Source organism: Bartonella sp. CR127HXZ, from assembly GCF_042194555.1.
GTDB lineage: Bacteria > Pseudomonadota > Alphaproteobacteria > Rhizobiales > Rhizobiaceae > Bartonella > Bartonella grahamii.
Genome location: NZ_JBHIMZ010000005.1, coordinates 57,672 through 115,342, shown reverse-complemented (window position 1 = coordinate 115,342; position 57,671 = coordinate 57,672). Strand labels below are relative to the sequence as shown.

At 38.1% G+C, this 57,671-nt stretch carries 44 protein-coding genes, 1 other RNA gene and 3 pseudogenes (1 of these 48 only partly in view); 23 read left to right on the top strand and 25 right to left on the bottom strand.

What is annotated here, in order from left to right; genetic code table 11:
* The 3 genes and pseudogenes from ACFIKY_RS04485 to ssb form a co-directional block, all read left to right on the top strand.
* Positions 1-49 (top strand): annotated as a pseudogene (locus ACFIKY_RS04485) (hypothetical protein) (it extends 458 nt beyond the left edge of the window).
* Positions 50-512: 463 nt separating this feature from the next.
* Positions 513-751 (top strand): annotated as a pseudogene (locus tag ACFIKY_RS04480) (hypothetical protein); the annotation flags it as partial.
* A gap of 172 nt (positions 752-923) precedes the next feature.
* On the top strand, positions 924-1,376 hold the full coding sequence (gene ssb, locus ACFIKY_RS04475) for a single-stranded DNA-binding protein (protein WP_375636206.1): 453 nt from the start codon (positions 924-926) through the stop codon (positions 1,374-1,376).
* A gap of 87 nt (positions 1,377-1,463) precedes the next feature.
* Here the strand turns inward: ssb and ACFIKY_RS04470 are convergent.
* Positions 1,464-2,588, bottom strand: a pseudogene (locus tag ACFIKY_RS04470) (helicase-related protein); the annotation flags it as partial.
* Here ACFIKY_RS04470 and ACFIKY_RS04465 point away from each other — a divergent pair.
* From ACFIKY_RS04465 to ACFIKY_RS04445, 5 genes are all read left to right on the top strand, one after another.
* A complete protein-coding gene (locus tag ACFIKY_RS04465) occupies positions 2,473-2,799 on the top strand; it encodes a hypothetical protein (protein ID WP_375661462.1) in 327 nt (108 codons plus the stop codon). The pseudogene ACFIKY_RS04470 and the gene ACFIKY_RS04465 overlap by 116 nt on opposite strands.
* A 244-nt stretch (positions 2,800-3,043) precedes the next feature.
* A complete protein-coding gene (locus ACFIKY_RS04460) occupies positions 3,044-3,652 on the top strand; it encodes a fumarylacetoacetate hydrolase family protein (protein ID WP_375636204.1) in 609 nt (202 codons plus the stop codon).
* A 130-nt stretch (positions 3,653-3,782) separates the two neighbouring features.
* The gene (locus ACFIKY_RS04455; protein WP_375636202.1) at positions 3,783-4,283 is read left to right on the top strand and encodes a LysE family translocator; all 501 of its coding nucleotides are present in this window, start codon (positions 3,783-3,785) and stop codon (positions 4,281-4,283) included.
* 651 nt (positions 4,284-4,934) lie between these two features.
* On the top strand, positions 4,935-6,335 hold the full coding sequence (locus ACFIKY_RS04450) for an amino acid permease (RefSeq protein WP_375636200.1): 1,401 nt from the start codon (positions 4,935-4,937) through the stop codon (positions 6,333-6,335).
* A gap of 1,011 nt (positions 6,336-7,346) precedes the next feature.
* Entirely contained in the window at positions 7,347-8,738 is a 1,392-nt protein-coding gene (locus ACFIKY_RS04445) for an amino acid permease (RefSeq protein ID WP_375636198.1), read from the top strand.
* A gap of 114 nt (positions 8,739-8,852) precedes the next feature.
* Here the strand turns inward: ACFIKY_RS04445 and ilvC are convergent, their stop codons facing one another.
* The 3 genes from ilvC to ACFIKY_RS04430 form a co-directional block, all read right to left on the bottom strand.
* Positions 8,853-9,872, bottom strand: a complete 1,020-nt coding sequence (ilvC, locus tag ACFIKY_RS04440; protein WP_375661455.1) for a ketol-acid reductoisomerase — start codon at positions 9,870-9,872, stop codon at positions 8,853-8,855.
* A gap of 1,163 nt (positions 9,873-11,035) precedes the next feature.
* Positions 11,036-11,770 (bottom strand): pyridoxine 5'-phosphate synthase, encoded by a 735-nt coding sequence (locus ACFIKY_RS04435; RefSeq protein WP_375636194.1) that lies wholly within the window; start codon positions 11,768-11,770, stop codon positions 11,036-11,038.
* A gap of 84 nt (positions 11,771-11,854) precedes the next feature.
* Entirely contained in the window at positions 11,855-12,976 is a 1,122-nt protein-coding gene (locus ACFIKY_RS04430) for an ATP-dependent RecD-like DNA helicase (protein ID WP_375636192.1), read from the bottom strand.
* 1,037 nt (positions 12,977-14,013) lie between these two features.
* Here ACFIKY_RS04430 and ACFIKY_RS04425 point away from each other — a divergent pair.
* The 4 genes from ACFIKY_RS04425 (at position 14,014) to ACFIKY_RS04410 (ending at position 17,406) form a co-directional block, all read left to right on the top strand.
* A complete protein-coding gene (locus ACFIKY_RS04425; protein ID WP_375661454.1) occupies positions 14,014-14,940 on the top strand; it encodes a D-2-hydroxyacid dehydrogenase family protein in 927 nt (308 codons plus the stop codon).
* Positions 14,941-15,174: 234 nt separating this feature from the next.
* Positions 15,175-16,383: an MFS transporter gene (locus ACFIKY_RS04420; RefSeq protein ID WP_375636189.1), complete on the top strand. Its 1,209-nt coding sequence runs from the start codon at positions 15,175-15,177 to the stop codon at positions 16,381-16,383.
* Between the two features lie 326 nt (positions 16,384-16,709).
* Positions 16,710-17,072 carry a hypothetical protein gene (locus tag ACFIKY_RS04415; RefSeq protein ID WP_375636187.1) on the top strand — a complete coding sequence of 121 codons (363 nt, stop codon included), beginning with the start codon at positions 16,710-16,712 and terminating at the stop codon, positions 17,070-17,072.
* A gap of 1 nt (position 17,073) precedes the next feature.
* Entirely contained in the window at positions 17,074-17,406 is a 333-nt protein-coding gene (locus tag ACFIKY_RS04410) for a hypothetical protein (protein ID WP_375636186.1), read from the top strand.
* A 628-nt stretch (positions 17,407-18,034) separates the two neighbouring features.
* Here the strand turns inward: ACFIKY_RS04410 and ACFIKY_RS04405 are convergent.
* From ACFIKY_RS04405 to ACFIKY_RS04375, 7 genes are all read right to left on the bottom strand, one after another.
* Positions 18,035-19,834 carry an acetolactate synthase 3 large subunit gene (locus tag ACFIKY_RS04405; RefSeq protein WP_375636185.1) on the bottom strand — a complete coding sequence of 600 codons (1,800 nt, stop codon included), beginning with the start codon at positions 19,832-19,834 and terminating at the stop codon, positions 18,035-18,037.
* A gap of 268 nt (positions 19,835-20,102) precedes the next feature.
* Positions 20,103-20,975, bottom strand: coding sequence for a tRNA (adenosine(37)-N6)-dimethylallyltransferase MiaA (gene miaA / locus ACFIKY_RS04400; RefSeq protein ID WP_375636184.1), 873 nt, complete (start codon positions 20,973-20,975; stop codon positions 20,103-20,105).
* A 939-nt stretch (positions 20,976-21,914) separates the two neighbouring features.
* Entirely contained in the window at positions 21,915-23,441 is a 1,527-nt protein-coding gene (locus ACFIKY_RS04395; RefSeq protein ID WP_375636183.1) for a Do family serine endopeptidase, read from the bottom strand.
* 133 nt (positions 23,442-23,574) lie between these two features.
* Positions 23,575-24,510 carry a protease modulator HflC gene (hflC, locus tag ACFIKY_RS04390; protein ID WP_375636182.1) on the bottom strand — a complete coding sequence of 312 codons (936 nt, stop codon included), beginning with the start codon at positions 24,508-24,510 and terminating at the stop codon, positions 23,575-23,577.
* A gap of 2 nt (positions 24,511-24,512) precedes the next feature.
* On the bottom strand, positions 24,513-25,658 hold the full coding sequence (gene hflK, locus ACFIKY_RS04385; RefSeq protein WP_375636181.1) for an FtsH protease activity modulator HflK: 1,146 nt from the start codon (positions 25,656-25,658) through the stop codon (positions 24,513-24,515).
* Positions 25,659-25,770: 112 nt separating this feature from the next.
* Positions 25,771-26,280 (bottom strand): dihydrofolate reductase, encoded by a 510-nt coding sequence (locus ACFIKY_RS04380; protein WP_375636180.1) that lies wholly within the window; start codon positions 26,278-26,280, stop codon positions 25,771-25,773.
* Entirely contained in the window at positions 26,277-27,071 is a 795-nt protein-coding gene (locus ACFIKY_RS04375) for a thymidylate synthase (protein WP_375661453.1), read from the bottom strand. Before ACFIKY_RS04375 ends, ACFIKY_RS04380 begins: the two co-directional genes overlap by 4 nt.
* Before the next feature lie 194 nt (positions 27,072-27,265).
* Here ACFIKY_RS04375 and ACFIKY_RS04370 point away from each other — a divergent pair, with 194 nt between their 5' ends.
* The 3 genes from ACFIKY_RS04370 (at position 27,266) to ACFIKY_RS04360 (ending at position 32,470) form a co-directional block, all read left to right on the top strand.
* On the top strand, positions 27,266-28,573 hold the full coding sequence (locus ACFIKY_RS04370) for an MFS family transporter (RefSeq protein WP_375636179.1): 1,308 nt from the start codon (positions 27,266-27,268) through the stop codon (positions 28,571-28,573).
* Positions 28,574-29,174: 601 nt separating this feature from the next.
* Positions 29,175-30,485, top strand: coding sequence for an MFS family transporter (locus ACFIKY_RS04365; RefSeq protein WP_375656160.1), 1,311 nt, complete (start codon positions 29,175-29,177; stop codon positions 30,483-30,485).
* Between the two features lie 677 nt (positions 30,486-31,162).
* The gene (locus tag ACFIKY_RS04360; protein WP_375644774.1) at positions 31,163-32,470 is read left to right on the top strand and encodes an MFS family transporter; all 1,308 of its coding nucleotides are present in this window, start codon (positions 31,163-31,165) and stop codon (positions 32,468-32,470) included.
* A gap of 75 nt (positions 32,471-32,545) precedes the next feature.
* On the opposite strand, the gene ACFIKY_RS04355 is transcribed toward ACFIKY_RS04360, so the two are convergent.
* Positions 32,546-32,851 (bottom strand): DUF2853 family protein, encoded by a 306-nt coding sequence (locus ACFIKY_RS04355; protein ID WP_015856622.1) that lies wholly within the window; start codon positions 32,849-32,851, stop codon positions 32,546-32,548.
* Between the two features lie 97 nt (positions 32,852-32,948).
* Between ACFIKY_RS04355 and ssrA the strand changes: the two genes are divergently transcribed.
* The 5 genes from ssrA (at position 32,949) to ACFIKY_RS04330 (ending at position 36,962) form a co-directional block, all read left to right on the top strand.
* Positions 32,949-33,305: a transfer-messenger RNA gene (gene ssrA / locus ACFIKY_RS04350) on the top strand.
* A 197-nt stretch (positions 33,306-33,502) separates the two neighbouring features.
* Positions 33,503-34,048 carry an SspB family protein gene (locus ACFIKY_RS04345; RefSeq protein WP_375661451.1) on the top strand — a complete coding sequence of 182 codons (546 nt, stop codon included), beginning with the start codon at positions 33,503-33,505 and terminating at the stop codon, positions 34,046-34,048.
* A gap of 8 nt (positions 34,049-34,056) precedes the next feature.
* A complete protein-coding gene (locus ACFIKY_RS04340; protein ID WP_375647248.1) occupies positions 34,057-34,239 on the top strand; it encodes a DUF4169 family protein in 183 nt (60 codons plus the stop codon).
* 10 nt (positions 34,240-34,249) lie between these two features.
* A complete protein-coding gene (locus tag ACFIKY_RS04335; protein ID WP_273788067.1) occupies positions 34,250-34,501 on the top strand; it encodes a ribbon-helix-helix domain-containing protein in 252 nt (83 codons plus the stop codon).
* Positions 34,502-34,622: 121 nt separating this feature from the next.
* Positions 34,623-36,962, top strand: a complete 2,340-nt coding sequence (locus ACFIKY_RS04330) for an ATP-dependent helicase (RefSeq protein ID WP_375661449.1) — start codon at positions 34,623-34,625, stop codon at positions 36,960-36,962.
* Positions 36,963-37,017: 55 nt separating this feature from the next.
* Here ACFIKY_RS04330 and ACFIKY_RS04325 read toward each other — a convergent pair whose 3' ends face one another.
* Positions 37,018-37,647, bottom strand: coding sequence for a DapH/DapD/GlmU-related protein (locus ACFIKY_RS04325; RefSeq protein ID WP_375636173.1), 630 nt, complete (start codon positions 37,645-37,647; stop codon positions 37,018-37,020).
* A gap of 136 nt (positions 37,648-37,783) precedes the next feature.
* On the opposite strand from ACFIKY_RS04325, the gene ACFIKY_RS04320 reads away from it, so the two are divergent.
* Genes ACFIKY_RS04320 through ACFIKY_RS04310 form a run of 3 tightly spaced genes read left to right on the top strand, consistent with a single transcriptional unit; the run spans position 37,784 to position 41,111 of the window.
* Complete coding sequence (locus ACFIKY_RS04320; RefSeq protein ID WP_015856628.1) at positions 37,784-38,365, top strand: SCO family protein; 582 nt, start codon at positions 37,784-37,786, stop codon at positions 38,363-38,365.
* A gap of 27 nt (positions 38,366-38,392) precedes the next feature.
* Positions 38,393-39,262, top strand: a complete 870-nt coding sequence (locus ACFIKY_RS04315; protein ID WP_375644776.1) for a 50S ribosomal protein L11 methyltransferase — start codon at positions 38,393-38,395, stop codon at positions 39,260-39,262.
* Between the two features lie 22 nt (positions 39,263-39,284).
* Positions 39,285-41,111, top strand: a complete 1,827-nt coding sequence (locus ACFIKY_RS04310; protein ID WP_375653031.1) for an aminopeptidase P family protein — start codon at positions 39,285-39,287, stop codon at positions 41,109-41,111.
* A gap of 604 nt (positions 41,112-41,715) precedes the next feature.
* Here ACFIKY_RS04310 and ligA read toward each other — a convergent pair.
* The 12 genes from ligA to ACFIKY_RS04250 form a co-directional block, all read right to left on the bottom strand.
* Positions 41,716-43,875: an NAD-dependent DNA ligase LigA gene (gene ligA / locus ACFIKY_RS04305; protein ID WP_375636170.1), complete on the bottom strand. Its 2,160-nt coding sequence runs from the start codon at positions 43,873-43,875 to the stop codon at positions 41,716-41,718.
* A 113-nt stretch (positions 43,876-43,988) separates the two neighbouring features.
* Entirely contained in the window at positions 43,989-45,650 is a 1,662-nt protein-coding gene (gene recN / locus ACFIKY_RS04300; RefSeq protein WP_375636169.1) for a DNA repair protein RecN, read from the bottom strand.
* A gap of 6 nt (positions 45,651-45,656) precedes the next feature.
* Entirely contained in the window at positions 45,657-46,550 is an 894-nt protein-coding gene (locus tag ACFIKY_RS04295; protein WP_015856633.1) for an outer membrane protein assembly factor BamD, read from the bottom strand.
* 158 nt (positions 46,551-46,708) lie between these two features.
* Positions 46,709-47,593, bottom strand: coding sequence for a UDP-3-O-acyl-N-acetylglucosamine deacetylase (lpxC, locus tag ACFIKY_RS04290; RefSeq protein ID WP_375636168.1), 885 nt, complete (start codon positions 47,591-47,593; stop codon positions 46,709-46,711).
* Between the two features lie 211 nt (positions 47,594-47,804).
* Entirely contained in the window at positions 47,805-49,577 is a 1,773-nt protein-coding gene (ftsZ, locus tag ACFIKY_RS04285) for a cell division protein FtsZ (protein WP_375636167.1), read from the bottom strand.
* 63 nt (positions 49,578-49,640) lie between these two features.
* On the bottom strand, positions 49,641-50,942 hold the full coding sequence (gene ftsA / locus ACFIKY_RS04280; RefSeq protein ID WP_375636166.1) for a cell division protein FtsA: 1,302 nt from the start codon (positions 50,940-50,942) through the stop codon (positions 49,641-49,643).
* Positions 50,939-51,850, bottom strand: coding sequence for a cell division protein FtsQ/DivIB (locus ACFIKY_RS04275; RefSeq protein ID WP_375636165.1), 912 nt, complete (start codon positions 51,848-51,850; stop codon positions 50,939-50,941). Before ACFIKY_RS04275 ends, ftsA begins: the two co-directional genes overlap by 4 nt.
* Entirely contained in the window at positions 51,838-52,758 is a 921-nt protein-coding gene (locus ACFIKY_RS04270) for a D-alanine--D-alanine ligase (protein WP_375636164.1), read from the bottom strand. The genes ACFIKY_RS04275 and ACFIKY_RS04270 overlap by 13 nt, the downstream gene beginning before the upstream one ends.
* Before the next feature lie 238 nt (positions 52,759-52,996).
* A complete protein-coding gene (gene murB, locus ACFIKY_RS04265) occupies positions 52,997-53,974 on the bottom strand; it encodes a UDP-N-acetylmuramate dehydrogenase (RefSeq protein ID WP_375636163.1) in 978 nt (325 codons plus the stop codon).
* Positions 53,952-55,379: a UDP-N-acetylmuramate--L-alanine ligase gene (murC, locus tag ACFIKY_RS04260; protein ID WP_015856640.1), complete on the bottom strand. Its 1,428-nt coding sequence runs from the start codon at positions 55,377-55,379 to the stop codon at positions 53,952-53,954. The genes murB and murC overlap by 23 nt, the downstream gene beginning before the upstream one ends.
* Entirely contained in the window at positions 55,363-56,499 is a 1,137-nt protein-coding gene (locus ACFIKY_RS04255; protein WP_375636161.1) for a UDP-N-acetylglucosamine--N-acetylmuramyl-(pentapeptide) pyrophosphoryl-undecaprenol N-acetylglucosamine transferase, read from the bottom strand. Before ACFIKY_RS04255 ends, murC begins: the two co-directional genes overlap by 17 nt.
* Positions 56,492-57,646 (bottom strand): FtsW/RodA/SpoVE family cell cycle protein, encoded by a 1,155-nt coding sequence (locus tag ACFIKY_RS04250; protein WP_375636160.1) that lies wholly within the window; start codon positions 57,644-57,646, stop codon positions 56,492-56,494. Before ACFIKY_RS04250 ends, ACFIKY_RS04255 begins: the two co-directional genes overlap by 8 nt.
* Positions 57,647-57,671: the final 25 nt, after the last annotated feature.

Below are 57,671 nucleotides of genomic sequence, written 5' to 3'. Positions count from 1 at the left end.
AATAAACATGTCCATTTACGCACTACAGTGCTCAGTTAAAAAGCCATAGTAAAATTTCCGATTTTATAATTTTTTACAAAGAATTCATTCTTATGACCTTATAGATAGCAAGCTAGAAAAAGCGATTTATATTCAATTAGGTAAGTATAAAAAAGAAAAAATTGCAAAGTCATGCTATTAAGAAAGTATCAAGTGTGTAAAAATACTTAGAGTTAAGCGGATAGGTTACGAAACAGCCTCTCCCATGCCTTTAAAATACTGACTATCTTTTGTGCTTGTGAGGACATATAATGATTTTGTCGGGTGTGGTTATGTCATACAAGACCCTTTTTAGGGGAAAGCATAGCGACGGACTTAACGCCGTGTTTTCAACGCCCAGTGCCCTTATAGGGTGTCAATTGAAAACTCCATTACGTTAAGGATTACTAGTATGAACGCTATAGTTAAAAATCAAATGACCTCCATTATTGCTACTGTTGCAAATGATACCCCCTCCTTTCAAAAGCACGCTCTTGCAAAAAAAATATGAATTAACAAATGAAATGAAAACAGTGAAAGATCTTTTAAGTGATCGAGTTCGAACCATTTATCGCATACGTGCATTAAGAGACTTTGGTAATGTAAAAGCGGATGACTTGGTGGTTTTATAGAGCATGAGGGCAATTTAAGTCACGAAGGGAATTGCTGGGTTGGTGGTAATGCATGGATTTATAATGATGCCTATATTTCTGATAATGCTCAGGTTTGTGGTCAATGCTAGCATTTGTGACACTATGCTTTTAAACAGCAAAAAGAAAGCCATGTCATTTGCGTGATGTGGCTTTATGTTTATCAAAAGATAAAAAAACATAATTTTATATGTTAAAAAATAATAATATCATTTTGAAATAATTGAAAAAATTATTAAAAAAGTAAGTGAAAACATGCTAAATAAAGTGATGTTAATTGGCTATTTAGGTGCTAATCCCAAAAGCAAAACAATGAATTCTGGTACAGAAATAGTCAATTTTAGTATAGCGACTTCTGAGAGCTATGTAGATAAAAAGACCAATCAAAAAGTAGAAAAAACAGAATGGTATTCAGTTGTGATTTTTAATCCACATTTGGCAAAAATTGCACTTCAATATCTAAACAAAGGTTCAAAGGTTTACGTAGAAGGCAAATTACAGACACGCAAATGGCAAGATAAAAATGGGTATGGCCGTTACTCAACAGAGATTATCTTGCCACAATTTAAAGGCGAATTATATTTACTTGATGCAAAGAAAGATCAATCGGCATCCCCTACTCCTTCATCCATTACTACCCCAAATTATGCTATCGTTTCAGGTGCTGCTGATCATAGTGCATCTCTTAATGATGCTATCCCATTCTGACTGATAAAATATGGCAAAGAGAAAAAACCGTACAAAACGCGGACGTCCTCGAATTAAAGGATGTATCAGAGAACCAAACGGACGCATCTCACGAGCAAAAACACTGGCAGGTACCCCAACGGGTAAAATGATATAGCCTCTCTTTTTTCTCCTTGCACGACGCATGATACGCCCCACCGCCTGTATGACATCTACATGACTTTTATGGGGATGTAAAAACATAACCGCATCAAAAACAGGGACATCTACTCCTTCAGAGAGATATCTTACATTGGTGAGCAAACACGGACAAACATTCTCCCCCGCATCTTCCTTAAGCCAATCAAGGGCTTTATTACGTTCTTTGGCACTTTGTGTTCCATCAATATGAGCAAATTTACAGTCAAAAGGCGGAGTCTCTTTATGGACCTTATGAAGATCATATAATTCTTTCTGTATTTCTTTAGAATTGAATGTATCACGGATACGTTTAGACCTATTGATATCTTTACAAAAAGCCAAAGCCCGACGCATGAGATTTGGGTTATCACTCAAGTCAACCTTCAGATCTATTTTAGCAAGGGCTTGATAACAGCCTATGATCTTGGTTTTATCGTCAAGAATAAGTCCATAATTCTCATCTGTTATCAGATGTTGAATGGATTGACTTACTTCCTCTTCATCAACACCCAAAATAATAATCTTATAAGGAGATAAAAGTTCATTCTTAACGGCTTTTGAGAGAATGTATAGATATAAAGCTCTTTTCCATAGAGTTCTTCATCATCCATAGAAGCCAGAACGGCATTGATCTCATTGGCTTGCTTTTTGGCATTATCCGTAAAGGCCTTGGGGATTGCTGTCATGTACAGACGTTTTTTACCCCGAATGATGCTGTTATCGTGAACCTTGATAAATTCAGATTCACGTTTGTCTGTTCCCAACACAACCCCAGTCGTACGGTGTACTTCATCACAAATGATCAGATCAAATTCGGATAAATCACATTCCTTTTGCTCATCCGCAATCACTTGGATTGATTGGTAAGTAGCAAACACCACGGTCATTGCATGTGCTAAGGCTTTATTTGCTTTTTCTCAAAGTTTTTGAGCATCAGGTGGTAGCTGGTAGAGCGAGATCTGAAACATCGAGTTCGACAGCATCATCTTGTGTTTTACGACGCTTGCCAATTCATATATCAGAACATACCGCAAAGGAAAGCAAGGGGACTTGTGCAGGTGTAAGCGCCCTCGCATTAGTATTCCGGAAGCCTGAAAGTACTGAGTTTGAATCAGCTTTTTTGCTTTTAGTGCTCATCGCACTTGGACATAGCAAAATCTCCCAGAATTCCGATACACCCACAGAGTGGGCTCATTTTTATGATCAAACTTTAGGGCTTTCAGACCCTACTGATCGCTGCCTAGACAACCAAAAACACCTTTAAAGTATTAAAGGAATTTCACGCGATTAGCAACCAAAATGAAAGCAGTGTTTCTTATCTCTCAAAAACTGTAAGATTAGGCACTCTTCAAAAGAGAGACAATGCTAAGGGCTGTCATCGTGGTTAGTTATCAACCCACACAATGCCTCTTGTTCAGAAAACGCACAACACGAGATAAGAAAAAATGTTGTTTGCAAAGTTCTCTCTTGCCTATACAAAGAAAAAATAAAAAATTTGGAGGGCTCCTATGATAAATGACATTTACTGTGTTGGACTCAATTATGTTGAACATGTTCATGAACTAGGCAATACTGTTGAAAATGAACCCGTTATCTTTAGCAAGCCAAACAGTTCACTCATCTTAGGCAATGAAATTTATCTCCCTGATTTTTCCAAAGAAATCCATTTTGAAACTGAAATTGTGCTCAAAATCTCAAAGGACGCTTTCATGGTCACAGAGGAAGAAGCAGAAAAATGCTATGATGCCGTAGCAATAGGTCTTGATCTCACAGCGCGGGATTTGCAAACAAAACTGAAAGGAAAAAGGCTTCCTTGGCTTTTATCGAAAGGATTTAAAGGCGCTGCATACGTCTCTGACTTCATAAACAAGGAAAAAATAAACAACCCAATAACCTTTGCAATGAAGTTGAATGGCGAAACAAGACAAGTTGGCAATACGAAAAATATGATCTTTAGCTTTGAGAAGATAATCTCATTTTTAAGTCACTACATTCAGCTAAGACGTGGTGATCTCATATACACAGGCACTCCACAGGGTGTCGGAAAACTTTCTCAGTTTGACAGAATAGAATTGTATCTCGAAAATCAATTAATTTCAGAGCTAAAAGTAAAATGAATCATCAAATACTGACCTTTTTCATTGTTTCATTTTTTTTAGTCATCTCACCGGGGCCGAATATGGCCCTTATCATCGATAATGCAACGAGATTAGGAAGAAAGAACGCATTTGTAAACGTTTTAGGATTGTGTACAGCAACATATGTGCATGGGGGGCATTTTCCATACTAGGTGTATCAGCGCTCATTCTCAACAACAAAACGCTGTTTTTTTTAGTAAAACTCATGGATGGCAGCTATTTATTATACATGGGCTTTAAATCAATTAAATCTGGAATACACAACTTAAATTCAAAAGAAAGAAGTTCAACGAATGAAAAGCATGCTACGAGTGAAACAAAGCTTTTAACCAGCTACAGAGACGGCTTTCTGACACAAATACTAAACCCCAAAGTATCAATATTCTATATAGCGGCCTTCCCGAAATTTTTATCTTCTGGTGGTGGCATTAAAAAAGGCTTTGAACTTGTAACCATACATTCCTTCAACATCTTTGCATGGTTTACCTTGATGACCATTTTTATATCATTTGCCAGCTCCGCTTTAAAAAAGCAGCGAATAAAAGGTGCGATTAATATAGCGACAGGAACAGTTTTATCTCTGTTTTCTTTTTTCATTTTCTTTGGATAGTTTTATCTTTTGATAACAAATTGCAAAGCTAATAAAGCAATCTTTTTCTGATTCTGTCTCTCACGATGAATAGCTCAACCTCTAACAGAGCTTATACAATCCCCAGTTTTTTCTTTGTATAACTGAATTACGCTGCATTTCTTTATCATAGTCTCAAGGATTTTTGTGTAAACGATGTGAATTTCTCGCAACGTTTTATAAAATGTTATCAATATCTAAACAAAATCCTTATTAATTACTTTAGAAGAAATAAGCTATGATATTCCTCTTTTCGTTTATGAAACAAAAGTAACTTTTTGATTTATGATAGCATCATACAAACAAAAAGTGATTTTAAAAATCATTTTAATTTTCTATCATTAAAAACTGTTTCTTAAACTAAGATGAGAACTCTTGAGCGCTATTTGAGCAAAATTAAAATTCTCACCATTGTGAATAATAACAATAAAAAAACTTCCTATTCAAATATCTGTTACGTTATTTAAGAGGAAAACATCCTCTTTTTTCAAAACCATATTCTTGTCTTTATCCACACAAAATCATAAAAAACGTTTTTTTCCTTTACACCTCATTTATATCATGCTTCGATACAGAATGATGCATTTTTTAGTGTAATTTAATCTCAAAATAATTAAAGGGAACCCCCAAAAAATGAACTGTAAACAAAATTTAAAAGATGGTCCTCATATGAAACTACAACGTGGCCTAGATAACCGTCACGTACAACTTATAGCCCTCGGTGGAGCTATTGGAACAGGTCTCTTCATGGGATCAGGAAAAACAATTAGTGTAGCAGGCCCTTCCATCATACTCGTTTATGCTATTATTGGATGTGCCCTATATTTTGTAATGCGTGCTATGGGAGAATTATTGCTTTCTAATTCACAATACCGGTCCCTTATTGATTTTTCAACCGATATGCTAGGACCAGGAATCGCTTTCTTTGTGGGCTGGAACTATTGGTTAAGCTGGGTTGTAACTGGAGCTGCAGATATTATTGCTATCATTAACTATATGCATTTCTGGTGGCCAACACTTAATCCATGGATTGTTGTTTTTGCTTGCATTGGTTTCTTTTTAATCCTTAACCTCCTTGCCGTAAAATTGTTCGGTGAACTTGAATTCTGGTTTGGTCTTATCAAAGTCGTAGCAATTTTGGCATTAGTTATTGTTGGATTTTATATGATCGCCACAGGCTTTACCTCTCCGAATGGTACTGTTGCCTCTCTTAACCATGTATGGAACGATGGAAATATCTTCCCGCGAGGAATTACAGGTTTTTTTGCTGGATTTCAAATTGCCATTTTTTCTTTTGTTGGTATAGAAATTGCTGGAACAACGGCAGCTGAAGTTAAAGAACCTAAAAAAGTTCTCCCTAAAGCAATTAATGCAATACCGGTGCGTATTGTACTCTTTTACATCCTTTCTCTCACTGTGATTATGTCCGTTACTCCTTGGAATCAAATTGTTCCAGAAAAAAGTCCCTTTGTCTCCATGTTTTGGCTTGCAGGCATTCCAATAGCTGCTGGTTTGGTCAATTTTGTTGTTCTCACCTCGGCTGCCTCTTCAGCAAATAGTGGTATTTTTTCGACTAGCCGCATGATATACGGGCTTGCAACACAAAAAGGTGCTCCTCCAATTTTAGGGAAGCTTTCCAAATACCATGTTCCAGCCAATGCTCTGTTCTTTTCCTGCCTATGTATTTTAGTAGGATACACAATCGCATCATCATCTCCAAGCATCATAAGTGCTTTTACAATTGTGACGAGCATTTCAGCGATTGCATTTTTATTCGTATGGTCCGTCATTTTGATTAGCTATATTGTGTATCGTCGCAATCACCCTCATCTACATGCTGAATCCGTCTACAAAATGCCGGGAGGTGTCATTATGTGCGGGATCGTGTTAGTCTTTTTTGCTTTCATGCTCTATTTATTGACATTAGAACATGATACCCTAACAGCTTTAAAATACAGTATCTTTTGGTTTATTTTCTTAGGTATAATGTATTTTATATTTATAAGAAAAAAAATCTCTCCAAAGAACAAATAAAATCTATACAAAACATCTCAAAAAGGGGTAACTAAAGTTACCCTTTTTCTACTTAACCTCCTCCTCATACCTCAAAAGACGAGGATTCCTCGCAAGTCTTGGTTTGTAAACAATCCGACTTTGTTAAGAGAGATGCCTGCTGACCACTTATATGATTCACCTACATAAGGCTCTATGGGCTAGCCCTACCCTGAATACTCACCACACATTCTAAAAATACTTAATATGTAAAATTTTATATGCTTTATATCACTACTCTAAACAACAGTATTTTACTGCATTATAGGATAAGAAACGCGCTCTTCTGTGAAGAATTCTCTATAAACTTCACTGATATTGTTTATTAATAAAACATGAGCTTTTATCTAAAACCACCCCCAAAAAGTTATATTCAATTTTTTAGCAAAATTAAAAATACAGCTCTAAACAGAATATATCTTAATAGCTATCTACAATAAAAAAAGATTCTATGAAAATATTTTTCTATTTATAATAAATTTTAAATATAAATATTTAAATTTAAATTTAAAATATATTTTTAATATTTAAATAATATTTTAACAATTTGAATATTATTATATTTATATACAAATATTTAAATTTAATAAATTTATAATTTTATTTATATTTTTCTGTAAAGGAAAATATTTATTAATAAATAATTTTAAATGAAAGCTATTTAATACAATGATTTATTACAAAATAATTGCAAATAAAATATATATAAATAATAAATTATTATTTATAATAAATAATATTATTTATTATAAATAATAAATAATATATAATGTTTATAATTTATGTATAAAACATAAAAAATATAATATAATTTATATTTTAGTTCTTATGTATAAAATAATTATTCCATTAATTTATAATGTTTTTTCTTTATTGACATATAGTCATAGAAAAAAATTCCTTTACTCCTTAACCATAGCGTGTTCCGATAGAAGGCATTACCTTTTTTAGGATAATTTTTATTTAAAAATAACTAAGGGGAACTTCCCAAAAATGAACAAACAAAATTTAGAAAAAAAACCTAAGAAGAAATTGCAACGTGGACTACATAATCGACACATACAACTTATAGCCCTCGGTGGAGCTATTGGAACAGGTCTCTTCATGGGATCAGGAAAAACAATCAGTGTAGCAGGACCCTCAATTCTACTCGTTTATGCAATTATTGGTTGTGCTCTATACTTTGTCATGCGTGCTATGGGAGAGTTATTGCTTTCTAATACACAATATCGATCTTTTATTGACTTCTCAACCGATCTTCTAGGTCCGTGTGCCGGATTCTTTATCGGCTGGACATATTGGTTATGTTGGATTGTCACCGGAACTGCTGAAATTATTGCTATTGTCACTTATACACACTTTTGGTGGCCTGAACTCAATTCGTGGATTCCTGTTATAATTGGTCTTATGTCCTTTTTAATTCTTAACCTCGTCGCCGTAAAACTATTTGGCGAACTTGAGTTTTGGTTTGGTTTTATCAAAATCGTAGCAATTCTAGTCTTAATTGTTGTAGGATTTTATATGATCTTTACCGGTTTTGTCTCTCCAAACGGCACGGTTGCTTCTCTTAGCCATATATGGAATGGTGGAAATATTTTTCCGCGAGGAATTACAGGCTTTTTTGCTGGATTCCAAATTGTTATTTTTGCTTTTGTTGGCATTGAACTCGCTGGAACAGCTGCTGCTGAAGTACAAGAGCCTCAAAAAGCTTTACCACAGGCTGTTAATTCAATACCAATCCGCATTGTATTCTTTTATATATTCTCTCTTCTTGTGATTATGTCTGTGACACCGTGGAATCAAATCAGTCCAGAAAAAAGCCCATTTGTAACAATGTATGCACTTATTGGTATTCCAACTGCTGCTGGTTTGATGAACTTTGTTGTCCTCACAGCTGCCGCATCTTCAGCAAATAGTGGAATTTTTTCTACCAGCCGTATGATATATGGGCTAGCAACACAAAAAGGTGCTCCTAAATTTCTAGGAAAACTTTCTCGTAACCACGTTCCAGCCAACGCATTATTCTTTTCATGTTTATGCATCTTATTTGGTTATGCAATTGTATCGTTATCTCAAACCCTCATAGCTGCTTTTACAATTGTTACGACGATTGCCGCAATTTTGTTTATATTTGTATGGTCTATCATTTTGATCAGCTATATCGTCTATCGTCGTAATCGTCCTCTCCAGCATACTGTCTCTCCTTATAAAATGCCAGGAGGTGTTATTATGTGTTGGGCGCTTCTTGTTTTCTTTGCATTCATTATTTATTTATTATCATTAGAAGCTGATACTGCCATAGCTTTAAAATACACTCCAGCGTGGTTCATATTTTTAGGAATTGTATACTTTCTTTTTGGAAGAAAGAATTATGCAAAAAATTAAAAAATAAAGCTTATGTTGCAAAAAACATATAAAAAAGGGTAACTAAAGTTACCCTTTTTTGATATTTATCTATAAAATTATAAAAGCTATTAACAAAATATCTCTTTAGAAGCTTCAATTACGCTCTTTATCAACCAAAGCGTTAGACTTTATCCAAGGCATCATAGAACGAAGTTTTTTACCAACTTCTTCAATAGGATGATTATCATTTAAACGCCGCATGCCTTTAAAATGAGCTGCACCAGCTTTATACTCTTGAATCCAATTTGACGTAAATTTACCCGTCTGAATATCCTTCAAAATACGCTTCATTTCTGCTTTTGTTTCATCAGTAATCACGCGTGGACCAGACATATATTCGCCCCATTCAGCCGTATTGGAAATCGAATAATTCATATTTGCAATGCCCCCTTCATACATGAGATCAACAATCAGTTTAACTTCATGTAAACACTCGAAATAAGCCATTTCCGGTGCATAACCTGCTTGTGTTAATGTTTCATAACCTGCCCGAATCAGTTCAACAAGACCTCCACAAAGAACCGCTTGTTCACCAAAAAGATCAGTTTCGCACTCTTCTTTAAATGTTGTTTCAATTACCCCAGCACGTCCACCACCAAGACCACATGCATAAGACAATGCTACATTATGAGCATGTCCTGAAGCATCTTGTGCCACCGCTATTAAGCAAGGAACACCACGATCACGTTGGTATTCATTGCGCACTGTATGACCTGGACCTTTAGGAGCAATCATCACAACATCAACTGTTTTTTTAGGTTCAATTAAGCCGAAATGAATGCTCAAACCATGCGCAAAAGCAATCACCGCCCCATCACGTAAATGATCATGAATATGCTCTTTATAAATATCAGCTTGCAATTCATCTGGTGTTGCCATCATGATGAGATCTGCCCATTTTGCAGCTTCCGCAACACTCACCACTTCAAAACCATCGGCCATAGCCTTCTTAACTGTTTCCGACCCTGAACGTAAAGCTATTTGCACATTTTTAACACCGGAATCTTTCAAATTTAAAGCGTGCGCACGCCCTTGAGAACCATAACCAACAATGGCTACTTTTTTCCCTTTAATAAGATTAACATCCGCATCACGATCATAATAAACACGCATAAAAAAACTTCCTTCTTTTTCTATTTAAACTGGATTTCAGATTATTTTTATTAAATAAGAAACATTATCTTCAGTGCATCACACACTTATAAAGACAAAAAACACCGCTTATAAGAACATAGCAATTGAATAATTTTTAAAGTTTACATATTGCATAAAAAAACTGTAGTCCCCAAACATTCCCAAAACATATACGGATCCCCAAATCAACTTCAACTGCTATTCCACAAAAACAATAATTACACAAAACAAGATTTCTAAAGAAAATATATTTGCTAATATTTTACTCTTCTATCGTGCAACAAAACCCTATATTCTAAAAATTAAGATACAATATACAATTGTTAACATGAACCAAATCAATACGGATAGCAAGAAAAATTACAAAATAACAAGTGTTGTTTTAATACAATCTTCAAAAGCATATACAACAATATCTTTAGAATAATAGAGAGGACGTTTTTACTTTTTACGTTCTTTAATATCCGCGCTTCTCACGCGAAAAAGAACACCCCCATACTGCCATTATGTTATTCATTTATGGCGCCTTATAAAAAAACTTTTAATGTGCTCGAGCCCTTTTCAAGAATCCCCTATAATCGCCTAAGATTTATTACACACCACTCTCTTTACTTCATAAAGCTACAAGTCGATATCATCATTCTATTTGACAGCTCTTATTGCATTAAGCCTATTCATAAAAAGCATTTTCTGATTTTAAATCTATTCATGATGAAATCATCAAAACCCTTATATGCCCAATATGCCCAAAACTGCCACAACATTGAATTAGCCAATAAAATGATGATAGCAATAGACTTCATATCATTCATGAAGATTTTACGTTATACTATTTACAGATAACCCGTAAAATGAGCTCAAACATCAAGAAAATTTGTGTATTGATCCATTAAAATCCTACGCACTTCTTTATAAGGAAAACACTTTCCAAACCCTATTTCTTCTCCCTAATAGATAGTACAAATAAAAAACACCGCATACACTCAAAACAAAAGATAGAAAGCAACCAATAAACAGAGCAACAATAGAATATTTATAATGCACGCTAATAGTGCTATTTATCTAAACATATATTATTTTTTAAAGATAAATTGGCAAAGCTTTATAAAAATTTCTCTTTCAATTTTATAGAGAGAAAAAGATTACGATAATAACCGGATAAAACGCTGAACAGTATCATGCATTCCATACTCTAATGCATCGGCAATGAGCCCATGACCAATAGAAACTTCATCAAGCCAAGGAATGTTTTTGACAAGAGCAGGAAGATTCATAAGCGTCAGATCATGCCCTGCGTTCATACCTAACTGCAACTCTTTTGCTCTTCTTGCTGCTAAAACAAGTTTATTGAGCTCTTGATCCTGTTTTATCTTATCCTGAAATGCACCACCGTAAGGTCCCGTGTAAAACTCCACACGATCAGCCCCTATTGCTTTAGCAGTATCAAGACCATCGATAGTAGGATTAGCAAAAAGTGATACACGAATCTTTCTTTTTTTCAAATGCTGAATAATAGGTGTTAAAAATTCTGCATCATGAGCAAAATTCCAACCATGATCAGATGTTGACTGATCTGGATCATCAGGAACAAGGGTAATCTGATCAGCATACTTTTCAGCGATATCCAAAAATTGATCACTTGGATAACCTTCAATATTAAACTCAGCTGTAGGAAAAGTATTCTTGATTAAACAATATATATCTGGCAAATCCGCAAAACGAATATGCCTTTCATCGGGGCGTGGATGAACCGTCAAACCTGCCGCTCCAGCAGCAAGCGCTATATGCCCCATATTCGTGATACTTGGCCACGGAAGATTACGTCGATTACGCAAAACAGCAACAGCATTAAGATTAACCGAAAGTTTTACCGCCATGCCCATTTCCATTTTTCTATAATGTGTAACAAGATAGAAAAAAGGCATTTTCCATCTGAAACTTAGATGATATACATATTTTTTCTATCGAACAATCATTAAACGTTCTGCTGCGCGCGTAATTCCCGTATAAAGCCAGCGCGCATACATATCACGAAATGCAAAACTTTCATCAAACAAAACGACGTTATTCCATTGAGAACCTTGCGCTTTATGAACCGTTAATGCATACCCATAATCAAAATCATCATATCGCTTTTTTAATTGCCATGAAATTTCTTGATCAGGGTTTTCAAACGCTGCTTTTAACAGTTTAATCTTTGCTACCCCACGCTCACTTTCTTCTGGTTTCACAAGAAGATTAATACTTGGTTTAACTGTTTCCTTCTGTGAAGTCATCACCTTCCATAAAGAGCCATTCAACAAACCTTTAGTAGGATCATTTCGCAAACACACCAGCTTATCTCCTGCTTGCGGATAATCTGCTGTAAATCCTTTTAACACACGCAAACGCTGATTATAAAGGTAGCGCGTACGATTAACCCCTACCAATACCTGATCAGCATCCAAAACCAATTGTTGATTGACCTCTTTACGTGTAACAACGCGCGCTTCTCCATAGTCACCATAAGCAATATCGCGTCCTTCACGCACATCCATAGCTAAACGAATAATCGGATTATCCCGCGCTTGCCGATGAATTTCTGAGAGAAGAAAATCTGGTTCTCCATTGGAAAAAAATCCTCCACCTGATATAGGAGGCAATTGACCTGGATCACCCAGAACAAGAATTGGCGTCCGAAAGCTCATTAAATCACGCGCCAATTTTTCATCTACCATCGAACATTCATCGACAATAATGAGCTTAGCTTGTGCAGCTGCACTCCTTCGATTTAATGTAAATGTTGGAGCAATAGACTTCTTTCCCGTAATTTCATCGGAAACTTCTTCTTCCCCACGCGGACAATAAATCAACGAATGAATTGTACAAGCATTGCTTGCACCTTTAGAGCGTAAAACCTGTGCCGCCTTCCCTGTAAAAGCAGCAAACTGGACAGAACCATCAACTGTTTCTGCAAAATAGCGCGCAAGCGTTGTCTTACCCGTCCCCGCATAGCCAAAAAGGCGAAAAAGTGGAGAACGCCCTTCCTTCAACCACGCAGCAACAGCCTTCAATGCACTATCCTGTTCCCGTGAAAACTGCATAGCTTACCAACATAAGATTTGCATAAAAAGAGCAGTATTTTGAAAAAAAACGACTATCAAGAAAAACTTTTTTATTAAGAATTGCTGACACACGCCCATCTAACAACTTTCGTAGCACAATTATCAATTATTTACCCATTGCTTTTTCAAGATATAGTAAAAATCTAAATTTTATCTATACATCGATCTTCTTGGTAACACCTTATACTTATCAAATAAAATATCATTTTCTACAACAGTAACAGCAACAATGGAATATACATATCTTAAATTTAAAATAATACCTATATACGCTTTTTCTAACCAAAATTTAGAATGAGAAAAAGAGCATTGCAGTTGCAAAACCCTCTCTAGAAAAAATGTCCTTAACAGGATAAGAATAATGTAATTTTATGAATACTATTTTACACAATCACTCAGCTTTCTTGCACATAAAAATAAAGTACATCCACTATTACGAAATAATAATTACATATATCAAAAACCTTTTGGCAGAAATAGCTCTCAACAAAACTACTTAATCCTATGATGATACACCTATAAAGTTCCTATCTCCCTCTTATCATGATTTTAATAAATTTACTCTTCATGCTACAAATAAGTTATATCTCAACGAATAAAGAGAGACATCACGCTTATATGAAGCGCGCTTTATCTCGCACAAATATGTAGCTTTTTCTGTTTCGACAATAAAATCTGGTTCGTAAGTATGGCCTTCTTGGTAGTCTATTATAAGAAAATTGGGACATGGGTTTCAGTCCAGCGTAGCACTTCAGATCCGTCCTCTAGAATATGAGAAAAGCGCAATTCTCCATCTACTGAGTCAAACTTTTTCTTTTTGTCGCAATGTTTTAAAGTTTATAAAAACTAACTGATTAATGCTATTCTTATTGCTAGAAATAACAATGAAATCAAGGGGGGTAATTTGTTAATAGGCTTGGCGTTATGTCAAAATATCAGCTGTGAGATTGCTTTTTGGTTGTTTTAGAAATGAAATAATGAGCTCAAATATTGATGAATGAAACGGGAGATTTAAATTGAAAATATTAATTCCAGATGACTATCAAAAAGCCACCCTAACATTACAGTCTATTACAAAATTAATGAAATCGCATGAAGTGCTTGTTATAAATAATTTAGCTAAAGAATGTGATTTAGAAGATAAGCTCAAAGAGATAGATATTCTTATCTTAATCAGAGAGCGAACTATAGTTGATAGAAATCTTCTACTGAAACTGCCAAATTTAAAATTAATCTGCCAAACAGGCCCTATAGGTTCACATATTGATATAGAAGCTTGTAGAGACTTAGGAATTGAAATATTAGACGGTGGTGGAGATCCAACTTCTGCTGCTGAATTTGCGTGGCTCTTAATTATGTCTGCGCGTAGAAAACTCTGTAAATCTGTGTCTGATATGAAAAAAGGACGATGGCAAACAACATTTGGCAACCAAATGAAAGGGGCTACTCTTGGAATATTCGGGTTTGGGCGTATTGGTAAAATGGTTGCTCAATATGCTCAAGCTTTTGGCATGTCCATTTTGGTTTATGGGAGCGAGCGTTCAACGCAAGAAGCAAAAAATTTAGGTTATCATTTTACGCATTCAAAAGATGAATTTTTTACACGTCCTGACATTATATCCGTACATTTACGCTTAAGCGATAAAACCAGAGAAATCATTCAATTAGATGATCTATTGAGCATGAAACCTCATGCTATTTTTGTCAACACAGCGCGTTCAGCTTTGGTTGAAAAAGGGGCGATAGAAAAAATACTAAGTTTGGAAAATTCAACTTACTTTGCACTGGATGTTTATGACAGCGAGCAGGTATATGAGAGCAAATTATTGCAATCAGATAGAGTTCTTTGCACGCCGCATCTGGGCTATGTGACTGAAGAAAGCTTTGAGAATTATATTGAAAAAGCTTGCCAAAATATAGCATCTTTTATGAAGAGCGTTTAATGCCAGCTGAACCAATGTTTGTAAAATTTATCTTATATCGCTAGCCTATCAAATTTGCACGACACATAATAGCTTATTTCCTTAAATTAAGCATATTCCTTAGCTTTCATATTAATACCAATCGTATTGACAGATTTTTATGTAATCAGCATAAAATACCTGATTTATTGTTGCAATCATTATTAGAAAAAAGTCCACTTTATTGGAATACACTTTAATTGGAGGGAGAGTATAGTGAGCAATAATAAATTTATAGAAAAAAATTATTATAGATGGATTGTATTGCTTGTTGCCACTATCGCTCAAGCATCAGCCTGCTTCTTTGTTCAAGGGATTGGTCCTTTAGCTGAATTTTTTAAGAAAAATTTCTCGCTCAGTGACTCTCAGATAGGTTTGCTGTCTTCAGCAGCACAGTTCCTACCTATTATTGGGTTACTTGTAGCTGGTGAATTACTAGACAAATTTAACGAGCGCTATATTGTTGGAGTTGGCGCGGTCGGCGTTTCTGTCGCTCTTTTGTTGGGAGCAATCGCAGATAACTATATTTCCCTTTTGGTTTGTTTGCTCATTGTAGGGGGATTTTATAGTTCTGCTCAACCCGGTGGCGCTAAATCTGTTTCTTCATGGTTTCCACAATCGCAGCGCGGATTTGCAATGGGAATAAGGCAGGCGGGACTACCATTAGGTGGGGCATTAGCTGGGATAGTTCTTCCTGCTAGTGCGCTTGTTTATGGCATACAAGGTGCGTTTTTGGTCGGTGCCATAGTTTCTTTTTTAGGTGGATGTATATTTATTATTTTTTATCACTCACCAGCAAAAGTTGTAGCTATCGTTCCAAAAAGCAAGGCAAGAGTTTCGTTCTATGCAAATATAAGATCTCGTCTTGCGATGTTGGCTGCACCGCATATGAAGAATATTATTTTTTCAGGCGTTTCACTTGTGATCGTTCAATATGTTTTAACCATTTTTATAACGATCTATTTTTATAGAATCTATCACCTGTCTCTAGATAAAAGTGCTTATTTGTTTTTTGTTTTACAGGCTTCTGGTGCCTTAGGAAGAATTATTTTAGCAGCGTGGAGTGATCATTGTAGAAAAGGACGATTTTTTCCTGTCTTGTTTTGCATGATTGCAGTAATTTTTGGATTTTTAATATTAATTTTAGGCATGAGTGGATCCATAATTTATTTAACTATTTTATCTGCTTGGTTAGGTTTTTTTGGAATAGGATGGTATGGCCCTTGGGTTGCTTATATTGTAGACTCTTCGCCGAAAGAAAGCGTTGGCTTTTCTCTGGGTTTAGCAATGTCTGTAAATCAAATCGCAATTATTACTGCTCCACCATTATTTGGATTAATCCAAGATTTTACAGACACTTATTTGCTAACATGGCTGATTTTAATTTTAATTATTGTTTTTTCACTTTTCTTAATAAAAAAATAGGGAAATATAATTGGGGAAGAAATTATAATGATAAATGAAAATGCTTTTGAATTAAGCAATGTCGAAAGAGATAAACTTTGGTAGACTTTAGACCACGTTATTTATGATCCATACGGGTGTATTGAATATTCGGTTGAACTAAAAAATAGCATTTTCGCTGCTATCACATAGAATATTGACAATTCTTATGAATCAAAAGGTGTCTATTACCCCGAGACCATTTAATCTTTGAAAACCTTCCAATTGATAGACCAATTAATACGTCACCTAATCCTTATAATTTAGATGCGTCTTGTAAAAGTGGCTATATTAGCAAAAATTTAATTATGATGTTTTCTTTATTGATCGGAGAGCCTTATTCAATTAAGTTTGAAGGCGAATATATAGTAAATAACCTAGTTCCTTTAGAAGATAATAAAAAAGATTATACAGGATTAGGATCTGAAGTTGAGTTAGATTTTCATATAGAAAATGCTGCACTAAAATTTATAAAGGGTTTAAATTTATCTCCTAAAGGGATATTTTTATCTGGTGTTCGCAATGATGTTGATGGCCCGTTAACGAGAATATCTGGTGCACGTCTAGCTTTAAAACTTTTAATTGAGAAGGATTTGAGTAGCTTAAGCGATAATTTATATATAATTAATATTCCTTATAGAGGAGAAAAATGGGGTAACCTCTACAAGTAAAGTGCCCCTAGTTCAAGGGGACGGTGAATTCCCAGATATCAGCGCTGTTTTTTATCCGGGCATGTTAGAGCCACAGTCAAAAAAAGCTAAGGAGGCTTTAAATCATTTTTATGAAGCTATGAAGGCTGTATCTTTTGGAATTGATGTACAACCAAGAAGATTATTATACATTGATAACAAAATGGCTCTACACTCTAGAGATAAATTTTTTGGATCATTTGATAGTTATGAAAATCCAATGCGGTGGATTCAAAGAGTGTTTGTGTCTGTAGATTTATGGAATCATAAATATGTAGAACAAATAAAAGAAAGAATATTTAATTTTCAATGTTAATGTCCTGATAATGATACGATGTTGAGTATTATTCCGGTTTATATATATTGACTACACATCTCATATATATAGATCTCCCCCGCATAATCAGGTGAGATTACTACCTGATTATAAGCTATGGTGGCTAATTGATTTTCTATGGCTGCATTTGATCTTCGTTATTTTTGCCCTTCCTTTCAAGCCGCTAGGGGGATTTTCCTATCAATCCCTTGAAAGAGCGATTTGGAGCAATTTCATAATGCGAAACCAAAACATAGTGACAAACTTTTCTATTGTTTTCATAGGCATGACGGTTTGCATGGTCGCACCCTTCAAGCACGGTGGCTTTTTTTCTTGCACGATGGAATCTTTCATATATGAGACAACATAATTAATTTATAACAGATAATTCAATGTATTATCTAAAAAATGCAACGAAATAGCTATTAATGTGAACATATGAATTAAAAAAACAAACATCGCGTACAAATAATAATACACCCGATGTCTTTAAACAAAGAATGAAAATCATAAAATGAGCTCTAAGGATAATAGGAACTCTCCACAAAGAAGAGACAGAGATGAAGACTTCAAAGAATTCAAAGACTTCATCATCACCATCTTTCACTATTTTGTTAACATATTAATTTTATACAAGAATCTTTCCCTCGGAAGAAACAGCATTTGCAACAGCTTCCTCGCTTGCCTCATCGGGTAATAACATCTCATTATGGGCACATCCTGATGGGATCATAGGAAAACAATTTTCTAAATGATAAACACGACAATCAAAAAGAACAGGCTTATCACTGTCAATCATCTGCTGAATTTTATCATCAAGTTCATCGGGTTTTGAACAATGAATTCCCACGGCTCCATAAGCTTGTGCCAATTTCACAAAGTCAGGCATAGATTCCGTATAAGAATGAGAAAGACGATTACCATGCAGCAATTGCTGCCACTGGCGAACCATCCCCATATACTGATTATTTAAAATGAAAATTTTTACAGGTGTGCCATGCTGAATAGCTGTTGCAAGTTCTTGAATATTCATCTGAATGGAAGCATCACCAGAAATACACACAACAAGCGCATCAGGATGGGCTATTTGAACACCTATAGCCGCCGGAAGACCATACCCCATCGTTCCAAGACCACCAGAAGTCATCCAATGTTTTGGTTCATCAAAATGATAATACTGTGCTGCCCACATCTGATGCTGTCCGACATCCGTTGTGATATAAGCACGAGCATCTTTGGTCAGTGCATAAAGCCGTTCAAGAGCATATTGTGGCATGATAACATCTTCTTTTTCCATATATGCCAATGAATTGCGTGATCTCCAGCGATTAATTTGCGTCCACCACGCCTCACGGACTTCACTGTTAAACGCTGGTTGCTGTATCTTTAAGAGTTGCGTCATATCTCCTAAAACACAAGCCACATCACCAATAAGTGGAACTTCTGCTTTTACGATCTTATTAATAGAAGAAGGATCAATATCAATATGAATAATACGCGCATGAGGTGCAAATGCATCCAATCGCCCTGTGATACGATCATCAAATCGTGCTCCAACAGCCAACATGACATCACAATCATGCATGGCCATATTAGCTTCATAGGTTCCATGCATCCCAAGCATTCCAAGCCAATTTTTGCCAGAAGCGGGATAAGCACCAAGCCCCATGAGTGTTGATGTAATCGGAAAATCACCCAGTTGAACTAAATCGCGCAAAAGCTTTACAGCTTCCATCCCCGATGAAATAACACCACCACCAGAATAAATAACAGGACGCTTTGCTTCTACTAAGAGAGAAACAGCCTCTTCAATAGCCTGCGCATTCCCTTTCGATTTTGAATAAGAATGCATAAATGTCGGCACTTGAGGCGCTCTATAAATTCCTGAAGCAAATTGAACATCCTTAGGAATATCAATCAAAACCGGTCCAGGACGACCTGATTGAGCAAGAGAAAAAGCTTCATGAATAATAGCCGCAAGATCATTGACGTTTTTAACCAGCCAATTACGCTTCGTACAGGGCTTTGTAATTCCAACCGTATCAGCTTCTTGAAAGCCATTTGTTCCAATGATCGTTGTCGCTACCTGACCAGAAAAACAAACAAGAGGTATAGAATCCATAAGAGCATCTTGCAAAGGTGTAACAGCATTCGTTGCGCCTGGACCAGAAGTCACAAGCATAACACCTACCTTTCCAGTACTGCGTGCATAACCTTCAGCAGCATGCCCTGCAGCTTGTTCATGGCGCACCAAAATATGCTGGAGTGTATCTTGGTGATAGAGAACATCAAAAATAGGCAGAACAGCCCCACCAGGGTAACCAAAAATATGTTTAACCCCTTGATCTATAAGAGCCTGAACCACTATTTCAGCCCCCGACATTATTTTTCCATCTGCACTCTCTTGCTTTCTTGGATCATTTCTCATTTTTCCCACTCACCTACTTGATAGGACAATAAAAAAGCCCCTAACGGAGCCCATAAAAAAAGACCCCAAAGGAGCCCATTACACAACACACACTGTATGATCACCCCCATTATTCCAACGTATAAAATATATAAAAATTTCCTTGTAGAAAGATTTCTAATTCCATTGATACCATTCGTCAATAAAAAATTCTATTTTCTAAAAAATTCTTTTTCACGAATTATCTTTTATCTTTCGAAAGTTTCTTTACAAAGCTCTAGCTCTTTTATCAAAAAGTAAGCATCCATTCTTCATCAAATTGATTACGAAACCATGTCATTTGTCTTTTTGCATATCTCCTCGTTTGTATTTTCACCGCTTCAAGAGCATTCTCAAAGCTTCTATATCCATCCAAATAAGCTATAAATTCAGGTATACCAATAGCCTTCATTGCTGGTAATGAAGGGAAAAGCTTAAGATTCTTCATGATCATCGCCTCTTCTAAAGCTCCTCTTTCAATCATAGAATCCAAACGTTTATGAATACGTTCATAAAGCAGAGGACGTGGTGGCATAAGAAGAATTTTTTCTGCACAATCTGACGAAATCAGAGGAAGCGTTTTTTTCTTCTGCCACCAACTGAGCTTCTTACCAGTTGCCTCATAAACTTCTAAAGCACGAACAATACGTTGACCATCTTGCGAAGAAATTTTCTCAGCAAGAACAGCATCAACTTGCAACAATTGGCGGTAAAGGCTTTCAGCTCCCTCTTTATCAAGCCGAAGTCGCCATTTCTGCCGTACAGCATCTGGAATATGAGGTATTTCCGAAAGCCCTTCTAAAAGAGCACGAAAATAAAGCCCTGTTCCACCAACAAAAATAACCGATCTTAAAGAAAAAGTTGCCAATAGCTTCTCGACATCACACAACCATTGCCCTACTGAATAATTCAAAGTAGGACTCACATAGCCATAGAGATAGTGTGGAACAATCGCAATATCAGCCTCCGTAGGCCGTGCTGTTAAAATATTTAAAACATCATAAACCTGCATTGAATCAGTATTAACGATGAGAGCATTTTTTTCTTGAGCCATTTGTAAAGCAAGCGCTGACTTACCACTTGCAGTAGGCCCCGCTATTAATGTAACTGTTCTCTGTGTCATGAATAGCAATTTCTCCCAATCAATAACTTATTGCAACACACAGCCCCCCCAAAGCCCCTATGAAACTTATAAAAAAAGAAAAAATGGACTTAATAACAACAGCAAAGAAATTTCCAAGCATTTTTGCTATCATAATTCAATAATAAACTACATCCATAATCATTCTGTCCGTTAGTCCATTAAAAATAAACATATTCTTTGTCATCATTTATGAAAATAATACTGAGCTTAACCTATACAATCAGACAGCTTTATTTTTTTCCTATAAAAACAACATGCTACTCCGGTTTATAATAAGAGATTCAGAAATTGTCTTCTTCACGCTCTCTTTTTTATAACTATTTTTTCATCCATCACCAAGAAAGGTATAAATATATATAACTAATTTAGTCTAATATAATTTTTCTCTAGGATAACTTTTTTCAAACTGAAGTGAAAAAAAACGTTCTCTATAGCACACAAAGTACAATCACAAAGTGCTAAAAGTCTCACTAGATAAAACATTCTTTATAATAATAATTGCACCCTTTATTTATAATAGTTGAGCGTTTTGCAATCTGAATAAGAGCTCCCAATATCATAAGATTTTCTCATTTTTATCCTTCTCATAAAGTGCCATATCAATACCATTCACTTGTGCATCAAAAGCAGAGATAAAAATTGACTTAAACACAAGACAGTGATCTCTTATGCAGCATTTCAAAGCCTAGGCTGTTGCAATATTGGGAACTAGCAAATCTATTATGGTACCAACTTATACTTTTATTTAATGCAAAAATAGAACTGCCCAACGGATTTTATGTTATACAATCCATGCTCTTTGTCGTGAAATGAGCTTGAAAAATATTGAACATCACATGGCTGAGCTACAAAATAGCCCATATACCAAGGCTGATAAAAAACAAAAAATTAATTTTTAAGCCTCAATCTATTGGGGTATCAATCCATTAGAAGCGTTACGAACCGTAACTCTCCATCTGGACGCGCTACGATGAATAGAGCATTTTTGCGTCCGGCTTCACGTAATTTATGAATCCGTTTTTTAGCTTCATCGATTGTTGTGATAGCACTCTGATTGATATCAATAATGACTTCACCAACGCGAATACGCTTTTTATCCGCTGCGCTATTTTGTGCAACAGATGTTACCACTAGTCCTCGAAGTTTATCTGAAATTGAATAACGATGACGCAAATCCTCTGTCAATTCAGATAGCGTCATTCCCATAAATTGCATTGTCACGCTTTTCGACAGATCATTATCTTTTTTATCATCAACTTCTTCTTCTATATCTTCATTTGCATCTGTTTCAATCAAACGTCCAAGCTTAACTTTTACTGTTTTTTCTTGTCCATCCCGTAAAACGGTAACATCTACCACTTTTCCTTCCGGACTTTCCGCCACTAAACGCGGCAAATCACGTGCATGCTTAATTTTTGCATTGCCAAAGAAAAGAATAACATCTCCAGTTTGTAACTGGCTATTATCTACATTATTTTCTTCCGTCTGTTCTATTTTACCAGCCACCAATGCTCCTACCGCATTGTCCAATTTTAAACTTTTTGCAATATCCTCAGTCACCGGCTGAATACGAATAGCTAACCAACCACGCCTTATTTCTCCAAAATCACGCAATTGACTAATAACAGAAAGGGCCATATCTGATGGAATAGCAAACCCAATACCGATAGATCCTCCAGAAGGTGAAACAATTGCTGTATTAATGCCAATGACTTCACCATTTCTATCAAATAACGGACCACCAGAATTGCCCCGATTAATTGCTGCATCTGTTTGAATAAAATTATCATAGGGACCAGCATTAAGATCACGGTTACGTGCAGAAATAATACCAACCGTTACACTTCCACCAAAACCATAAGGATTACCAATAGCCATAACCCAGTCACCAATACGTGCTTTTTCTGAGTCACCAAAACGCACAGCTTTTAATTTTTTACGTCCCGCATCCACTTGAAGTAGTGCCAAATCAGTTTTGCTATCCTTGCCAAGAAGCTTCGCCTTGAGTTTTGTACCATCTGTAAAATTAACTTCAATATCATCAGCATCAACAATAACATGATAATTTGTAACAATAATCCCTTTTTGCGCATCAATCACAAAACCAGACCCCAAAGAACGCACCTTTTGAAATTGACTATTTTTTTGACCATCTTTGGGTGTAAAAAAATCATTAAAATATTCCTCCAGCAATGAATCTTTGGGAATAACGGGTACCGAAGTATTTTCATCCTGTTCGGTTCCTTCAACAGTCTGTGCCGTAGAAATATTCACAACCGTCTCCAAAAGCTCAGAAGCTAAATCAGGAACAGAAAGCAATGTCTTGTTTGTCTCTGCGCCCCAAGACAAATTCACTGATCCTGATAAAAACAAAATCACACACAAAACAACTCTTGTGATAAAAGACTTCAAAAACGTATTTCTACTCACGATACTTCTATCCATGACATGCCTTTAACCAAAGCTGCAAAGAGCCTTACTCAACTTATTATGCAAAATCAGTATGGCTTAACACTCTCTTACATGCATCATAAAAAAGCAGCTATAGAGCATACTTCTCATATGAAATAGTATACATCTATTCTCCACCAGACTTTGAATCAGTTTTGCTCAAACTAGGACTCATTGTTGATGAAAGCTTTTTCTTTACTTGCAGGGGATTTTGAAAATAAAAAAAGAAATCCTCATTTGGTGAAATGACCATCGAAACTCTTTCTAAATTCTTATACTGTTCCATCGCTAACCAAAAATCGTAAAAAGATGGATTAGCTTCCCGCGCATTTAATAAAATGCGAATACTTTCGGCTTGTCCTTCACCGCGAGTAATTTCAGCATCACGCTTTGCGGCTGCCACAATTTCCTCATATTCACGATTTGCTTCTGCCACAATACGATCTCGTTCTTGTTGACCACGAGCCCGGATATTTTCCGCAACAGCCTCCCGTTCAGCAGCCATTTGTCGATAAACATCTTCTGAAACAGCATCCGTTAAATCGGTTTTTCGAATACGCACATCAACAATCGTAATACCCAGCGAACCTGCATCTATAGAAAATTGCCGTTGCACCTCAGCCATCATTGCGCCTCGTTCATCCGATAAGGCAGCTTTAAATTCTCGCTTACCATAAACAGCACGCAAAGCGTCAATAAACCGTGGTGCAAGATTTTCACGTGCCGCAATTTGCGGACGCCCTGAAGCAATACGCTGTAAAAACAATTTAGGATCCGTAATACGATAAATAAAGAACGCATCCACTTCGTAATAAGCACCCCCACGAACTTGTACCGATTGCGTAGGAACATCATAACGCAACAAGCGATTATCCACCACAATCATCTTATCCACAAAGGGCATTTTCGAATAAATTCCAGGATTAGACTCGACCTTAACGATTTGACCAAAACGCTTAATTGCCACTTGTTGACGAGGATAGACAATAAAAAGTGACATCCACAAAATGATCAAAAGAAACATTATGGTACTAAAAATAAACAAAAAACGAGACTGCTGCATTATTAGCGTCCTCCAGAAATATGAGCATCCAAGAGCGATGTCGAACGTGCTGATTTCGCTTTTGCTTTTTCTGATAAATTGTTACCCAGCAATTCGTTCAAAGGAAGATAAGGCACTGCTGGAGAATTAATTTGATCAAGAACCAATTTATTTGGTGAAGAGAAAATACGCCCCATCGTTTCCATATAAAGACGATAACGCGCAGCCTCTGGTGATATTGCCGCCTCACGGGCTATAGCCTGAAAACGTTCAGCACGCCCGCGTGCCTCTTCAACCATTTGTGCTTTTTCACCTTTTGCGATTTCCCGTGTACGTGAAGCTTCACCATTTGCTAAACCAATCTTCGTAAAACGCACACGATTTCCTTCTTCAATCATTCGTCCACGTTCCTGCTCTGCCTGCTGAACAGAATTAAACGCAGCAGCAACCTTTGTCGGAGGAGCAGCTTCACTAATCGATACACGGCTTATTTCGACACCGAGTTGATATTTATCGACAGTCAACTGGGTAATCTTTCGCACATCGTTAGCAACTTCCTCTTTTTTATCGCGTAAAACATCATCAACAGGTCTGGAACCAATAACCTCGCGCATTGCACTTTCAGCAACCTGACGAACTGTCCCTTCTTGATCATTCACATTGAATAAAAATTGTCCTGGATGTGAAATGCGATAGTAAACAGAAAAATTGACATTAACAATATTTTGATCACTAGACAGCATCAAACCTTCACTTTGTTGTCTCTGTCCAGTCTGTCCACCAATTGCAATTGTTTTTTCAGTTAAAGGCACTTTCATATAGGTCTCAATTGGCCAAAAGTGAAAATGCAATCCATCCCCGATAATTCCCGCCTTAGGCACACCAAAACGCAATTCCACTGCTTGCTCATTTTGTTGGACGATATAAAGTGATTGATAGAGCAAAAAACACACAGCAAGCAGAAGGAACAAAACAACAATTCCCCCTCTACTAAATTGTTTAAACTGATCCTTCCCTTTACGCAAAATATCATCAAAATTGGGACCATTTCCGCCCCCATTATTGCCACCAGAACCAAAAAGATTCTTAGTCGATGTTTTTTTGTCACCACTGTTCTTGTTTTTATCGCCACTCCACGGGCCACCACCATTTTGATTTGTCCAGGGCATTATCACCTCTTTAACTGACTACCATTCATTCAAATACCAACCATTCAATTGGATCTTATAGGGATTATCTTATCTCATTACAATACAACTGACAGGTTCTTTTCACTTATGATTATTTTCGTTCATAAACCACAAAACGTGTCGGATGACTATCTTTTTCTCCTTTTGGAATATCTTGTGTTTCTACAATAGTCCATTTTTCTTTATCAAAAACAGGAAAAAAACTATCACCTTCTATAGAAGCTAAAACTTCTGTAAGGAATATTTTATCAGCCATATGCAACCCTTGTTGAAAAATTTCACCACCCCCAATAATAAAAACTGCATCTGCACCATTTTGAGAAGCCACACTTTTTGCAATCGAACAGGCTTGCGACAAAGAATGAGCAATAACAGCGCCTTCAGCCGTGAATACACAATTACGGGTAATAACAATATTTGTACGCCCTAGTAAAGGACGCCCAAGAGAATCCCATGTTTTTCGCCCCATAATAATGGGGTTACCAAAAGTCAAAGCTTTAAAGCGTTGCAAATCCGTGGATAAATGCCAAGGCATCGCACCTTCACGACCTATAACACCATTTTCTGCAACAGCTGCAATTAAACAAACTGGAAAAGTCATACTGCTACCGGTGCCTTAATATGTGGCTGCGCTTCATAATTAAGCAATTCAAAATCCTCAAATTTAAAAGAAAAAAGATCTGTTACCACTGAATTTATAAGCATCAACGGCAAAGCATTTGGTATACGAGACAACTGGTATCTTGCCTGTTCAAAATGGTTAGAATAAAGATGAGCGTCACCCAGAGTATGAATAAAGTCTCCTGCTTTAAGTCCACTTACTTGGGCAATCATCATCGTCAACAACGCATACGAAGCAATATTAAACGGAACACCTAAGAAAATATCTGCTGAACGCTGATAAAGCTGACAGGATAGCTTCCCATCAGCAACATAAAATTGAAAAAAACAATGACAAGGAGGCAAAGCCATCTCCTCTATCAGTGCGGGGTTCCAAGCAGATACAATTAAGCGACGAGAATCAGGCGTTTCTTTAATCATCGTCAAAAGATGACTGATTTGATCAATATGCCGTCCATCGGGAGCAGGCCAAGAGCGCCACTGATAACCATAAATAGGACCAAGGTTCCCTTTCTCATCAGCCCACTCATCCCAAATTGACACACCATGTTCCTTCAACCATGCAATATTTGTATCACCTCTCAAAAACCACAAAAGCTCATAAATGATCGAGCGCAAATGCAATTTCTTCGTTGTTAACAGAGGAAAGCCAGCCTGCAAATCAAACCGCATTTGATACCCAAAAATTGATCGTGTCCCCACACCGGTTCGATCTGTACGATCAATGCCGTTATTTAAAACATGCGATAAAAGATCAAGATAGATTTTCATATAAATATTATGGTTGATTCTTAACGTTACAGAAAATATAAACTTCAAAATTTATAAAAATACAATTCAAAAAAATCCTCCTCCCAAACATCTTTTATAGGAAATCATTATTATACGATTGCATTTTGATGAATCAAATCGTAAATAAATTTTAAAAGAAACAAGTTAGGTATGATCATAAAAGGGATAAATTTATGGAGAATGAACCAACTTTAGCACCACATGATACAAGAAAACGTATCTGGGCTATCGTGTCCAGTGCATCAGGTAATCTAGTAGAATGGTATGACTTTTATGTTTATTCCTTTACATCCATTTACTTTGCATCACAATTTTTTCCCTCAGAAGGCAATGTCGTTACGCAACTTTTAATGGCTGCTGGTGTCTTTGCTATTGGTTTTCTTATGCGCCCAATCGGCGGATGGCTTTTTGGCTTCATTGCCGATCGTTACGGACGCAAACGCTCAATGCTTATCTCTGTTTTTATGATGTGTGGTGGTTCGTTCTTAATCGCCCTACTTCCTACCTATGAAACCATTGGAGTAGCAGCAGGAATTCTTTTACTTTTACTCAGAATGCTTCAGGGACTTTCTGTCGGTGGTGAATATGGTACAACAGCAACTTATATGAGCGAAATCGCCCTCAAAAATCGCCGAGGATTTTTTAGCTCTTTCCAATACACCACACTGATTGGTGGTCAGCTTCTAGCCAGTCTTGTTATATTCATTTTAGCGCTTTATCTCACTGAAGATCAGCTAAAAGCATGGGGTTGGCGTATTCCATTTGCCATTGGTGGACTAGGAGCAATTGTTGCGATTTATCTACGCCGCACGCTCCATGAGACAACGACCAAAGAAAGTCGTTCTAGTGCACAAGCTGGTAGTATTAGAGGACTTCTAAGCAACCACCGAAAAGCTTTTTTTCTAGTTATCGGCTTTACCGCTGGAGGATCGCTCACATTCTACACCTATACGACTTACATGCAGAAATATCTGATTACAACCACCGGCTTTGATAAACATACAGCCACAACTGTGATGACTGCTGCACTCTTTGTTTTCATGTTACTTCAACCTGCATTTGGTTTTATGGCTGATAAAATTGGAACAAGAACTTCACTCCTTATTTGGAGTGTCTTATCCATTATCTTTACCATTCCTGGACTTAATGTGATTGGTAGTACTGATAATACATGGATTGCTTTATCAGTCATTATTGGAATGCTCTGCATTATGAGCTTTTACACGTCCATCTCTGGCATTGTAAAATCAGAAATGTTTCCCGCTTCAGTACGAGCAATAGGAGTTGGGCTCTCTTATGCTATTGCCAACGCACTGTTTGGCGGTTCTGCTGAATATGTCGCGCTTGGATTAAAAGATCTTGGATATGAATCTGTCTTCTATTTTTATATAACTGGCATGATGATTATTGCATTCATTTCTGTTCTCTTAATGCCCGATGCCCGGAAAGAGGGTTATCTTCAAGGTGATAGTATCCATTAAATTTTCTAAACTAAATCAAGAATCCCGATTTTTCGGGCTTCTTGATTATGATAATACTGTAAAATCAATATTTACAACTTATTATAGACACGCCTTTCATAGCATAAACATCTCTCGTATCATAAAGAAGCGGTATCCTCTTCTTTGATATAAACCATGATGAATAAATTATCCCACATCATAACCGTATATTTTTCATGATCCCAATAAATCCAGTATACTTAGCTTTAAAAACATCAGATCTGTTTTAATTAAGGTCCTCTTTTCTTTATCAAAAATAAGCAAAACATCGTTTCCTTATTTGTCTAATAATGGAAATTAAACCGCATCTATTATCACCAATCAATCCTCTCTCAACACCCCTTTCTGATCTGAATAATCAATGATACCGTTAAAGATACAATAAAAATCAAAACATACCTTCCTATAAATATGAGCACCGTTTTGTTCTATGACAAAAAAAACTGCAAACATCATAAAAATAAGCTGTTTCCCCCCCCTTTTTTTTAAGAAACATCGCAATATAATTGAATTTTTATGGCTTAAACTGTAAACAACCTTAAAGAGAAGAAAAGTTATCGATCTAAAAGGGGAATACTTCATGAATAATCAAACAACTTTAGATCCACATGATACAAGGAAACGTATCTTCGCTATCATATCCAGTGCATCAGGGAATCTAGTAGAATGGTACGACTTTTATGCTTACTCCTTTGCATCGGTTTATTTTGCATCACAATTTTTTCCTGAAGATGAAGATATCGTTACACAACTGTTAAAAACTGCAGGAATCTTTTTTATTGGCTTTCTTATGCGTCCAATTGGAGCATGGCTCTTTGGATTCATTGCGGATCGTTATGGACGTAAACGCTCAATGCTTATTTCTGTTTTTATGATGTGTGGGGGCTCTTTTCTCATTGCCATACTTCCCACTTATAAAACCTTGGGAATAACAGCAGCATTTCTCCTCCTTTTAGTCCGCATGTTTCAAGGACTTTCCGTTGGCGGTGAATATGGTACAGCAGCAACTTATATGAGCGAAGTTGCACCAAAAAATCGTCGTGGTCTCTTTGCTTCTTTTCAATATGCAACAACGATCACAGGTCAACTTCTCGCAAGTTTTATAATATTTATTTTATCCCTTTACCTTACTGAAGATCAGTTAAAAGCATGGGGCTGGCGTATTCCTTTTGTCATTGGTGGCTTTGGAGCAATTGTTGCAATTTATCTGCGTAGTTTGCTCCATGAAACAACAACCCACAAAAGCCGCTCTGAACAACATGCTGGTAGTCTTAGAGAACTTTTTCGCAATCATAAAAAAGCTTTCTTTTTGGTTGTTGGCTTTACAGCTGGTGGATCACTCACATTTTATACATACACCACTTATATGCAAAAATATCTGATCACAACCACGGGTTTTGATAAACAAACCGCAACAACGATAATGACTGCCGCCCTCTTTATTTTTGTGCTACTCCAACCCCTTTTTGGTTTCATAGCCGATAAAATTGGAGCAAGAGCTTCACTCATTAGTTGGAGTACCTTATCCATTATCTGCACCATTCCTGTACTTAAAATGATTGGGAATGCCCATAATGCATGGGCAGCACTCTTAATCATCATTGGAATACTCTGTGTTATGAGTTTTTATACGTCCATTGCTGGTATCATAAAAGCAGAATTGTTCCCAGCCTCAATCCGCGCAATTGGTGTTGGATTTGCTTTTGCCATTGGGAATGCACTATTTGGCGGTTCTGCTGAATATGTAGCGCTTGGATTAAAAAATATGGGATACGAATCTGTTTTCTTTTTTTACATAGTTGGTATGATGGTCATTGCACTCATCTCTATTCTCCTTATGCCCGATATAGATAAAGGAGGATATCTCGATAAAGACGATAAACTTCATTAAACTTATTTTTCGGAAAAAAAGCCCAAGAAAATGGGCTTTTTTTATCATTATTTACACAAATAACTTAATTTTTATTTATGAAACCCATTTCATTATCTTACTCTCAATAATGGAAAGTCATCGAATATTTTCTATGACATACAGATATTACTTCCATAACGTATTGATTTGTAATGGTTGTTTATCATTTTGTATCTCAATTGAGAAACCCAAATACCATAAGATTTTTTCATTTCTACCCTTTTATATCTCGTCCTCATAACGATACCTCTTGCAACTCAGAAACAGAGTTAATGCTATGAATAAAATTATTTAATAAAAGAATAAAACAGCATTTTACAAAATATTTAAATTACAAAAAATGTATAAATCTATTGATGTAATTTACATTTAACAAATTTTCATGAACTTAAAGGTATTTAAATATAATAAAAACTTACTTAATTCTTATAAAGAATAATATTATATTTAATTATAAATTTATTAAAACGATTTTTATTATTTATATTAATTAATAAAACTATTTATACTATATAATAAATAATTTAAAATTGCAAAAGTATTTTATTTTAAATATTTTTCATAAAAATAATCATTTATACAATTGAATTTTTCTGGAAATCATAAACAATTATGGTTAGAAAATATCAACTATAAATTTAAAAGGGGAGCACTTCATGAAAAATGAAACAACTTTAGTACAACATGATACAAGAAAACGTATCTTCGCTATCATATCTAGCGCATCAGGGAATCTAGTAGAGTGGTATGATTTTTACGTTTACTCATTTGCTTCTATTTACTTTGCACCACAATTTTTCCCTTCAGATGGCGATGTTGTTACCCAATTTTTTAAAACTGCAGGAATCTTCTTTATTGGTTTTCTTATGCGCCCAATTGGAAGTTGGCTTTTTGGCTTTATTGCTGATCGTTATGGACGAAAAAACTCGATGCTCATATCTATTCTTATGATGTGTGGGGGCTCTTTTCTCATTGCCATACTTCCCACTTATGAAACTTTAGGGAGAACTGCAGCAATTCTTCTTCTCCTAATCCGTATGATGCAGGGACTTTCAGCAGGTGGTGAATATGGTACAGCTGCAACTTATATAAGCGAAGTTTCCCTTAAAAAACACCGCGGTCTCTTCGCTTCTTTCCAATCTGGTACGCTTATTACTGGTCAACTTTTAGCCAGTTTTATTATATTTATTCTGGCACTTTATCTAACGGAAGACCAATTAAGAACATGGGGCTGGCGTATTCCATTTGCTATTGGTGGATTGGGAGCATTCGTCGTACTTTATCTACGTCGTTCACTTCATGAAACAACCACCAAAGAAAGCCGCTCTCAAAAACACACTGGGAGTCTTAAAGAGCTTCTAAGCAAACACACAAAAGCATTTTTTGTGATTGTTCTCTTCGCCTCTGGAGGATCTCTCACATTTTACACTTGTACGACTTATATGCAGAAATATCTGATCACAACTACCGGTTTTGATAAACATACCGCTACAACTGTAATGACCGCGGCACTCTTTATTTTCATATTACTCCAACCCATATTTGGTATCCTAGCTGATAAAATTGGGACAAGAACTTTACTTATCCTTTGGAGTGCACTCTCTACTCTCTTTACAATTCCTGGACTTCTTATAATCGGTCACGCACATAATCCATGGATTGCGCTATCAGCCATTATTGGAATACTCTGTATTATGAGCATGTATACATCCATCTCTGGTGTCGTAAAATCAGCAATGTTTCCCTCTTCAGTACGAGCACTGGGAGTTGGTCTCTCTCATGCTATTGGCAATGCATTATTTGGTGGTTCTGCCGAATACGTAGCACTTGGATTAAAAAATATAGGACATGAATCACTGTTTTATTTTTACGTAATCGGCGTAATGATCATTGCATTCATTGCCACCCTCTTTATACCGGATATGAGCAAAGGAGGATATCTTCAAGAAAACGAAACCGATTAAACCTTCGATGCTAAACAAAAAAGCCCAAAGAATTTTGGGCTTTTTTTATTGAGCAAAATTGAATTTTAAAATTGTTTAAATTTTATCAAGTGCGTTTAATTGTTTGGCTACCAAATAATAGAAAGTCATACGACTTTTTCTGCGATCTCCAGACATCATTTCTGCAACTTTTGACACAGCCATTTTAGCCCTCTGCTCATCCGCGCCTAATACATCTTGAACCCATTTTTCAACGCGTTCTAACTCTTTTGGATCCGATGTAGCAACAAGCGCTGCATCCTGCTTTTTCATCACCAAAGCTAAACGACGGCTAAGCCGTTCTACTGCTGCTTCATCGGGGTTTGAATCATATAGTTTAATATCTGCTAGATTATTGGTCATTTTGCATCATCTCCTCTCCAAAAATGAGCGGCCTATACTTTACAGCCGCATCATATAGCTCCATAAATAATTAGAGGATTAAAAATATTAACAACCCCCCCTTTTCCTAAGACTGTTCTTCATCTATATTTAAGGAGCTGGTTTACCAGCTATGGTAATAAATGGACAATGAAATAAACTCATTGGACCCGGGGGCAGTACCCGGCGCCTCCACCAAAATATAAGAGACCAAAGTTATATTTTGGTGGGGGCGAAATAGGATCGACAAGGGCGTAAAGATTGCTCTTTTACTCGGCATAGTACCACCGTTATCGGACTAAATGAGTAGTTGCAAATGACAACTATGCGGAAGCACGTCTCGCTGCTTAATGCAGTGCGAATGTTTCAATTTAAGTCTTAAACCGTCGCAGGTTTAAGCGGGGTTCGGAGGCACCTGGCAACAGAAGCCTTCACTTTTTTAAATGTTATTGATTGATCTTTCAGACATTATCAGACATTATTCACCATAGAGTTTCGTTTTTATTCGATTTATTGAGGTGCATCGTAGACAAAATACTGCTAATTTTAAAATATATTCTATCACACAATATCAATACGCCCCATTATCAATACGCTCCATTCTGCTACGTGAAATAAAAGGAATAAACTTCGATGGTTAAAGATCAAATCCGTTACGATATTCTCGTTCAGGATGCGCTTCGTGGAGTTATCCGTAAAGTTTTATCGGAAGTTAGCAAAGCAGGTCTTCCGGGAAATCATCATTTTTTTATAACTTTTTTGACGAATACCCCAGGTGTTAAAATTTCTCCTCGGCTAAAAAATCGCTATCCTGAGCAAATGACAATCGTCTTACAACATCAGTTTAGAGATCTCAGTGTTTCAGAAACAGCTTTCGAAGTAACCCTCTCCTTCAGGGAAATAACCGAAAAGCTCGTAATTCCTTTTACTTCCATTCAGGTCTTTTATGATCCTGTAGCAGCATTTGAAGCAGCATTTGATCTACCCTCAAATCTTACCTCTGGAGAAAGTGAAAATTCAGAAAATACCTCAACTACGCCCATTACCTTATCAAACACACAAAAAAAAGAAAATACGCTTACAAAAGAACAAAATTTCAGTACAAATAAAGAATCTTCAAATAACGATACAAAACAAAGTGCTGATGTTGTCTCTTTAGATTCTTTTCGGAAAAAATAATTTTTCTCATGACTGAATTGATTAATCTTCGCCAATTTCGAAAACAAAAAAAACGTACAGAAAAATCTCTTCGTGCTGAGCAAAATCGTTATCGTTTTGGACGAACAAAAACTGAAAAAATTTTTGAGCAACAAAAATCTTTAAAAACGCAAAAATTTCTTGATCAAAATCGTTTACGAAACGACGAATAAAGGTGGAAAAATGCACGAAAATAATTCTATCGATTGGTCAAAAGTCATTCCACGAAAAATATCTGTTCGCGTTGATGGGCACGCAACAAGCGTCTCTTTAGAACCGCCATTTTTAGATATTCTAAAAGATATAGCCCGCAAAAAAGGACAATCTTTAGCCTTTATTATCACTGATATTGATAGCAAAAGACCACAACAAGTCAATCTTTCGGCTTCTTTACGCGTTTATGCCCTTCAAAGCGTTCTCACCCAACGCCTTTAATGTTTATGCTTATTTTTTTACGTTCTCTTTTTGTTTATTCAACTGAAGCTGTTGTGACTTTTTTTAGAGAAGTTTTTTTAATCTAGAACTTCAATGAAAAAAAGACTACAAAAGAGATATAATGAGTAATTTTTCTGATCACAACATACCTTTCTTTGAAGAAGATTCCCCTCCAGACCATGATAAAAAGAGCTCTGGTTTTTCCTCCCATACTCTAAAAGAACAAAAATCATATAACACAGACTATTTAAAACAACTCAATCCAGAACAGCAACAAGCTGTTATGAATACTGAGGGACCTCTTTTAGTTCTTGCAGGTGCTGGTACAGGAAAAACGCGCGTTTTAACAACCCGTATTTCTCATATTTTACGCTCTGGGCTTGCCTCTCCTCAGCAAATACTTGCTGTTACTTTCACCAACAAAGCAGCACGTGAAATGAAAATACGTATTGGTGAACTTATTGGAGGAGTTGTTGAAGGTATGCCTTGGCTTGGAACTTTTCACTCCACTGGTGCTAAAATTTTACGCCGTCACGCAGAGCTTGTTGGTTTAAAAAGAAACTTTACAATTCTCGATAGCGATGATGTTCTTCGACTTTTAAAACAGCTTATTCAAGCTGAGGGACTAGACGATAAGCGTTGGCCCGCACGAAACCTTGCCATGATGATTGATTCTTGGAAAAATCAAGGACTTTCACCAGAACATATCTCAAAAAGTGATGCTCATTCCTTTGGCAACGGCATGGGACGCAAACTTTATCACAGTTATCAAAATCGATTAAAAGATCTTAATGCTTGTGATTTTGGTGATCTTCTGCTTCATTCTATCTCTATCTTCCAACATAATCCAGATATTCTTCGCGAATACCATTCTCAATTTCGCTATATTCTTGTCGATGAATACCAAGATACAAATACAGCACAATATCTTTGGCTTCGCCTTTTGGCACAACATCCCCAAGGTCAACATGTTAATCTTTGTTGTGTTGGCGATGATGATCAATCCATTTATGGATGGCGTGGTGCAAAAGTCGAGAATATATTACGTTTTGAAAAAGATTTTCCTTCTGCCAAAATTATTCGTCTAGAACGTAATTATCGCTCAACATCCCATATTCTTAAAACCGCCTCCCATCTCATTGCTCATAATGAAGAAAGACTGGGCAAAGTCCTTTTTTCTGCACAAATAAAGAGTGAGGAAGAAAAAGTAAAAATTCATTCAGCATGGGATTCGCAAGAAGAGGCCCGTGCCATCGGAGAAGAAATTGAACAAGCACACCAAACAGGTCATGCATTAAATCATATGGCTATATTGGTGCGTGCATCATTCCAAATGCGTGAATTTGAAGATCGCTTTGTAACGCTTGGTCTTAACTACCGCGTCATTGGTGGTCCCCGTTTTTATGAACGAATGGAAATACGTGATGCTATGGCTTATTTACGCGTTGTTGTCCAACCTGCTGATGATTTAGCTTTTGAGCGTGTTATTAATACACCGAAACGCGGCATAGGCGATGCAACCCTGCGCATTCTTTATGAGAGTGCGCGAGCACGTGCTGTTCCTCTCTTTTCTGCAGCCGCTGACATCATTGAAACAGATGAGTTAAAGCCTAAGGCACGCAGTGCGTTACGAAGCCTTATTGAAAACTTCCGCCGCTGGCAAAATATGCTTCAAGATACTCCTCATAAAGAACTTGCCGAGATTATCCTTGATGATTCTGGTTATACAACCATGTGGTTAGAAGATCGCTCACCAGAGGCTCCTACACGACTAGAAAATCTTAAAGAAATGATCCGTTCCATGGAACAATTTGAAAATCTTCAAAGTTTTTTGGAACATGTTGCACTCGTTATGGATGCTGAAAACAATGAAAATACCGATGCAGTCAACATCATGACACTTCATTCAGCCAAAGGACTTGAATTTGAAACAGTTTTTCTTCCTGGCTGGGAAGAAGGACTTTTTCCCCATCAGCGCTCATTAGATGAAGGTGGACGTTCAGGATTAGAAGAAGAACGGCGTCTTGCTTATGTTGGACTCACAAGAGCAAAAAAACACCTGCATATATGGTTTGTATCTAATCGTAGAATTCATGGACTTTGGCAATCTACTCTTCCCTCCCGCTTTCTAGATGAATTACCAGCAGAACATATAGAAGCCATAGCAATGGAAACATCTTATGGTGGTTATGGAAAATCTTCCTTTCAAAATCACGATTCCTGTTATACTGGCTATGCAACAGCAAGACAAAAGCATGCACAAAAAAACAAGACGATTGAAGGGAAAATTATCGCTCAATCAATCTCTCATGCATCATCAGATTTTTCCATCAATGATCGGATTTTTCACATAAAATTTGGTTATGGTCATATTACAGCAATAGACGATCATAAATTGACAATAATGTTTGAAAAAGCCGGAGAAAAGCGTGTACTGGATAATTTTGTCAACAAAGCTTAACTAAAAGCAAACCACGATCAGTTTTTGCAAGAGACCATTTTGTTTATTCTGATTATCATTTCCATTTGCGAACAAAAACTTCAATGGGTAAATTTTGCATATCAGGCAATGCATCGTAAATTTTATCAAGCGACCAATCCCACCAAGCCATCTCCAAAAGGCATTCTATGACATGATTGGGAAAACGCATCCGCAACCGTTTAGCAGGAACACCAGCGACAACCGCATAAGGCATAACATCTTTCGTTATAACAGCGTTAGCACCAATAATTGCTCCATGTCCAACTGTCACCCCAGGCATAATAACCGCGCCATATCCAATCCACACATCATGCCCAATAATAACACGTTTTGCACAACGCCTTTCGCGAAAAGAACGATCAAGAGCCATATAACGAAAATATTCGTTTGGACGATAGGTTATTTTATGCGTTGAAACGCGCTCCATAGGATGCTCCAACGCATTCATCCGTACATGAGATGCAATAGAACAAAAACGCCCAATATCGCTATAAATAGCCTCACTATTACGTTCTAAATAAGAAAAATCTCCAACGGTTACATCCCGTAAAATCACCCGCTCATTAATTTCCACATAGCGCCCTAATTTACAACCATGCAGCCGTGCTGTCGTATGGATACGAGGCTCACTTTCATGAAATCGAAGATCGTTCTCAATATTCATGCATCCCTCACCAATGTTTCATCAATAGATATGGAAAGACATACCAATCAAGCCAATAAAATCAACCATGAAACAGAGATTGCAAAACAAACCTGCCGATGTTACAATTTCTTGATCTATCTAAGAGAGTCAAACTATGAAAAATGTAATACGCATCTTGGGGCTGACAATCATATTTCTTGCAGGTATTTTTATTTATGATGCGCTGACAAATAAGCCTTTAGGTGATAATTTTACACTCACTGATTCTAATGGAAAAAATATCACTGAGGCTGATATTCGAAGCAAGCCTTCAATAGTTTTTTTCGGTTTCACTATGTGTCCTGAAATCTGCCCTACGACATTGATGAATCTTGATCGATGGCTTACAGCCCTTGGACCCAATGCCGATAAATTAGGCATATGGTTTGTTACTGTTGACCCTGAACGTGATACACCAGAAGTGCTCCATGAATATCTCAGTAATTTTAACAATAAAATCATGGGTATCAGTGGAGATCCTGATAAAGTTCATAAAATGGTCAATTCCTTTAACATCGTTGCTGAAAAAGTCCCTGGAACAGATGGAAACTATACATATAACCATACAGCAGCAATTTTTTTACTCAAAAAAGGTGGAAAATTAGCTGGCGTTATCCGTTATGACACGAAAGAAAGCGATAGCGAATTAAAAGATGAAATCGCCATTGAACGGTTAAAAAAACTCATCTTAAACTAAAAAAAGCCGATCAAAAGAAAGAACAGCATGTCGCAACAAATTCGCCTCTATTATACTGCTTCTAAAAATGAAGCAGAACGGTTCTATACCCTTATAGACACAGCCTTTGACGAAGAAGGTTATCCTCTTGCTCTTACAGAGATAGATGAACAAAATGCTGTATATGAACTTTCACTCTATGTAGACCAAGAAAACTACGAGCATATTTCGAAACGTTTTGCCCAAATCCTTTCTATAGATCCTAATAAAATTAACAGTGAAATTTTACCCAACATTGATTGGGTACAAAAAAGCCTAGAAGGACTAAAACCTGTGCAAGCCGGTCCTTTTTTTCTTCATGGAAGTCACAACCGAAACGCCATTCCAGCCAATGTTCTTCCTATTGAAATTGAAGCAAATCAAGCTTTTGGCACCGGACATCATGGAACAACAGCTGGTTGTTTAGAAATGATTGCCAAAGTGATGGAACATGAAAATCCCCAAAATGCACTTGATCTTGGTACCGGCAGTGGGGTACTCGCCATCGGCATCGCAATGCTCAAACCTATTGCTATACTTGCATCTGATATTGATCCAATCGCTATTCAAGTTACACAACACAATATCCAGCTCAATGGCGTAAAAAAATATATCACAGCTGTCACAGCAACAGATTTTGCCCATGATGAAATTGCTTCACGTGCTCCCTTTGATCTTATTGTTGCCAATATCCTTGCCAATCCTCTTATCGCACTTGCACAAGAAATGGTAAAGGCACTCCAAAAAGGTGGATCACTGATACTCTCTGGAGTTCTTGAAGAACAACATGCAGATGTTTTAAAGGCTTATGTAAAACAAGGGCTGAAACACATTGAAACATACCACCGTCAAGGATGGGTTACGATACATCTGAAATAAAGTAAAAGAAAAGGACGTCATTATGTATCAATCTTTTGAGGCGACAACAAATCCAGCCCATGCTCTAGAACGCATTGCCTCTCTGCGTAAAGAGTTTGACCGCCTTGGTCTCGATGGTTTTCTTGTTCCGCGGTGCGATGAACATCAAGGAGAGTATGTCCCTCCCCATGCTCAACGCCTTAGCTGGCTAACCGGCTTTACTGGATCAGCTGGGATTGCACTGATTTTAAAAAACAAAGCCATCATATTTACAGACGGACGATATAAGCTCCAAGTTCGCCAACAAACTGATCCTAATATTTTTGATTATGAAGATCTCATAACTTGCCCTCCCTCACAATGGCTTGAAAAAAATGCTCAAAAACTTTCTATTGGCTTTGATCCATGGCTCCACACCATCACTGCCACCGATGCATTGAGAAACGCATTAGAAATGAAAGAAGGTGGAAAACTTGTAGCAATTCACTCCAATCCCATTGATCTGCTTTGGCATGATCAGCCATCATTGCCACAAGCTGCCCTATCAATTCACCCTCTCAAATATGCTGGGTGCAATACGGATGAAAAACTCGCTTTGATTTACAAAGATATACAGAAAACTCATGCAAATGCTTTTATTTTTACAGACCCTTCCTCCATTGCATGGACATTCAATATACGTGGCAACGATGTTTCCAACGCACCTTTTTCCCTTTGTTTTGCTTTCATTCCCATCCAAGAAACACCAGCCTTATTCATTAACAGCAAAAAACTTGGTGTAGAACAGAAACAATATCTGGAACGTTATGCAAAATTATATGAACCAGAACAGCTTATTCCAAAGATCAAAGAGTATGTTCAAAAAGGGACAGTGTTTGCCTTAGATCCACAGCTAACATGCGAAAAATTACGAACTGTTATTGAAGAAAAAAATAGCTCTTTCATCACACTTACCGATCCTGCCGCTCTACCACGTGCCATTAAAAATGACACAGAACTCAATGGCGCACGCAAAGCGCATCTACGCGATGGTGTTGCCCTAACCCGTTTTTTTTCCTGGTTAGATAAACAAATACCAGGGTCAATAAGTGAAATTTCTGCTGCGCAAAAATTAGAAGAATTTCGCATAAATACAGCAAAAGAAATGGGAGAAGAACTTAAAGATCTTTCTTTTGATACAATTTCAGCAGCAGGAGAAAATGGCGCCATTATTCATTATCGTGTAACAACACAAACAAATAAACAACTCAATGCGGGTGAACTTTATCTTGTTGATTCAGGCGGACAATATCGTGATGGAACGACAGATATCACACGTACAGTAGCAATTGGGAATATTGGAGAAGAAGAAAAACGCTGTTTCACGCTTGTCCTCAAAGGTATGATTGCTCTTTCAACTGCTTACTTTCCAAAAGGAACCCGCGGACAAGACATTGATATTCTAGCGCGCATTGCATTGTGGAAGGCTGGTTTTGATTATGCTCATGGCACCGGTCATGGTGTCGGGTCTTATCTTTCTGTTCATGAAGGACCACAAAATATTTCCCGCAAAGGATGCCAAGAACTCATCTCCGGTATGATTCTTTCAAACGAACCAGGATATTATCGCGAAGGTGCTTTTGGTATCCGTCTTGAAAATTTGATAATTGTAAAGCCAGCACAAAAAATTGATGGCGGGGATATAGAAATGCTTTCGTTTGAGACGCTTACACTTTGCCCTATTGATCGAAAACTCATTCTCCCAGAGCTTTTGACACAAGAAGAACGGCAATGGCTCAATGATTACCATGCGCGCGTTTATCAGATGAATGCACCTTACTTAAATGAAGAAGATAAAAAATGGGCAAAAGAGGCAACACTACCCCTTTAAATGAGGCAACACAAATATCTTCTAACGCTTCTTATAAAAACACCACACCCTTCTCTTTTAAAGAGGGAAATGCATATTTACCATCAGCAATCACAAAAAATGCTTCTATAAAATACTTCAAGTTTTTTTACCGATAGGATAAAAGCTCTTCCCAAACTGAAACAGAACGGGATATACTTATAACAGATAATGCTTATCAACTATCCTCTACCATCTTCACATGAGTTATAGCCTTATTCTGCTGTATAGAAATTTTCATTATATTTTGTAATCCTCCGCGTCTCATTTCTAAAACGCCTATTATAACCAGCTCATTACACTGTTTAAATTCAAAAATTCTGCATATTTAGTTACAATTTTTACCTTGATTCACAGTGATACCGTATATCTTTTACTAATAATAACCTTGTATATTCTTAATCATAAGAGTTTAAGTTTAATATTTAAATTCAACGTTTTTTAATCACTTAATAAATATCAAAATATATGGCGCTCTATTTTTGCAAAAAAAACAACCCCTATTATCCCCTTTTTGATTCCAGCCCCCCAAAATGTAAGAGAGATAACCATACAAACAGCATACGCATCTTCTAGAAAACGCCCTCTAAACATCATGTTCCTCAATCAACTGTAGCCAAGTCTCTTCATCGATAACCTCAACACCTAATTCTTCAGCTTTAGCCAATTTGGAGCCCGCTCCAGGTCCTGCAACAAGAAGATCTGTTTTTTTAGAAAGTGAACCAGATGTTTTGGCCCCTAATCGCTCTGCCAATGCTTTTGCTTCATCGCGTGACATATGCGCCAAAGTTCCTGTAAAAACAATTGTCTTCTCCGCTATTGGGGAAGAAGCTGTCGTGATAGGCTCTTCATCAAGAGGTGTTACTTCTTCAAGTAAAACAGACAAAACCTCACGATTATGCGCTTCTTGATAAAAATCAACAATTGCGCTCCCTACCTGTGGTCCAATTCCTTCGATATTGGTAAGCTCCATCCAAGCTTCATTGCCTTTTTCATTTGCCTTATCACATGGCATAAGTGCTCCCATAGCCGCAGTTTCAAAAGCTGTATAATTTTTATAAGTACGCGCAAGGCGGCGTGCATTCACCTCTCCAACATGACGAATCCCCAATGCAAACAAAAAACGGCTTAAAGGAATTTCGCGACGTGCATTAATGGCATCATACAATTTGCGAACTGAAACAGTACCAAAACCTTCTATATTTTCTAAACGTATCAAAGATTTTTCTTGGCGACGTTCTAAAGTAAAAATATCGGCTGGTGTATGAATACAAAGCGCTTCATCTTGAGCATAGAAAAAAAACTCTACCTGTTTTTTACCCAAGCCCTCAATATCAAAAGCATTACGCGCAACAAAATGACGAATACGCTCAATCGCCTGTGCAGGACAAATAAGCCCCCCTGTACAGCGACGCACGGCTTCTCCCACTTCACGAACAGCATGACTCCCACAAGCTGGACACAAATGAGGAAAAATAAAGACAGAAGCATCTTTCGGGCGTTTTTCAATAATAACATCAATAACTTGAGGGATCACATCACCAGCACGTTGTACAATCACGCTATCGCCTACACGGATGTCACGTCCTTCACGAATAGGCTCTCCTTTATGACCAATTCCCTTAATATAATCCTCATTATGCAAACTAGCATTGGTCACCACGACTCCACCAACAGTAATAGGTGTAAGACGTGCAACAGGTGTCAAAGCTCCCGTGCGACCAACTTGAATGTCAATATCTTTCAAAAGCGCTATCGCTTTTTCTGCTGGAAATTTATGCGCGATTGCCCAACGCGGCGAACGAGAAACAAACCCCAAGCGCTTTTGGAGCATCAAATCATTAACCTTATAAACAATCCCATCAATATCATAGCTTAAAGAATGACGGCATTCTTCGATATCGTGATAATAAGAAATAATTTCTTCTAACGTCTTAAAGGCTTTTGTTAATGGATTGATAACAAAGCCATATTCTTTTAGCTTTTTCATCATCTCCATTTGACTTTCTGCCAATATTTCACTCACCTCACCACAAGCATAAGCAAAAAATTGAAGCTTTCTGCTAGCGGTTATCCGTGAATCAAGCTGACGGAGTGAACCAGCTGCCGCATTTCGAGGATTGGCAAAGGTTAACTTGCCCTTCTCTTGTTGGCTGATATTAAGTGCTTGGAAATCCTCCCGCCCCATATAAACTTCTCCACGCACCTCAATTATATCAGGAAAATCACCTTGCAAAACTTGTGGAATATCAGCAATGGTTCGGGCATTTGCCGTCACATTTTCACCGACAGTTCCATCCCCACGCGTTGCCGCCCCCACAAGCCGCCCCTTTTCATAGCGTAAAGACAAAGATAAACCATCAATTTTTGGCTCCGCTGTTATTTCCAACACCTGTGTTTCTGGAAGCCGTAAAAAACGACGAATACGCTCAACAAATTCAGTAACATCTTCAGAGCTAAACGCATTATCCAGTGAAAGCATTGGCTGTGCATGAACAGATTTTTCAAACTTTTCAGAAATTGGTGCCCCAATTTTATGTGAAGGAGAATCAACACGAATAAGCTCTGGAAAAAGAGCTTCAATTTCTGCATTACGGCGGCGCAAAGCATCATATTCTGCATCGGAAATTTCAGGCTGATCATCACGATTATAAAGAACATCATGACGTGCAATCTCTTTTGCCAACCACTCTAATTCACTTTCTGCTTCAACAGCTGTGAGATTTTTATCTGCATCTTTGTTCATAAAATCTATTCCAAATTACGAGCACTGCCACAAGGATGATCTCCGCGCCTCCTCATAAAGTGAATCTCAATAAATACAAGCTTTCCAGTATTTTTATCGCTGACTAATTACCTTCATGCTAGAAGCTTTTGAGCCGCTGCACGCGCTTCTTCAGTAATCTGTTCTCCTGCCAACATACGAGCAATTTCTTCTGCACGCTCATGCTCTTCCATTTTATGAATAGCAGTAACAAAGCGTCCTTTATCATGACTCTCAATTTTTGAAATAAGAAAATGACCATGCGCTTTCGATGCAACCTGTGGAGCATGCGTAATAGCGAAAACCTGAACATGTTCTGATAAGCGTTGCAACCGTTGCCCAATAGCAGCTGCAACAGCACCCCCAACGCCTGTATCAATTTCATCAAAGATCAGCGTCGGTGCTGATCCTCGATCAGATAAAACAACTTTTAATGCCAACAAAAAACGAGACAACTCACCGCCAGAAGCCACACTAAGCATTGGTCCAGCACGTGTTCCAGGATTTGTTCGCACCCAATATTCAATACGATCACATCCCTCTGCACTCCGCTTTTCGATATCACTTTGCATTTCAACAATAAATTCAGCCCTCTCTAATTTCAATGCCGGTAATTCAGTCATCACGCTTTCAGACAAGTGCTTTGCAATCTCTTGACGTTTTATTGACAACGCTTGTGCTAACGTATCGTAATTTTTTTGTGCTTGTTTTGCTTCATCTTCAAAACGTGTCAATATAGTCTGAGCCTCTTCAAAATCAGCTAATTCAGCATCCATCTTATCGTGTAACTGAACCAATTCATCCGCAGAAACTTGATATTTACGAGCAAAACCCCGAAGAGAAAAAAGACGCTCTTCTATCCGTTCCAATTCATCAGGTTCAAAATCTAATGCTCGTATTGCCGTCTCAATACCTTCTTGCGCTGTTGCAAGTGCATGCAATGCCTCATCAATAGATTTCACCACTGGTGCAATAAGCTCTTGTGCTTCAGGAATTTTCCGCTCCAAACGCCTCACCAAATTGGAAAGCACTGGGATTGGTGATTTTTGACCCGTTAAAAGATCATCCGCTTCTTTAATATCCGTCGCTATTTTTTCTAATTTAAGCATATCGGCACGACGAAGAGAAAGAGTATCCTCTTCACCAACTTTAAAATCAAGCTTTTCAAGCTCTTCTACACACGCACGAAGATAATCAACCTCACGTACAGCACTCTCTACTTTAAGACGCTGCCGTTGCAAACGCTCCTCAAATTCACGCCATGTGTAATAACACTGACGCAAATTTTCCACTTCATCCTCAAGACCACCAAAGGCATCTAATAATTGGCGATGTGTAGCAACATCAACAAGCGCACGATCATCATGTTGTCCATGGATTTCAACCAGCAAACGGCCAACACTCCGCATCAATGCAACACTAGACACCTGATCATTGATAAAAACACGGCTGCGTCCATCACTTGATTGCACACGTCGTAAAATAATATCACCCTCATCATCAAGACCATTCTCACGAATAAGTTGACGTGCAGGATGTGAAACAGACACATCAAAAACAGCTGTGACCTGCCCGCGCTCAGCACCATGACGCACAAGCGAAGCATCACCCCGCCCCCCTAGAGCAAGTGATAAAGCATCAAGGAGAATAGACTTCCCCGCACCTGTTTCTCCAGTTAAAACCGTCAACCCCGCCGTAAAATGAATATCGAGCGTTTCGATCAAAACAATATTATGAATCGAAAGCTGTACCAGCATAGAGAATCAACGTACCCTCTTCTTATCACCACCTAAAGCATTTGAGATCCAAGAAGATTTATGCTCGCGTGGCGATATTTTATTCTTCTGCAAGAGATTATAAGAAAATTTATACCACTCACTTTTGGGATAGTTACGTCCTAAAATAGCTGCTGCCGTCTGCGCTTCCGCCGTTAAGCCAAGAGCAAGATTAACTTCCGTCAAGCGGAAAAGCGCTTCTTCAATTTGATTTGTATCGGAATACTCTTCAACCACGGTACGAAACCGTCTACTTGCCGCAAGATAGCGCCGCCCCTCTTCATAATAACGACCAATCTGCATTTCTTTGCCAGCCAGCTGTTCGCGCCCAAAACGTATTTTATCCTTAGCATCCTTGACATATTCAGAATTAGGATAACGCTCTATAAGGAGCTGCATAGCAGCAATAGCACGTTTCGTATCACGTTGATCACGCGTAACATCAGGAATCCGACGGAAAGAAGAAAGACCAATAATATAGTACGCATAAGCCGAGTCAGTCGACCCTGGATAAAGAGTAATATAGCGTTGAGCCATACTAATTGAATCATCATACTTTCCGAGTCGGTAATTAGTAAAAGCACCCATGACCAAAGATTTACGCCCCCAGTCTGTATAAGCATACTGCTTTTCAATCTTCAAAAACTTCTTCGATGCATCCCCAAGCTTCCCACTCTCAAGGCTAGCAAGCGCCTGATTATATAAAACATCTGGTGGCTCTATTTTCAAAACATAAGCAGATGGATCAAGGGTATTTTTCTCTTTAAAGAGGCATCCCGCCAACATACAGGTGCTTCCCAAAAGCACCACCCCCAATATCTTGCGTACAATGTTAAATTTTCTATATGTCATATTTCCAATGCACACATGAGATTTTTTCATAGTTTTTCCGGCCTCCACAGAATATCACCTTGTAGCAAAAACAAGTCATCAAAGGTCTTATACCATATCACTTTAAAATCCACATAACCAATTTAGCAGTTTAGGTCAATCATCCCCTTAAAAATCAAATAAACGATAAAAAAATCTTGTCAATTTTTTTACTCTTTCTCTAAAAAGCTTTTTTCGTAATGTGATTCGTCTGCCAAAACAGCCTTCACCAATTGCGCATTAATTCTATGTCCACTACAATAAGAACGAAATAATCCAATAAAAGGCGCCCCAAGCAAAGCAGTATCACCAATCGCATCAAGCATCTTGTGCCGAACACATTCATTCTCCCAATAAGGACCATCGGGATTTAAAATTTTATCATTAAGGTCGATAACAAGAGAATTTTCCAAAGAAGCGCCTCTCGCCTTTCCAGAAAGCCTTAATTTTTCCACGTCTTTGAGAAAACCAAAAGTGCGCGCACGTGACAAATCATCTCTAAACCCTCGTGTGGTAAGATCAAAACTGAAATGTTGCTTACCAATAGCAGAAGAAGGAAAAGAGATCGTTATATCAAAACGACGTCCATCGAATGGCAAAAGCTCTGCAACACCATGAGCCTCTTCAACCCGCAACGGCTTTTTTATAATGAAATAAGAACGTAACGCATTTTGCTGTACAATGCCAACATCTTCAAAAGCTTGGCAATATAGCCACGCTGAACCATCCAAAATAGGAATCTCATTATGTGACATTTCAATAACAAGATTATCCAAATTATAAGCAACAATTGCTGCCATCAAATGTTCAATTGTTTCAACCCTTACATCTCCATCTCCAAGTACCGTTGATAATTCAGTTGCTCCTGTTTGCGATGCATGGGCTTGAAATATTTTCTCTGTTCCGTCTAATCCACAACGCTTAAAAATAATACCACACCCAACATCCGCTGGACAAACCTTCACCACTGACAAACAGCCACTGTGAACGCCAATCCCCTTAAATGTTACTGCTTTTTTAAGAGTAGACTGATATTTTGGCACCAAGTTCATCATATTATTTTATTGAATTGCTTTTACATCTTTTAACAAAATTTATAAAATCATAAAAAATATTCATAGTAAATAATAAAAAAACCGCTTAGTATAAGCGGTTTTTTTAAAAAAAGTATTTTATCCAAAAAACAGCAATATATTTTACTGTATAATTTTTGACTGATCATAAAAGAGGTAATAAAATTGCTTACTTTGCCTCATTTTTCATCAATTAATTTGCTTGACGACGTAAAAATGCTGGTATTTCCAACTGATCTTCTTCACTTATAAAAGTACGCTGATCTTGTGGTACCTGAGGGTGCAGCTCACCAGAACGACGTGGAACATAAACAGAAGCATCTTGAGAAAGCGCCTGAGAATTTTTATTGTAAACATGAGACTCTTGCTGCTGAGACGATCTAACAGCAGGCTCCAGCCTCGCTTCTGGCTCTGCTTCTTCACGATGCGTCAAGCTCTGTTTCAAACGCTGCCAAAGATTACGAGGACCTTGATCAGTCACAGATGTCCTTTGACTTTGTCCATGAGCAACAGGAGGAAAATCCTTTAACTCAGGCATACGCATTGGAGCGCGCGCTTGCATTTGTTGCATTTGTTTTGGTTGCACTGGCTTTTCTTTTTGCTTCACAACCCCTGTCATCTCATCAAGAACATGCGCTGTTGCCTCCATACTCACGGGAGCAGTCATAGCCTGTTGAGAACCACGACTTACTTGCATACGGGGCACATTTGATCTCTGTTCCTGAACAGCATTTGAACCATACGTAACAGCATTCGTCGCACTTCGTGTCGTCATTGCTTCTGTAGGATGTGCAAAAATTTGACTTTTGGGACGGAACTGTTCTCCGGTTGATTTACCCTTCTCTATTTCAAGTGATTCGATCACTTCTACCATTGACTCAGAACGCAATGGCGATGACTGAACATGAAAAGAACTGTGTGGCGTTCCAGGATCGCTCTTGCGCATTGAAGAAACAGGCCTTTGAAGCTGAGGATGAGAGGACTGAACCACATCACTAACTTCACGATCAATACCGGTGGCAACCACAGAAACACGAATAACGCCTTCCAATGACTCATCATCAATAGCGCCAAAGATCACATTCGCATCAGCATCCACTTCTTCACGAATACGATTAGCAGCTTCATCAACCTCAAAAAGAGTCATATCACGACCACCCGTAATAGAAATCAATAAACCACGCGCCCCACGCATAGAGGTATCATCCAACAATGGGTTTGCAATAGCAGCTTCAGCCGCAGCCAAAGCACGCCCATCACCAGATGCCTCACCCGTTCCCATCATAGCTCGACCCATTTCGTGCATAACAGAGCGAACATCAGCAAAATCAAGATTAATCAAACCCTCTTTAATCATCAAATCCGTAATGGAAGCAACACCAGAATAAAGCACTTGGTCAGCCATAGCAAAAGCATCAGCAAACGTTGTCTTATCATTTGCAATACGGAAAAGATTTTGATTGGGAATAACAATCAATGTATCGACAGACTTTTGTAATTCTTCAATACCAGCCTCTGCCGTTTTCATACGACGTGCGCCTTCAAACTGAAACGGCTTTGTCACAACACCAACAGTCAAAATACCTTTTTCACGCGCTGCGCGAGCAACAACGGGAGCAGCCCCTGTTCCAGTTCCTCCCCCCATACCAGCAGTAATGAAAACCATATGAGAGTCTGCAAGATGATCGATAATTTCATCAATACATTCCTCTGCCGCCGCTTGTCCAACTTCCGGTAAAGCACCAGCACCCAAACCTTCTGTCACAGCTGCCCCAAGTTGGATAACACGTTCAGCCTTTGACATAGCCAAAGCCTGTGCATCCGTATTTGCAACAACAAAGTCAACTCCCTGAAGACCAGCATTTATCATATTATTCACGGCATTCCCGCCACCACCTCCAACACCAAAAACGGTAATGCGTGGCTTCAATTCCGCGATATCTGGCCGATGCAGATTAATCGTCATTTTCTTTTCCTTCTCATAAGACACCGCAAGCCAAAGCGATGAAATTTATCCAACTAGACTTAACTAAAAACTCTCACGCAACCACTGACCAACACGCTGAAAATACCCACGCGTGCCCATCGACAAATGATTTCCTGCCGCCTGCATTGTTTTTTCTTCAAAACCCACCAATTGCGGATAAATTAACAACCCAACAGCAGATGTAAACGCCGCCCCTTTTGCAAGAGAAGGAAGCCTCGAAATACCTAAAGGCCGCCCGATACGAACATTTCTTCCTAATATAGTACGTGCCATTTCTGGCAATCCTGTTAACTGGCTTGCTCCCCCAGTCAAAATAACACGTTTACCAATGATGTGACCAAAACCAGAACGATTTAAACAATCACGGACCATTTCTAAAATTTCTTCAACACGCGCACGAATGATACGCCCAAGAACCGCGCGAGGATATTGAGTTTCACGCTGTTCACTCCCAATTTCTGCTACATTAATCATTTGCCGCTCATCGGTACTTGTTAAAAGTGCTGAACCATAAACAACTTTTAAACGTTCCGCCTCTGTTAGAGACATAGAAAATCCGCGCGCAACATCAAGAGTGACATGATGACCCCCAACAGCAAGAGCATCCGCATGAATAAATTTTCCCTCAAAAAACACTGAAAATGTTGTTGTTCCACCACCAAAATCAATACATGCAGCCCCTAAATGCGCCTCATCATTCATCAAGACAGAAAGACCACTTGCAAAGGGAGTAGCAACCATTGCTTCAACACTCAAATGTGCACGATTAACACAAGTTTCTAAATTACGCAAAGAAGCTGTTTCAGCTGTTACCACATGCACGTCAACACCAAATGTTTCCCCTGCCATTCCGACAGGATCAGAAATTCCTTTATCTCCATCCAATACATAAGAAACTGGAACTGAGTGCATAACATGACGTTCAGCATCAAAAGCTTTACGCGAAACATCTGAAAAGGCCATACGCATATCACGCTTGGTGACTTCACGACCATTCAAATGAACTTTTCCATTAATCAAAGCACTTTGTAATCGACTTGAGGAAAAATTCACAATCACTGAATCCACCACCAAACCAGCCATTTTTTCTGCCGCATCAACAGCCAATCTTATTGATTGTTCTGCTGCAAACATATCCATGACAACACCGGATTTAATACCGCGTGAACGCTGCACTCCAAAGCCTAGAATTTCCGTAGAATGTGTACGACCATGTAAATAGTGCGCATGCTTTAAAGGACGCAAACAAGCAATAAGACAAACAATCTTACTTGAACCGACATCAAGAACCGTTAAAAAACGTGTTTTACGCCCTCCCAGATGATGTGATCTAAGCAACATCATGGGTTTCCTGCCTTTCGTGTCTTTAAAATACGTTCTTCTTCTTCCACAGTAGCATGATAACGCTCCAACGTTTCATCTGATAAAGAAACAGTAATTCTATCAGCAAGACGTAAATCAACACTGCGAATATCGCGAGATAAAAGATCTTGCATTATACCGGACGAAACAAGAGAAGAAAGCTTTTCAAGGGCACCATTTTCAGGCAACATAACGCGCATTCCATTATCCAAAACAAGATCCCAACGTCGATCACCTACCCGCACGAAAGCACGAACACGATCATATACTTCCGGATAGACCGACAGCGCTTGAATAAACACTTTAGCAGCATTTTGCGCACCCTGCCCAACCACAAGAGGTAAATCCCGAACAATTTCCCCTTTAAAGGGCACAATGACACGACCTGTATTATCAACAATATCCACTATGCTATCATGTTGCCAAATAGCATAGGGTTCACGCTCCACGATGGAAATGCGCATTCTATTAGGATAAATTTTCTGAACATTAGCCGATTGCACCCAAGCCTGTTTTTCCAAAAGAGAACGTGCTCTTTCAACATCAAAAGTGAATATAGAAGGCGCAACATCAAGTTTTAAAATTTTAAAAATATCCTGCTTTGTCAAGCGCTTATTGCCGCTTATATCGACATGAGTGACCACAAAACTACTATCTAATATGATCGTGTTTACGATCACAGCCATCTGACCACTTGATGAAAGTCCATAAAAAGCCGTAACAAAGAAAAACCATACCACCGCAAAAGAACCGAAATGGCGTGGAATATGAATATTGACAAAAACAAACTCAAACATAAACCGGAGGAAACGACGATAAAGACGTGGCAAAGCCGGCACTGAAAGCACCTCCATCGGAACATTTGTTTTATTAACATTCAACGCATACATGATGCGTCCTCCACCATCCATTGAACAATATCGCCGTAAGTACGGCCGCTCGCTTTTGCAATATCAGGAAGAAGAGACGTCGATGTCATACCGGGTTGCGTATTAATTTCAAGCCAAACCAATTCTCCCGTTTTCTCATCAAAACGAAAATCAGAACGGCTAACACCTCGACACCCTATCGCCTGATGGGCTGCTAAAGACATTCTTTGCACACTTTGGTAAATATTTAGTGAAAGTTGTGCAGGACAAATGTGAAGAGAACCACCCGTTTTATATTTCGAGTCATAATCGTAGAATGGAAAGTGTTTATTGGGAAGAATTTCACACACATCCAGCACTTCATTCCCCAAAACAGCACAAGTCAATTCACGACCAGGAATATATTTTTCAATCATCACCTCATCGGCATACCCCCACTCAGCTCCCCCAATATTATGCGGCGGTGCTGCTTCATTTCCATGGACAATGACAACACCAAAACTTGATCCTTCACACACAGGTTTAATTACATAAGGAGGCTCCATGGGATGCGTTTGTCCCAAAGCAAAACGACTCATGATCCGAGAAGGAGCAACACAAACCCCAACATTTGCAACGATAATTTTTGCACGTCCCTTATCCATTGCCAAAGCAGATGCCATCACACCAGAATGGGTATAAGGAATTTTTAAATATTCAAGAATCCCCTGGATCCGGCCATCTTCACCAAATGGACCATGCAATGCATTGAAGGCAATATCGGGCTGCAACTGTTCAAGAACAGAAGCAATATGAGCGTCAACATCCACGCGGCTCACGCGATACCCCTGCAGCTCTAGAACATCAGCACAAGCCGCCCCTGAAGATAAACTTACAGACCGTTCAGAAGAAAAACCTCCCATTAACACAGCTATATGTTTATCTCTCATAATAAATCACCCTCTTTCGCATACTATATGTAGTCTATATAAAATACATCAGCACCACATACAGAAAAAACAAGGTTTATCCTTGCGAATCAATAACCTAGCATTTTGCATAATGAATCAGACTCAAAAGCCTGATGCAAGAGATTCTTTGTTAATTTATTGATTCTTAATAGAAATTTTTTATTATCTCTTTGAAATGACTCAATTTTTTATTTTCACTTTTTTAGTGAACAATAAATCAATGAAATGGATCAAAAGGAGAAACACTTCGACCACGCTCAAATTGACCGATACGCTCTATTTCCCACTGTAAAAGGTGGGCTGAATTTGCAAAAACACGCGCACGCACTGTTTCTCCCAATGCTTCAAGATCATATCCTGTTGCTTGCCCTGTATTAATCATAAAGTTACAGTGCATTTCACTCATTTGAGCGCCACCAATCCGTAAACCACGACACCCTGCTTCATCAATCACGCGCCACGCAGATCCATTCTCAGGATTTTTGAACGTTGATCCTCCTGTCTTTTCACGAATGGGTTGTACTGTTTCTCTGTGGAGGGAAACTTCATCCATAGCAGCACGAATATCATCTTTATTACCGAGTTCTCCTTCCAATAAAGCAGCTGTAAAAATAAAATCTTTAGGAATATCACAATGGCGATAGGAATAATGCATATCTTTCAAACTCAAGATATGACGTTGCCCTTTACGATCCAGCGCATAGACCTCAACAACACGCGCTGCGGTTTCAATACCATTCGCACCCGCGTTCATTTTGAGAGCTCCTCCAAGAGCACCAGGAATACCATGATAAAAATGAAAACCTGCAATTCCTGCCTTTAAAGCGGCAACAGCTAAATGTTTATCCGCCGTACCAGCACCAACTAAAAAGCCTTTTGGAGAAACTTGCTGCACTTGCCCAAAGTTTTTTGGCGAAAGACGAATCACAACACCAGGAACGCCCCCATCACGCACCAGAAGATTAGAACCGATACCGACAATTGTTACAGGAACAAATTCAGGCAAATTTTGAAGAAAGAGAGCCAAATCTTGTTCATCAACAGGCTGATAAAAAAGCTCTGCCAACCCACCCGTGCGAAACCACGTTACCTTACGCATTTCAACATTAGGTGTAAGTTTGCCTCTCACGCCACCCAACAGCGGTTGCAATTGCGCCAATAGCGCCTCACCATCAATGTGCTGAAAATTTACCATGACCATCCAATACCGCTAATTGATGAGGCAACGCACAAGCCCATTGTGTGATATTGCCAGCACCAAGAAAAACAACATAATCCTCTGCCTGAGCAAATTTTGAGACAAAAGACACAACATCTTCCAGACTATGTATCAAGCGCACATCACGATGACCCGCCATTTTAATATGCTCTACCAATTCTTGAGAACCAAATCCTACAATAGGCTCTTCACCAGCCGCATAAACGGGCGTAATCAACACTGTATCTGCATCATTAAAACAAGCAGAAAAATCATCAAATAAATGATACAAACGTGAATACCGATGGGGTTGTGCAATCGCAATAACACGCCCTTTTGCACTCTCACGTGCTGCACGCAAAACAGCCTTTATTTCAACAGGATGATGTCCATAATCATCAAATATTTCAATACCCCGCCAACTTCCTGTTCGCGTAAAACGCCGTTTTACTCCGCCAAATTCTGCTAAGCCCCTTTTTATAGCTTCATTTGAAATGCCTAGTTCATGCGCAATAGCAATCGCCGCCGTTGCATTAGCAACATTATGCTGTCCTGCCATGGGCAAAAGCAAATTTTTCAACTCAATTTTTCTTCCTGTTTTGCGTGAGCGAACAAGAACATCAAAATGCGTTTTTTGACCATCCATCGAAAGATTAAGAAAACGAACATCCGCTTGTGGATTTGCACCATAAGTGATCACCCAACGATCATCAATACGGCCCGCCAATGACTGAACCTCTGGATGATCAAGGCACAAAACAGCAAAACCATAAAAAGGAACATTTTCTACGAATTGCCGAAAAGCCTCACGCACAGCATCAAAACTTCCATAATGATCTAAATGCTCAGCGTCAATATTAGTAATAACAGCAATATCAGCAGGCAGCTTTAAAAATGTACCATCACTTTCATCAGCTTCAACAATCATCCAATCGCCATCTCCTGTACGAGAATTCGTACCATAAGCATTAATAATACCGCCATTAATCACCACTGGATCAAAATGACCAGCATCAAGGAGAGCTGCGACCATTGATGTGGTCGTTGTTTTACCATGTGTACCACCCACCGCAATTGCACGCCGAAACCGCATCAGCTCCGCTAGCATTTCTGCACGTCTGACAAGCGGTAAATGTCTTTCCTTTGCAGCAATATACTCAGGATTTGTTTTTTTAACGGCAGTAGAAAAAACAACAACCTCTGCATTCCCTAAATTTTCAGCACAATGACCTATATGAACGTTAATTCCTTTTCTCCGCAAACGTTCAACATTCGCACTCTCAACTTGATCTGACCCTTGAACTTTATAGCCAAGATTATAAAAAACCTCCGCAATTCCACTCATACCGATCCCCCCGATTCCGATAAAATGGATAACGCCTATATCAAGTGGCATTTTCATTAAAAAGCTCCTCTTTTATATCTGACAACAATCGCCCTGAAATTAAGGATTCAGCCATATCAGCAAGACAACGGGTTGCATGAGGTTGCCCAACTTTTTTTGCAGAAAGCGCTTGTTTTTCTAATAAATGGGGCGCACAACAAGCGTGCATTAAAAGAGAAAAAAGCTTTTGTGCATTTAAATCTTTTTCTGATACAATTTGCGCACCACCTACACGAGCAAGCAGAGCTGCATTGGCAGCCTGATCATGATCTAAAGCATGGGGATAGGGAACAAGCAAAGCAGGTCTACCAATCACCGCTATCTCACAAACAGATGAAGCCCCAGCGCGCGACAAAATAAAATGGGCATGTGCCATACGTTCAGCCATATCATCAAAAAAAGGAGCTACCTCTGCTTGTACGCCCATATCACGATAGATTTTGATCAACCCTTCTGCTTCACCTCGAACTTGCTGCACAATTCGTAAACGTTTACGGTTCTTATCATCGAATAAAGCAATAGCTTCTGGAACAATATGTGAAAAAGCAGAAGCCCCTTGGCTACCTCCAAAAATCAAAAAATGAAATGGCTCTTCACCAGTTGAGGGATGATAAGGAATTTTGGCCGCCTTCAACACAGCCTCACGAACAGGATTCCCCGTCAAAAGTATTTTATGAGCATAAGCGCCATTTGGCGACAACAAACCACCAGCGATTGCACGCACAAAAATTGCCAACACCCGATTGGCACGCCCCATAACAGCATTTTGTTCATGAATAAATGTTACACGCCTCGTTAAGGCCGCAATAAAAAGAGGAGGAAAGCTCGGATACCCTCCAAATCCTCCAACAAGAACAGGACGTAATTTATAAAACAACGCCAACGATTGCCCCATCCCCCTTAGCAAAGACCAAAACGTCTTTATCAGAGCAAAAGGATGGCGTCGTGTAAATGTTGCCGATGAAACGATATGAATATGCTCTTCATCAAAGCAGCGAACAAAAGGTCGTGCTCTTTCATCTGTTATTAAATGAACATCATATCCACGCTGCCTTAATTCAACAGAAAGGGCTTCAGCAGGAAAAAGATGTCCACCTGTACCACCAGCCACCAAAACAATAACTTTTTTATCATTCATAAGGGGTATCCAAGATAGAAGAGGAAGAAAAAGCTGAAAGGCGTGCTTCTGGCCAACGACGTGTTAAACTGAGCAAAATGCCCATTGAAAACGCAATCGCCACCATCGAAGAACCACCATAAGAAATAAAAGGCAATGTCATGCCTTTTGGAGGAATTAAGTGAAGATTAACGGCCATATTAATAGCTGATTGAAAGCCAATCATCATTGCTATGCCAGTAATACCAAGACGTATAAAGGAATCACGTGTATTCATGGCTATATACAATGAACGCATAACGATAAAGCCAAAAAGCATCATAATTAATAAACAAAGAATAATACCATACTCTTCAGCAGCAACGGAAAATACAAAATCTGTATGGCTATCAGGAATGATACGTTTTACTGTTCCCTCCCCAGGACCTTGCCCAAACCAACCACCATTCAAAATAGCCTCACGTCCTACATCCACTTGAAACGTATCCCCTTCACCTGTCAAAAAACCATTGATACGCTCGCGTACATGATGCAGAAAAAGATAAGCTAAAATAATTCCTACAACGCCTAAAATGAGAAAGAGAAAAATAATGGTAAGAGGTACACCAGCAATAAAAAACAGCCCCCCCCATGTTGCACTTATTAAAACTGTTTGTCCAATATCAGGCTGCAAAACCAGAAGCACACAACAAATGGCATAAAGTAGAATCGCTAACGTATAACCCAGAATTCCCCTCCTGCGTATCTGTTCTGAAAAAAGCCAAGCAGACATAACCACAAAAGCTGGCTTCATAAACTCTGAAGCCTGTACAGAAAAACCAAATAGTAGAATCCACCTCCGTGCTCCCTTTAATTCTGGACCCCAAAATAAGGTTGCAACCATAAGAGCAAGCGTTACAATGAGCAAAAGAGCACATAAACGACGAATATTAGAAAGCGAAAAAAAGGAAATGGTAACCATCGTAAAAAATGCTGAAATGCTAAAAATGATATGCCACCGAACAAAATAAAAACTATCAGCAATTCCGATTTTTTTTGCAATAATAGGGCTGGCAGCAAAAGACAGCATAATGCCAATTCCCATTAAAATTAAACAAGCTGCAAAGATAGAGCGATCAATCGTCCACCACCAATTAGCAATTGGATCTCTATCTGCACGCGTAACCATGGTATCCACCTTATCCATTTTATAA

Coding starts and splice junctions, on each gene's coding strand:
- ssb (WP_375636206.1), top strand. CDS start 924: ATGCTAAATAAAGTGATGTTAATTGGCTATTTAGGTGCTAATCCCAAA.
- ACFIKY_RS04460 (WP_375636204.1), top strand. CDS start 3,044: ATGATAAATGACATTTACTGTGTTGGACTCAATTATGTTGAACATGTT.
- ACFIKY_RS04450 (WP_375636200.1), top strand. CDS start 4,935: ATGAACTGTAAACAAAATTTAAAAGATGGTCCTCATATGAAACTACAA.
- ACFIKY_RS04445 (WP_375636198.1), top strand. CDS start 7,347: ATGAACAAACAAAATTTAGAAAAAAAACCTAAGAAGAAATTGCAACGT.
- ilvC (WP_375661455.1), bottom strand. CDS start 9,872: ATGCGTGTTTATTATGATCGTGATGCGGATGTTAATCTTATTAAAGGG.
- ACFIKY_RS04435 (WP_375636194.1), bottom strand. CDS start 11,770: ATGGCGGTAAAACTTTCGGTTAATCTTAATGCTGTTGCTGTTTTGCGT.
- ACFIKY_RS04430 (WP_375636192.1), bottom strand. CDS start 12,976: ATGCAGTTTTCACGGGAACAGGATAGTGCATTGAAGGCTGTTGCTGCG.
- ACFIKY_RS04415 (WP_375636187.1), top strand. CDS start 16,710: ATGATGTTTTCTTTATTGATCGGAGAGCCTTATTCAATTAAGTTTGAA.
- ACFIKY_RS04405 (WP_375636185.1), bottom strand. CDS start 19,834: ATGAGAAATGATCCAAGAAAGCAAGAGAGTGCAGATGGAAAAATAATG.
- miaA (WP_375636184.1), bottom strand. CDS start 20,975: ATGACACAGAGAACAGTTACATTAATAGCGGGGCCTACTGCAAGTGGT.
- ACFIKY_RS04395 (WP_375636183.1), bottom strand. CDS start 23,441: ATGGATAGAAGTATCGTGAGTAGAAATACGTTTTTGAAGTCTTTTATC.
- hflC (WP_375636182.1), bottom strand. CDS start 24,510: ATGCAGCAGTCTCGTTTTTTGTTTATTTTTAGTACCATAATGTTTCTT.
- hflK (WP_375636181.1), bottom strand. CDS start 25,658: ATGCCCTGGACAAATCAAAATGGTGGTGGCCCGTGGAGTGGCGATAAA.
- ACFIKY_RS04380 (WP_375636180.1), bottom strand. CDS start 26,280: ATGACTTTTCCAGTTTGTTTAATTGCAGCTGTTGCAGAAAATGGTGTT.
- ACFIKY_RS04375 (WP_375661453.1), bottom strand. CDS start 27,071: ATGAAAATCTATCTTGATCTTTTATCGCATGTTTTAAATAACGGCATT.
- ACFIKY_RS04370 (WP_375636179.1), top strand. CDS start 27,266: ATGGAGAATGAACCAACTTTAGCACCACATGATACAAGAAAACGTATC.
- ACFIKY_RS04365 (WP_375656160.1), top strand. CDS start 29,175: ATGAATAATCAAACAACTTTAGATCCACATGATACAAGGAAACGTATC.
- ACFIKY_RS04360 (WP_375644774.1), top strand. CDS start 31,163: ATGAAAAATGAAACAACTTTAGTACAACATGATACAAGAAAACGTATC.
- ACFIKY_RS04355 (WP_015856622.1), bottom strand. CDS start 32,851: ATGACCAATAATCTAGCAGATATTAAACTATATGATTCAAACCCCGAT.
- ACFIKY_RS04345 (WP_375661451.1), top strand. CDS start 33,503: ATGGTTAAAGATCAAATCCGTTACGATATTCTCGTTCAGGATGCGCTT.
- ACFIKY_RS04340 (WP_375647248.1), top strand. CDS start 34,057: ATGACTGAATTGATTAATCTTCGCCAATTTCGAAAACAAAAAAAACGT.
- ACFIKY_RS04335 (WP_273788067.1), top strand. CDS start 34,250: ATGCACGAAAATAATTCTATCGATTGGTCAAAAGTCATTCCACGAAAA.
- ACFIKY_RS04330 (WP_375661449.1), top strand. CDS start 34,623: ATGAGTAATTTTTCTGATCACAACATACCTTTCTTTGAAGAAGATTCC.
- ACFIKY_RS04325 (WP_375636173.1), bottom strand. CDS start 37,647: ATGAATATTGAGAACGATCTTCGATTTCATGAAAGTGAGCCTCGTATC.
- ACFIKY_RS04320 (WP_015856628.1), top strand. CDS start 37,784: ATGAAAAATGTAATACGCATCTTGGGGCTGACAATCATATTTCTTGCA.
- ACFIKY_RS04315 (WP_375644776.1), top strand. CDS start 38,393: ATGTCGCAACAAATTCGCCTCTATTATACTGCTTCTAAAAATGAAGCA.
- ACFIKY_RS04310 (WP_375653031.1), top strand. CDS start 39,285: ATGTATCAATCTTTTGAGGCGACAACAAATCCAGCCCATGCTCTAGAA.
- ligA (WP_375636170.1), bottom strand. CDS start 43,875: ATGAACAAAGATGCAGATAAAAATCTCACAGCTGTTGAAGCAGAAAGT.
- recN (WP_375636169.1), bottom strand. CDS start 45,650: ATGCTGGTACAGCTTTCGATTCATAATATTGTTTTGATCGAAACGCTC.
- ACFIKY_RS04295 (WP_015856633.1), bottom strand. CDS start 46,550: ATGAAAAAATCTCATGTGTGCATTGGAAATATGACATATAGAAAATTT.
- lpxC (WP_375636168.1), bottom strand. CDS start 47,593: ATGATGAACTTGGTGCCAAAATATCAGTCTACTCTTAAAAAAGCAGTA.
- ftsZ (WP_375636167.1), bottom strand. CDS start 49,577: ATGACGATTAATCTGCATCGGCCAGATATCGCGGAATTGAAGCCACGC.
- ftsA (WP_375636166.1), bottom strand. CDS start 50,942: ATGATGTTGCTTAGATCACATCATCTGGGAGGGCGTAAAACACGTTTT.
- ACFIKY_RS04275 (WP_375636165.1), bottom strand. CDS start 51,850: ATGTATGCGTTGAATGTTAATAAAACAAATGTTCCGATGGAGGTGCTT.
- ACFIKY_RS04270 (WP_375636164.1), bottom strand. CDS start 52,758: ATGAGAGATAAACATATAGCTGTGTTAATGGGAGGTTTTTCTTCTGAA.
- murB (WP_375636163.1), bottom strand. CDS start 53,974: ATGGTAAATTTTCAGCACATTGATGGTGAGGCGCTATTGGCGCAATTG.
- murC (WP_015856640.1), bottom strand. CDS start 55,379: ATGAAAATGCCACTTGATATAGGCGTTATCCATTTTATCGGAATCGGG.
- ACFIKY_RS04255 (WP_375636161.1), bottom strand. CDS start 56,499: ATGAATGATAAAAAAGTTATTGTTTTGGTGGCTGGTGGTACAGGTGGA.
- ACFIKY_RS04250 (WP_375636160.1), bottom strand. CDS start 57,646: ATGGTTACGCGTGCAGATAGAGATCCAATTGCTAATTGGTGGTGGACG.